The 55,647-nt window shown below is 70.0% G+C and carries 53 protein-coding genes, 1 tRNA gene and 2 rRNA genes (1 of these 56 only partly in view); 24 read left to right on the top strand and 32 right to left on the bottom strand.

Annotated features, from left to right (window positions below):
- Positions 1-189 carry the 3' portion of a DdfA family disk-determining factor gene (ddfA, locus tag ACMGFI_RS13550; RefSeq protein WP_436910299.1) on the top strand. The gene continues 117 nt to the left of window position 1, outside the view, so the window shows 189 of its 306 coding nt (coding positions 118-306); its start codon lies beyond the left edge, outside the window; it ends in the stop codon at positions 187-189.
- Here ddfA and malQ read toward each other — a convergent pair whose 3' ends face one another.
- Positions 190-1,680 (bottom strand): 4-alpha-glucanotransferase, encoded by a 1,491-nt coding sequence (gene malQ / locus ACMGFI_RS13545; protein ID WP_436910298.1) that lies wholly within the window; start codon positions 1,678-1,680, stop codon positions 190-192.
- Positions 1,681-1,869: 189 nt separating this feature from the next.
- On the opposite strand from malQ, the gene ACMGFI_RS13540 reads away from it, so the two are divergent.
- Together ACMGFI_RS13540 and ACMGFI_RS13535 are read left to right on the top strand one after the other, a co-directional pair.
- Positions 1,870-1,995, top strand: coding sequence for a hypothetical protein (locus tag ACMGFI_RS13540; RefSeq protein WP_436910297.1), 126 nt, complete (start codon positions 1,870-1,872; stop codon positions 1,993-1,995).
- Between the two features lie 90 nt (positions 1,996-2,085).
- On the top strand, positions 2,086-3,138 hold the full coding sequence (locus ACMGFI_RS13535) for a glycosyltransferase family 4 protein (RefSeq protein WP_436910296.1): 1,053 nt from the start codon (positions 2,086-2,088) through the stop codon (positions 3,136-3,138).
- Positions 3,139-3,169: 31 nt separating this feature from the next.
- Here the strand turns inward: ACMGFI_RS13535 and ACMGFI_RS13530 are convergent, their stop codons facing one another.
- A complete protein-coding gene (locus tag ACMGFI_RS13530; protein ID WP_436910295.1) occupies positions 3,170-3,508 on the bottom strand; it encodes a DUF7510 family protein in 339 nt (112 codons plus the stop codon).
- A gap of 585 nt (positions 3,509-4,093) precedes the next feature.
- Between ACMGFI_RS13530 and malA the strand changes: the two genes are divergently transcribed.
- The 3 genes from malA (at position 4,094) to ACMGFI_RS13515 (ending at position 11,154) form a co-directional block, all read left to right on the top strand.
- Positions 4,094-6,148: an alpha-amylase MalA gene (gene malA, locus ACMGFI_RS13525; protein ID WP_436910294.1), complete on the top strand. Its 2,055-nt coding sequence runs from the start codon at positions 4,094-4,096 to the stop codon at positions 6,146-6,148.
- A 100-nt stretch (positions 6,149-6,248) separates the two neighbouring features.
- Positions 6,249-10,781 (top strand): DUF7997 domain-containing protein, encoded by a 4,533-nt coding sequence (locus ACMGFI_RS13520; RefSeq protein WP_436910292.1) that lies wholly within the window; start codon positions 6,249-6,251, stop codon positions 10,779-10,781.
- Between the two features lie 64 nt (positions 10,782-10,845).
- The gene (locus ACMGFI_RS13515) at positions 10,846-11,154 is read left to right on the top strand and encodes a hypothetical protein (protein ID WP_436910291.1); all 309 of its coding nucleotides are present in this window, start codon (positions 10,846-10,848) and stop codon (positions 11,152-11,154) included.
- 49 nt (positions 11,155-11,203) lie between these two features.
- On the opposite strand, the gene ACMGFI_RS13510 is transcribed toward ACMGFI_RS13515, so the two are convergent.
- Both ACMGFI_RS13510 and ACMGFI_RS13505 read right to left on the bottom strand, forming a co-directional pair.
- Positions 11,204-11,998, bottom strand: a complete 795-nt coding sequence (locus tag ACMGFI_RS13510) for an ion transporter (RefSeq protein WP_436910917.1) — start codon at positions 11,996-11,998, stop codon at positions 11,204-11,206.
- 262 nt (positions 11,999-12,260) lie between these two features.
- Positions 12,261-12,455, bottom strand: a complete 195-nt coding sequence (locus tag ACMGFI_RS13505) for a cold-shock protein (RefSeq protein ID WP_006883975.1) — start codon at positions 12,453-12,455, stop codon at positions 12,261-12,263.
- A 264-nt stretch (positions 12,456-12,719) separates the two neighbouring features.
- On the opposite strand from ACMGFI_RS13505, the gene ACMGFI_RS13500 reads away from it, so the two are divergent.
- Positions 12,720-13,349 carry a methyltransferase domain-containing protein gene (locus ACMGFI_RS13500; RefSeq protein ID WP_436910289.1) on the top strand — a complete coding sequence of 210 codons (630 nt, stop codon included), beginning with the start codon at positions 12,720-12,722 and terminating at the stop codon, positions 13,347-13,349.
- A gap of 39 nt (positions 13,350-13,388) precedes the next feature.
- Here the strand turns inward: ACMGFI_RS13500 and ACMGFI_RS13495 are convergent, their stop codons facing one another.
- Together ACMGFI_RS13495 and ACMGFI_RS13490 are read right to left on the bottom strand one after the other, a co-directional pair.
- Positions 13,389-14,795 carry a dihydrolipoyl dehydrogenase family protein gene (locus ACMGFI_RS13495; protein WP_436910288.1) on the bottom strand — a complete coding sequence of 469 codons (1,407 nt, stop codon included), beginning with the start codon at positions 14,793-14,795 and terminating at the stop codon, positions 13,389-13,391.
- Between the two features lie 235 nt (positions 14,796-15,030).
- Positions 15,031-16,581, bottom strand: a complete 1,551-nt coding sequence (locus ACMGFI_RS13490) for a hypothetical protein (protein ID WP_436910287.1) — start codon at positions 16,579-16,581, stop codon at positions 15,031-15,033.
- Positions 16,582-17,373: 792 nt separating this feature from the next.
- Between ACMGFI_RS13490 and ACMGFI_RS13485 the strand changes: the two genes are divergently transcribed.
- The 3 genes from ACMGFI_RS13485 to ACMGFI_RS13475 all read left to right on the top strand — a co-directional run bounded on the left by ACMGFI_RS13485 (position 17,374) and on the right by ACMGFI_RS13475 (position 19,239).
- On the top strand, positions 17,374-17,658 hold the full coding sequence (locus tag ACMGFI_RS13485) for a hypothetical protein (RefSeq protein ID WP_436910286.1): 285 nt from the start codon (positions 17,374-17,376) through the stop codon (positions 17,656-17,658).
- Positions 17,659-17,870: 212 nt separating this feature from the next.
- On the top strand, positions 17,871-18,914 hold the full coding sequence (gene rtcA / locus ACMGFI_RS13480; protein WP_436910285.1) for an RNA 3'-terminal phosphate cyclase: 1,044 nt from the start codon (positions 17,871-17,873) through the stop codon (positions 18,912-18,914).
- Between the two features lie 175 nt (positions 18,915-19,089).
- Complete coding sequence (locus tag ACMGFI_RS13475) at positions 19,090-19,239, top strand: DUF7563 family protein (protein ID WP_006883967.1); 150 nt, start codon at positions 19,090-19,092, stop codon at positions 19,237-19,239.
- Positions 19,240-19,294: 55 nt separating this feature from the next.
- Here ACMGFI_RS13475 and ACMGFI_RS13470 read toward each other — a convergent pair whose 3' ends face one another.
- The 4 genes from ACMGFI_RS13470 to ACMGFI_RS13455 all read right to left on the bottom strand — a co-directional run bounded on the left by ACMGFI_RS13470 (position 19,295) and on the right by ACMGFI_RS13455 (position 23,898).
- On the bottom strand, positions 19,295-20,836 hold the full coding sequence (locus tag ACMGFI_RS13470) for a phosphoenolpyruvate carboxykinase (ATP) (protein WP_436910284.1): 1,542 nt from the start codon (positions 20,834-20,836) through the stop codon (positions 19,295-19,297).
- A 143-nt stretch (positions 20,837-20,979) separates the two neighbouring features.
- On the bottom strand, positions 20,980-22,032 hold the full coding sequence (locus ACMGFI_RS13465) for a deoxyhypusine synthase (RefSeq protein ID WP_436910282.1): 1,053 nt from the start codon (positions 22,030-22,032) through the stop codon (positions 20,980-20,982).
- A gap of 61 nt (positions 22,033-22,093) precedes the next feature.
- Positions 22,094-22,669 carry a SprT-like domain-containing protein gene (locus tag ACMGFI_RS13460; protein ID WP_436910281.1) on the bottom strand — a complete coding sequence of 192 codons (576 nt, stop codon included), beginning with the start codon at positions 22,667-22,669 and terminating at the stop codon, positions 22,094-22,096.
- Positions 22,670-22,710: 41 nt separating this feature from the next.
- Positions 22,711-23,898, bottom strand: a complete 1,188-nt coding sequence (locus ACMGFI_RS13455) for a redox-regulated ATPase YchF (RefSeq protein ID WP_436910280.1) — start codon at positions 23,896-23,898, stop codon at positions 22,711-22,713.
- Positions 23,899-24,101: 203 nt separating this feature from the next.
- Between ACMGFI_RS13455 and ACMGFI_RS13450 the strand changes: the two genes are divergently transcribed.
- From ACMGFI_RS13450 to ACMGFI_RS13440, 3 genes are all read left to right on the top strand, one after another.
- Entirely contained in the window at positions 24,102-24,764 is a 663-nt protein-coding gene (locus tag ACMGFI_RS13450) for a hypothetical protein (protein WP_436910279.1), read from the top strand.
- Positions 24,765-24,828: 64 nt separating this feature from the next.
- A complete protein-coding gene (locus ACMGFI_RS13445) occupies positions 24,829-25,152 on the top strand; it encodes a tRNA-binding protein (RefSeq protein WP_436910277.1) in 324 nt (107 codons plus the stop codon).
- Between the two features lie 41 nt (positions 25,153-25,193).
- Positions 25,194-27,560, top strand: coding sequence for a DUF7983 family protein (locus ACMGFI_RS13440; RefSeq protein WP_436910276.1), 2,367 nt, complete (start codon positions 25,194-25,196; stop codon positions 27,558-27,560).
- 24 nt (positions 27,561-27,584) lie between these two features.
- On the opposite strand, the gene ACMGFI_RS13435 is transcribed toward ACMGFI_RS13440, so the two are convergent.
- The 7 genes from ACMGFI_RS13435 to ACMGFI_RS13405 form a co-directional block, all read right to left on the bottom strand.
- Positions 27,585-28,352: a Nif3-like dinuclear metal center hexameric protein gene (locus tag ACMGFI_RS13435; RefSeq protein ID WP_436910275.1), complete on the bottom strand. Its 768-nt coding sequence runs from the start codon at positions 28,350-28,352 to the stop codon at positions 27,585-27,587.
- Between the two features lie 99 nt (positions 28,353-28,451).
- Positions 28,452-29,462, bottom strand: a complete 1,011-nt coding sequence (locus ACMGFI_RS13430) for a DUF8528 domain-containing protein (RefSeq protein ID WP_436910274.1) — start codon at positions 29,460-29,462, stop codon at positions 28,452-28,454.
- 54 nt (positions 29,463-29,516) lie between these two features.
- Entirely contained in the window at positions 29,517-30,323 is an 807-nt protein-coding gene (gene speB / locus ACMGFI_RS13425) for an agmatinase (protein WP_436910272.1), read from the bottom strand.
- Entirely contained in the window at positions 30,323-30,697 is a 375-nt protein-coding gene (locus tag ACMGFI_RS13420; protein ID WP_135362945.1) for a translation initiation factor IF-5A, read from the bottom strand. Before ACMGFI_RS13420 ends, speB begins: the two co-directional genes overlap by 1 nt.
- A gap of 92 nt (positions 30,698-30,789) precedes the next feature.
- On the bottom strand, positions 30,790-31,863 hold the full coding sequence (locus ACMGFI_RS13415; RefSeq protein WP_436910271.1) for an aminotransferase class I/II-fold pyridoxal phosphate-dependent enzyme: 1,074 nt from the start codon (positions 31,861-31,863) through the stop codon (positions 30,790-30,792).
- Between the two features lie 42 nt (positions 31,864-31,905).
- Complete coding sequence (locus tag ACMGFI_RS13410) at positions 31,906-33,570, bottom strand: ABC1 kinase family protein (protein ID WP_436910269.1); 1,665 nt, start codon at positions 33,568-33,570, stop codon at positions 31,906-31,908.
- Positions 33,571-33,577: 7 nt separating this feature from the next.
- Entirely contained in the window at positions 33,578-33,931 is a 354-nt protein-coding gene (locus ACMGFI_RS13405; RefSeq protein ID WP_436910267.1) for an Hsp20/alpha crystallin family protein, read from the bottom strand.
- Between the two features lie 107 nt (positions 33,932-34,038).
- Between ACMGFI_RS13405 and ACMGFI_RS13400 the strand changes: the two genes are divergently transcribed.
- Complete coding sequence (locus ACMGFI_RS13400; RefSeq protein ID WP_436910266.1) at positions 34,039-35,280, top strand: molybdopterin molybdotransferase MoeA; 1,242 nt, start codon at positions 34,039-34,041, stop codon at positions 35,278-35,280.
- Complete coding sequence (locus ACMGFI_RS13395) at positions 35,277-37,214, top strand: molybdopterin biosynthesis protein (protein ID WP_436910265.1); 1,938 nt, start codon at positions 35,277-35,279, stop codon at positions 37,212-37,214. The genes ACMGFI_RS13400 and ACMGFI_RS13395 overlap by 4 nt, the downstream gene beginning before the upstream one ends.
- Positions 37,215-37,694: 480 nt before the next feature.
- Here the strand turns inward: ACMGFI_RS13395 and ACMGFI_RS13390 are convergent, their stop codons facing one another.
- Entirely contained in the window at positions 37,695-38,327 is a 633-nt protein-coding gene (locus ACMGFI_RS13390) for an HAD family hydrolase (RefSeq protein ID WP_436910264.1), read from the bottom strand.
- Positions 38,328-38,457: 130 nt separating this feature from the next.
- Between ACMGFI_RS13390 and ACMGFI_RS13385 the strand changes: the two genes are divergently transcribed.
- Positions 38,458-39,144, top strand: a complete 687-nt coding sequence (locus ACMGFI_RS13385; RefSeq protein WP_436910263.1) for a YIP1 family protein — start codon at positions 38,458-38,460, stop codon at positions 39,142-39,144.
- Positions 39,145-39,204: 60 nt separating this feature from the next.
- Here ACMGFI_RS13385 and lwrS read toward each other — a convergent pair whose 3' ends face one another.
- The 6 genes from lwrS to ACMGFI_RS13355 form a co-directional block, all read right to left on the bottom strand.
- Entirely contained in the window at positions 39,205-39,615 is a 411-nt protein-coding gene (gene lwrS / locus ACMGFI_RS13380; protein ID WP_436910262.1) for an LWR-salt protein, read from the bottom strand.
- Between the two features lies 1 nt (position 39,616).
- The gene (locus ACMGFI_RS13375; protein WP_436910261.1) at positions 39,617-39,892 is read right to left on the bottom strand and encodes a 4a-hydroxytetrahydrobiopterin dehydratase; all 276 of its coding nucleotides are present in this window, start codon (positions 39,890-39,892) and stop codon (positions 39,617-39,619) included.
- 177 nt (positions 39,893-40,069) lie between these two features.
- Positions 40,070-41,386: a glutamyl-tRNA reductase gene (gene hemA / locus ACMGFI_RS13370; protein ID WP_436910260.1), complete on the bottom strand. Its 1,317-nt coding sequence runs from the start codon at positions 41,384-41,386 to the stop codon at positions 40,070-40,072.
- Positions 41,383-42,045: a precorrin-2 dehydrogenase/sirohydrochlorin ferrochelatase family protein gene (locus ACMGFI_RS13365; RefSeq protein WP_436910259.1), complete on the bottom strand. Its 663-nt coding sequence runs from the start codon at positions 42,043-42,045 to the stop codon at positions 41,383-41,385. The genes hemA and ACMGFI_RS13365 overlap by 4 nt, the downstream gene beginning before the upstream one ends.
- A 36-nt stretch (positions 42,046-42,081) precedes the next feature.
- Complete coding sequence (gene ahbB, locus ACMGFI_RS13360; protein ID WP_436910258.1) at positions 42,082-43,137, bottom strand: siroheme decarboxylase subunit beta; 1,056 nt, start codon at positions 43,135-43,137, stop codon at positions 42,082-42,084.
- An 85-nt stretch (positions 43,138-43,222) separates the two neighbouring features.
- A complete protein-coding gene (locus tag ACMGFI_RS13355; protein ID WP_436910257.1) occupies positions 43,223-43,762 on the bottom strand; it encodes a hypothetical protein in 540 nt (179 codons plus the stop codon).
- A 96-nt stretch (positions 43,763-43,858) separates the two neighbouring features.
- On the opposite strand from ACMGFI_RS13355, the gene ACMGFI_RS13350 reads away from it, so the two are divergent.
- On the top strand, positions 43,859-44,257 hold the full coding sequence (locus ACMGFI_RS13350) for a hypothetical protein (protein ID WP_436910255.1): 399 nt from the start codon (positions 43,859-43,861) through the stop codon (positions 44,255-44,257).
- Entirely contained in the window at positions 44,254-44,520 is a 267-nt protein-coding gene (locus ACMGFI_RS13345; protein WP_436910254.1) for a HalOD1 output domain-containing protein, read from the top strand. The genes ACMGFI_RS13350 and ACMGFI_RS13345 overlap by 4 nt, the downstream gene beginning before the upstream one ends.
- Before the next feature lie 45 nt (positions 44,521-44,565).
- Here the strand turns inward: ACMGFI_RS13345 and glyA are convergent, their stop codons facing one another.
- Entirely contained in the window at positions 44,566-45,840 is a 1,275-nt protein-coding gene (gene glyA / locus ACMGFI_RS13340; RefSeq protein WP_436910252.1) for a serine hydroxymethyltransferase, read from the bottom strand.
- Between the two features lie 223 nt (positions 45,841-46,063).
- On the opposite strand from glyA, the gene tbsP reads away from it, so the two are divergent.
- The 3 genes from tbsP to ACMGFI_RS13325 all read left to right on the top strand — a co-directional run bounded on the left by tbsP (position 46,064) and on the right by ACMGFI_RS13325 (position 49,124).
- The gene (gene tbsP / locus ACMGFI_RS13335; protein ID WP_436910251.1) at positions 46,064-46,879 is read left to right on the top strand and encodes a transcriptional regulator TbsP; all 816 of its coding nucleotides are present in this window, start codon (positions 46,064-46,066) and stop codon (positions 46,877-46,879) included.
- A 173-nt stretch (positions 46,880-47,052) separates the two neighbouring features.
- Positions 47,053-48,792, top strand: coding sequence for a YcaO-like family protein (locus tag ACMGFI_RS13330; protein ID WP_436910250.1), 1,740 nt, complete (start codon positions 47,053-47,055; stop codon positions 48,790-48,792).
- A gap of 176 nt (positions 48,793-48,968) precedes the next feature.
- On the top strand, positions 48,969-49,124 hold the full coding sequence (locus ACMGFI_RS13325) for a DUF7479 domain-containing protein (RefSeq protein WP_436910249.1): 156 nt from the start codon (positions 48,969-48,971) through the stop codon (positions 49,122-49,124).
- 68 nt (positions 49,125-49,192) lie between these two features.
- On the opposite strand, the gene ACMGFI_RS13320 is transcribed toward ACMGFI_RS13325, so the two are convergent.
- The 4 genes from ACMGFI_RS13320 to ACMGFI_RS13305 form a co-directional block, all read right to left on the bottom strand.
- The gene (locus ACMGFI_RS13320; RefSeq protein WP_436910248.1) at positions 49,193-50,326 is read right to left on the bottom strand and encodes a DUF63 family protein; all 1,134 of its coding nucleotides are present in this window, start codon (positions 50,324-50,326) and stop codon (positions 49,193-49,195) included.
- 116 nt (positions 50,327-50,442) lie between these two features.
- On the bottom strand, positions 50,443-51,273 hold the full coding sequence (locus ACMGFI_RS13315; RefSeq protein WP_436910247.1) for an inositol monophosphatase family protein: 831 nt from the start codon (positions 51,271-51,273) through the stop codon (positions 50,443-50,445).
- A 645-nt stretch (positions 51,274-51,918) separates the two neighbouring features.
- Positions 51,919-52,119, bottom strand: coding sequence for a hypothetical protein (locus tag ACMGFI_RS13310; protein ID WP_436910246.1), 201 nt, complete (start codon positions 52,117-52,119; stop codon positions 51,919-51,921).
- Positions 52,120-52,280: 161 nt separating this feature from the next.
- A tRNA-Leu gene (locus ACMGFI_RS13305) sits at positions 52,281-52,364 on the bottom strand.
- 217 nt (positions 52,365-52,581) lie between these two features.
- Here ACMGFI_RS13305 and ACMGFI_RS13300 point away from each other — a divergent pair.
- Both ACMGFI_RS13300 and ACMGFI_RS13295 read left to right on the top strand, forming a co-directional pair.
- Positions 52,582-53,673, top strand: a complete 1,092-nt coding sequence (locus tag ACMGFI_RS13300) for a S1C family serine protease (protein ID WP_436910245.1) — start codon at positions 52,582-52,584, stop codon at positions 53,671-53,673.
- A 64-nt stretch (positions 53,674-53,737) separates the two neighbouring features.
- Positions 53,738-54,061, top strand: coding sequence for a DUF7967 family protein (locus ACMGFI_RS13295; RefSeq protein ID WP_436910244.1), 324 nt, complete (start codon positions 53,738-53,740; stop codon positions 54,059-54,061).
- A 12-nt stretch (positions 54,062-54,073) separates the two neighbouring features.
- On the opposite strand, the gene ACMGFI_RS13290 is transcribed toward ACMGFI_RS13295, so the two are convergent.
- A complete protein-coding gene (locus ACMGFI_RS13290; protein WP_436910243.1) occupies positions 54,074-54,481 on the bottom strand; it encodes an acyl-CoA thioesterase in 408 nt (135 codons plus the stop codon).
- A gap of 124 nt (positions 54,482-54,605) precedes the next feature.
- On the opposite strand from ACMGFI_RS13290, the gene ACMGFI_RS13285 reads away from it, so the two are divergent.
- Positions 54,606-55,100 carry a DUF309 domain-containing protein gene (locus ACMGFI_RS13285; protein WP_436910242.1) on the top strand — a complete coding sequence of 165 codons (495 nt, stop codon included), beginning with the start codon at positions 54,606-54,608 and terminating at the stop codon, positions 55,098-55,100.
- Between the two features lie 169 nt (positions 55,101-55,269).
- On the opposite strand, the gene rrf is transcribed toward ACMGFI_RS13285, so the two are convergent.
- Positions 55,270-55,392: ribosomal RNA gene (gene rrf, locus ACMGFI_RS13280) — 5S ribosomal RNA — on the bottom strand.
- A gap of 139 nt (positions 55,393-55,531) precedes the next feature.
- Positions 55,532-55,647: ribosomal RNA gene (locus ACMGFI_RS13275) — 23S ribosomal RNA — on the bottom strand; the annotation flags it as partial.

Below are 55,647 nucleotides of genomic sequence, written 5' to 3'. Positions count from 1 at the left end.
AACGACCTGTTCGCCCCCGCCGCGGGCGAGGGGGTCCCGGCGACGGTCCGGTTCGAGTACTGCGGGTACGAGGTCACGGTCCGCGGTGTCGGCTCCGTGACCGCCGAGCCGATCGGCCGCCCGGCGACCGCGACGGGCACGGCCGCGCCGTCCGGCGTCGACGCGAGCGAGGAGTCACTCGCCGACTAGTTATCGCAGCGTCGCCGCGGTGATACCGGCGAGTTCGTCTGCCACGTCGGGGTCGAGCTGGTCGGCGGTGACCCGCCAGCGCCAGTTGCCCTCGGCGGTGCCGGGGACGTTGAACCGCGCCTCGCTGCCGAGTTCGAGCAGGTCGGGCACGGTCGTCAGCGCCAGCGCCGCGTCGGAGTCCCAGACGGCCTCGATGAGGTCCCAGGCGACCCGCTCGCCGTCGGTCGCCAGCGCGTAGTGGAGACAGTCCCGCTGCTCGGCGGACAGCGACTCGTACCAGCCGACCGCGGTGTCCGTGTCGTGGGTCGAGGTGTACCCGACGGACTGGCGGGGGTAGCTCTCCGGTTTGTACCGGTCGGTCTCGGCGCACCAGTCGGCGTAGTGGGGCACCCGCATCCCGGGGAACTCGAAGCGGTCCCGCAGGGCGACCATGCTCTCGTCGAGGAAGCCCAGGTCCTCGACGACGAACGGGAGCCCACCCAGGGCGTCGCGCATCGTCTCGAAGAAGTCCGCGCCGGGACCGGACTGCCACTCGCCGGCGGCGGGGTCGTCGGCGTCGGCGGGGATCGCCCAGTACTCGTCGAACGCCTTGAAGTGGTCGATGCGAGCGAGGTCGACCAGGTCGAGCAGCCGCGAGAGCCGCCGGCGCCACCACGCGTAGTCCGTCTCGCGCAGGCGGTCCCAGTCGTAGACCGGGTTGCCCCAGCGCTGGCCCTCGTCGCCGGGGTTCGGCGGGACGCCCGCGACGGCATTCGGGTCGCCGTCCTCGTCCAGCCGGAAGGTGTCCTGGTCGGCCCACACGTCCGCCGAGTCGAGCGCGACGTAGATGGGCAGGTCCCCGACGAGGTCGACGCCGCGGTCGGCCGCCGCCGCGCGCAACTCGCGCCACTGTTCGTCGAAGACCCACTGGACGAACGCGTGGTACTCGACGGCCTCGGCGTGGTTCTCCCGTGCCGCCGCCAGCGCGTCGGCGTCCCGACCGGCCAGGTCGGCGGGCCAGTCGGTCCACGCCGCGTCGCCGTGGGCGCCTTTCAGCGCCGCGTACAGCGCGTAGTCGTCGAGCCAGGCCGACTCGCGCTCGCGGAACGCCTCGAAGTCCGCCCGCCCCTCGTCGGCGGCCTCCGTCGCGAACGTCCCGTGGGCCCGTCGCAGTCGCTCGCGCTTGAACGGCGCGACCGCCTCGTAGTTCACGCTCCCGGGATCGGCGTCCATGGGGCCGTCGAGGTCGGACTCGTCGAGATAGCCCCGGTCGGCGAGGTCGGTCAGGTCGACCAGTAGCGGGTTGCCGGCGAACGCCGACGAGGAACCGTACGGCGAGTGGCCGTACGCCGCCGAAGTGGGTCCGACCGGGCAGAACTGCCACAGCGACTGGTCCGCCCGGTCGAGGAAGTCGAGGAACGCCCGCGCCCCGGAACCGAGGTCACCGATCCCGTGGGAACCCGGCAGGGAGGTGAGGTGCAGAAACACGCCGCTCCGGCGCTGCTGTTGCATGGCCCCGCCTTGACGCCCCGGGAGTTTCAAACGTCCGGGTGGGTGCGGGTCCGGTCGCTCGCCCGTCGGTCGATACGGAGACGTACATTCTCCTCCGTAGAGATCAGTATTAGGCCATTGAGGGAAACATTAATCCACAAATCCGTCTAGAAGTGAAAATTTATTTCCTTCCAGGCCATATCGGTGAACATGACTCGATACCCCCGTCGGGCGGGGAACGCGCGGTTGCACTGCGACGCCTGCGGCTCCCCGGTCGTCAAGCGAGCGGACAGCGGCTTCGTCTGCGTCGACTGCGGCGCCGCGCCCGCGGAGTGACCGCCGGCGCGGCCGGTCGATGTTCTCGCGGACGGTCAGTGCTGTCGCGGCCGAACGGGTAAAGTGGGGGTGACGCGAAGGGGCTGGCAGATGGTACCACGCGTTCTCATGCTCGGGTGGGGGTTCCCGCCGAACGTCAGCGGCGGGCTCGACACGGCGGTCGGCGAACTCGTCGACAGGTTCGACGCGCGCGGCGACGTCGAAGTCGACCTCGTCCTCCCGGCGGAGTACGCGCCCGAGGGACGGGAGAACATCCACGGCGTCCCGACCGGCGACGGCGACGTGAGCACGCGCATCAACCGCCTCGCCGGCGAGTTCGTCGACTACGCGGCCGACGCCGACATCGTCCACACCCACGACTGGTTCGGCTACGGCCCGGGCTCGCGCGCCCAGGCGACCCACGACGCCGAGTGGGTGACCACCTTCCACTCGCTGACGACCGACCGGAACCGCCAGCCGCCGGACCGCGAAGTCGAGACCGAACAGCGGATCGTCGACCGCGCGGACCACCTGATCGCCGTCAGCGACCTCGTCCGCCGCAACATCGCCCACGAGTACGGCGGCGACGCCCGCGTCGTCCACAACGGCTTCTCCTCGGTCGAGCCCACCGGCCGCGACCTGAAGGCGGAACTCGACATCGACGGCCCCATGCTCTTCTTCGTCGGCCGTCACACCCACCAGAAGGGCCTCTCCCATCTCGTCTACGCGCTCTCGAAGCTCCGCCGGCCAGACGCGCGACTCGTCCTCGGCGGCACGGGTCACCTCACCGACCAGCTGGAGGAGTTCGTCGATCTGCTCGGCATCGAGGACCAGGTGGAGTTCGTCGGCTACGTCCCCGAGTCGGAGCTGGGCGACTACTACGCCTCCGCGGATCTCTTCGTCTCGCCGTCGCTGGCCGAACCGTTCGGGATCACGATCGTCGAGGCGCTGTCGGTCGGCACGCGCGTCGTCGCCAGCGAGTCCGGCGCCGCGGAGGTCCTCCCCGACGACTGCGTCGTCGAGGTCGAACCCGACTCCGACTCCATCGCCGACGGCATCGACGAGGGCCTGGCGGCCGACACGCCGCTGGAGTACGAGGAACGCACCTGGGAGACGGTGGCCGACGAACACGTCGCCTTCTACGAGGAGATCCTGGCGGAGTAAGACCGTCGCGTCGGGCGGTACGGGTCGCGGCTCAGCGCAGTAGCCGCACGTCCGTCACCGGCTCGGGGTGGACGATGCGGAAGCCGTTCGCGGTCGGCGAGCGGCCGAGCGTCGCCGGCGTTCGGCGACTCGATCCATAGGGGCTGTCGTCGGCGATGCCCTCGTAGGGGCTGTCCCCGCCCGCCGGTCGGTAGGGGGTCGTTTCCTCCTCCTCCTCGTCGGTTCGCTCCGGCGGGAGGTAGATCCGCTCGCCCGACGCCGAGCGGACGACCGTCGCCACCCGGCGCTGGCCCGTCACCTCGATGGTCGTCCGCCCGTCCTCGATGTCCACGTCGACCGAGACCGGTCCCCCGGCGTTCGCCCCGCTCATGTCTCGACCGCCGGCCGAGAGCGACTTAACTGTTCGCGTCGCCCCGAAACTGGCGCTCGGGACGGGAGAGTGTAGTAGCGGTGCGGTCGGCGCGCGCTGTCGCGGCCTCCGTGCCGCGACGTAGCCGCGCGAGGGATGAGAGAGCGAGCGGAGCGAGTGAGCGAATCGGCTGGGGAGGTTCGTGGCCCGTTGCGGTACTGTGCGGGGCGGTGCTGTCCTGGCGGACTGAAAGGGCGAGGCGCGCTCGCGTTCAGTTCAGTCGTCTGAGCGGGCACTATCCGCGCGAGTGCTGTGCGGTGCGTTGTCCGAGCGCGGATATCCCGCTCAGCGACCGCGAGCGCGTCGAGGGCTTTCAGCGCTCACTGTCGAGCGTGGTCGCAGTCACTGCTAGCGAGCGCGTCGAGGGCTTTCAGCGCTCACTGTCGAGTGTGGTCGCAGTCACTGCTAGCGAGCGCGGCGAGGGCTTTCAGCGCTCGCTGTCGAGTGCGGCCGCCCCCTTTACCGTCGATCCGCGACAGACACGACATCGTCGACAGAATCGCGCACACCGCAAACCCGAAGGGAGAGACGCGCGCAGGTAGGCCCATGCACCACCCGGGACCGCCGCGGTTCGTGGCCGTCGGCGACGAGGTCGAACTCGCGCCGCGGGACCCCGACCCGGCGGCGACCTACGCCTGGACGGTCGCGGCCGCGCCCGCGGAGTCGACGGCCACGCTGGGCGACGACGCCGTCGAGTACTTCACCCCGGACGAGTCGGGCCGCTACGCCCTGGCGCTCGACGCGCCCGACGGCCGCCACGAACTGACCGTCCGGGCGTTCCCCGGCGGACTCGCATCCGCCTCCGAGTCGCCCGACTACGCCCGTTCCGGCGACACGGCGACGACCGACGACGACACGACCCCCGCGGCCGACGGCACCAGTGGCGACGGGGACGGCTCGGACCGAGTCGACGACGAAACCGACGCGCCAGCCGACCCCGACGGCGGCGGCCGACCGCGACTCACGCTCTCGGCGACCCTGACGGACGACGCCGTCGTCGTCGAGACCGACGCTCAACCGCACCCCGATGGGACGGAGACGGCCGCTGACCTCGACGTAACCGTCCTGCTGGACGACCGCGACGACGTGACGCGCGAGGACGTGCGGATCGCGGACGGGACGGTGACGGTCCCCCTCGACGCCCTCGCCGACCGCGCCAGGGTCCACGCCGTCGCCGTCGGCCGCCACGGCTACAGCGTCCCAGACGCGGTCGATATCCGCCGCGGCGAGGACGGCACGGTCGTGGTCCACCGCCCCTACGACCCGCCGGCGTGGGCCGAGGATTCGGTCATCTACGAGGTTTACGTGCGGACGTTCCCCGGGCAGGACAGCGGCGCGACAGGCGAGAGCGACGCCACTGGGACGGGCACGGTCTTCGACGCGATCCGCGAGCGGCTGGACTACATCGAGGGGCTGGGCGTCGACACGCTCTGGCTGACGCCCGTACTCGAGAACGACGACGCGCCCCACGGCTACAACGTCACGGACTTCTTCGCGCTCGCCGACGACCTCGGTACGCGCGAGGACTACGAGCGGCTGGTCGACGCGGCCCACGAGCGCGGTATGCGCGTCCTCTTCGACCTGGTCTGCAACCACTCCGCGCGAGCCCACCCGTACTTCCAGGCGGCCGTCTCCGACCCGTCGAGCGAGTACCGCGAGTGGTACGAGTGGCGCGGACCCGCCGAGCCCGAGACGTACTTCGACTGGGAGCTGATCGCCAACTTCGACTTCTCGCATCTGCCCGTCCGCCGACACCTGCTCGACGCGGTCGACGAGTGGGCGCCGCTGGTCGACGGCTTCCGCTGCGACATGGCGTGGGCGGTCCCCGACTCGTTCTGGCGGGAGGTCCACGACCGGCTGAAGGCCCGCGACGCCGACTTCCTCCTGCTCGACGAGACCATCCCGTACATCCCTGACTACCAGGCGGGGCTGTTCGACATGCACTTCGACTCGACGACCTACGCCGCGCTCCGGCGGGTGGGCAACGGCGAGCCGGCCGAGGCCGTCCTCGACGCCGTCGATGACCGCGCCCGCTCGGGCTTCCCCGACCACGCGGGGTTCATGCTCTACGCCGAGAACCACGACGAGACCCGCTACCTCGTCGAGTGCGGCCGCCCCGCGGCGGAGGCGGCGCTCGGGGCGCTCTTTACCCTCCCCGGGGCGCCGATGGTCTACGCCGGCCAGGAGTTCGGCCAGCGCGGCCGGCGCGACGACCTCGCCTGGGCCCACGCCGACGAGTCGCTGCGCGAGCACGTCCGCCGGCTGACCGCACTCCGGCGCGAACAGCCCGCGCTGTCGGCCGGCGCCGCGCTCGACCGGGTCGACTACGACGTCCGGGAGGGGTGGGACGACCGCGTGGTCGCGTTCCGCCGGGCGGTCGGGGCGTCGGCGGACGACCCCGATTCCGAAGGCGACGCCGTCGCGAGTGACGACACGGTGGTCGTCGTCCTGAACTTCGGTGCGGAGCCGGCGACGGTCGCCGTCGACGCCGCGACGGGGAAGACGGACCTGCTGACCGGGGAGCCACTCCACGGGTCGGCGAGCGACGGACTCCGCGTCGAGAGCGTCGCGGTCGTCGACGCACGGTCGGGTGGACGGTGACCCCCGCGACGCCCGATCGACTGGCCGGTGGCGCCGTCGCCGTCCGCTCGACCGCGGGACGTGAAGCGGGATTTATATGCGGAACGGGCGTGGTGACCGTATGCGGCTGACGACGGCGCTCGACGAGTACAAGCGGCGACGCGGCGAGCGCTTCCCGGAGGAGACGAGGACGGTCGACGGCGCCTTCTCGGGCCACGGCGACCGGCTGGTCCACGTGGACCCGAACGGGTCGCTGCGCGACTACTCCGCGCCGCTCTCGGGGTTGCACGGGATCGACCGCTCGAAGCTGGGGGTCCGGACCGACCGTGGCACTCGCTGGTTTGCCGACCTGGAGACGATCCGCCAGCACTACTACCGGGACACGCGCCTCGTCGAGACCGAGTACGACGCCGGCTCGTTCACGGTCCACCAGTACGACCTGACGCTCGGCCGGGCCCACGTCACCCACGTCGAACTCAGGGGCGCGGTCCCGCCCGAGGCCCGCCTCGTCGCCTTCCTCACGCTGGCGCCCGAGGGCGAGGAGGCCGGCGTCGGCGCCCTGGTCCACGACGAAGGCGGCCCCGCGGGCGCGGACGCCCTGGAGGTCTTCCACCGGACGGAACACGACTACCTGACCGCGTCGACCGGGCTCGACGGGATCCACGGCCAGCGGCCCGAGCGGTTCGCGGAGATCCTCGACGACGACCCGGTCGACTTCCCGCGCGGCGAGGGCGAGCGCGCCGCCGACCAGACGCGGATGACCGGCGATTTCGTGGTGACCGCGCCGCTCGAACGGGAGGGGCGGAGCAACCGGACGACGCTGGTCACCCAGCTGTCGGACCACCGCGAGATCGACAGAGGCGGGGCGCTGGCGGACCTGCGGGCCTGCGCGGCCGACCACGCGAGCGCCGACGAACTCCGCGCCGCGGCCCGCGAGCGGACGACCGTCGACGTGTCCGGGTCGACCCCCCGGTCGGACCTGGTGCGGGCCGACCTGCGGGTGGCGGACCTGCTCGAAGGGGCCGCCGGCGCGCGGGTCGCGGCCCCGGAGTTCGACCCGTTCCACGCCAACTCCGGCGGCTACGGCTACGTCTGGTTCCGCGACGACGCCGAACTCGCCCGCCACGTCCTCGCGGCGGGCGACCGCCTCGACCTGTCGGTCGGCGGCCTCGTCGACCGGGCGGCACGCTTCCACTGCGAGGCCCAGCTACCCGACGGGACCTGGCCCCACCGCGTGTGGGCGAGCGACGGCTCGCTCGCGCCCGGATGGGCCAACGCGACCGTCGAGCGCAGCGACGACGCCGTCGAGTACCAGGCCGACCAGACGGCCTCCGTGACGGCGTTCCTCGCGACGCTTTTGCGCGAGCGCCGCACCGACCTCGACGACGACCTGACCGTCTCCATCCGCGAGACGGTCGCCGAGGCGGTCGACGCGCTCGCCCGGACCGTCGGCGAGGACGGCCTGCCCGACCCCTGTCAGAACGTCTGGGAGGACGCCACCGGGCGGTTCACGCACACCGCGGCCACGTACGTCCAGGCGTTCGCGGCGGTCGCGCGGGCGCCCGTCGACCGCCAGCTGAGCGAGCGGGCGCTGGCGACCGCCGAGGCGGTGCTCGACGGCCTCGACGACGTGTACGACGCCGATCGGGGCGCCTACCCGATGCGGCTCGCCGGCGGCGAACCCGACCGCCGGCTCGACGCGGCGACGCTCGCGCTCGCCGAGGCGGTCGCCGCCTACGACGCCGTCCCCGAGGCGAACCTCGACGACGACCGCCTGGAGCGGGTGGCCGACCACGTGGCGACGACGCTGGACGGCCTCTTCCGCAACCCGCCCGAGAGCGAAGTCGCCGGGCTCGTCCGCTACGAGGGCGACGACTGGCGGACCGCCGGACAGGACCGCGAGAAGATCTGGTCCGCAACGACGGCGATGGGCGCCGTCGCCGCCGCCGAGGTGGGCGTCCTCCTCAACGAGCGCGGCCGGTCGGGCGACGCCTATCTCGACCGCGCCGCGGACCTGTACGAGCTGCTCGGCGCCGACGGCCCGCTGACGACCGACGCGGGGTATCTCGCCGAGCAGGCGTTCGACGACGGCGACCTCGACTGCGCGGCGCCGCTGGGCTGGTCGCACGCGCTCCGGCTGCGGGCGACCGCCGTCCTCGACGCCGAGGCGGCGCTGCCCGCCCGCACGTCGGACATCGAGGGGCCGACCGACCGGATGCGGTGGACGACCGGCGAGAAGTACGGCGTCGGCACCGCCGCCGACCACGACGCCGCCGACCCCTCGCGGGTCTGGTTCACGCTCACCGAGGGCGCGATGACGGAGGTGCGGTTCCCGCAGGTCGACCTGATGAACCTCCGCACGCTCGACTTCCTCGTCAGCGACCGCGACGACGACGAGTACACGATCCGGACGCACAACGAGTCCCGCGTCAGCGACGACACCGTCGAGCGACGGGTCGAACCGGTCGCCGACGACGCGCTCCTGTTTCGCCACGTCTTCACCGAGGCGGGCGACGGCCGCGGCCACGAGTGGGAGCTGACCGTCGAGTACGCGACCGACCCCGACCACGACGCGGTGCTGGCCGACGTGGAGTTCGCGGCCGCCGACGGCAGCGACTACGAGGTGTTCGCCGTCGCGGACACGGCGCTGGTCAACAGCGCGCGGGCCGACCGCGGCCTGCGGCTGGGCGAGCCCGGCGGCCACCACCTCGTCGCCCGCGACCCGACGGCCTACACCGGCGACACGGCCGACCCGCTGCTGGTCGACGAGGACGGCGAGGGCTACTCCGTCGCGATGGCGATGGCCGCCCGCGACCGCTTCGAGTGGGCGACCGTCGGCGCCGCCGGCAGCGAGCCGCTACGCGCGCTGTTCACCGACGGCGTCCTCCCGGAGCCTCGCGACGCCGTCGACAACCAGAGCGTCGTCCTCGTCGGCCGCCTCGGCACCGGCGACGCCGTCGACTCGGAGCTGGCGCTCGGGTTCGCCCGCGCCGCCGACACCGCCGCCGCGCTGGGCGAGGCCGACGGCGCCCTCGAACGGGGTTTCGAGACCGTCAGCGCCGAGTACGCCGACACCTGGGCCGACTTTCTCGGCGACCGCTCGCTGCCCGACGCGGTCGCCGGCGACCGCGACCTGGCAGCCCAGTACCGGACCGCGCTGATGACCCTCTACGCCGTCGAGGACAAGACTTACGCCGGCGCCTCCATCGCCTCCCCTTCGGTCCCGTGGGGCGAGGCAGTCTCCGCCGACGAGCCGAAGGGATACGGCTACAACTTCGTCTGGTCGCGGGACCTCTATCAGGTGTTCACCGTCTTCGAGGCGGTCGGCGAACTCGACGTGGCCGCCTCACAGCTGGCCTACATCTACGAGTACCAGCAGGACGGGGACGGGTTCATCCCGCAGAACACCTACGTCAACGGCATCACCCGCTGGGGCGGCGAGCAGATGGACAACATCTCCTTCCCGGCGGTGATGGCCTACCACCTCGCCGAGCGCGGGCTCGAGTTCGCCGACGTGGACTACGACTACGAGCACGTCCGACGGTCGGCCGACTACGTTGCCCGCAACGGCCCCGAGACCGCCCAGGAGCGCTGGGAGGAGGAGTCCGGTTACTCTCCCTCCTCGATCGCCGCCGAGATCGCCGGGCTGGCCTGCGCGGGCAAGCTCGCGGTCGAGGCCGGCCACGAGGCCGACGCGCTCGTCTGGACGGCGCTGGCCGACCAGTGGGTCAACAACGTCGAGGAGTGGACGGCCACCGAGACGGGGACCGAGCGCCACGACGAGACGCCCTACTACGTCCGCGTGACCCGCGACGGCGACCCCGAGGCCGGCCACCTGCGGACGCTGGCCAACGCCGGCCCGACCCTGGACGAGCGCGACATCATCGACGCCGGCTTCCTCGACCTCGTGCGGCTCGGCATCAAACCGGCCGACGACGAGGTGATCCGTAACTCGGTTGCCGAGGTCGACGACACCATCCGGGTCGACGCCGGCTCCGCGGCCGGCTTCTACCGCTACAACGGGGACGGCTACGGCGAGCGCGAGCGCGGCGACGTGGGCGGTCCGTGGTCGGTCGAACACAAGGGCAAGGGCCGGCTGTGGCCCCTCCTGACCGGCGAGCGCGGCGAGTACGAACTGCGGCTGGGCGACCCCGACCTCCCGCCGGAGGACTGCCTGCGGGCGATGCAGGAGTTCGCCAACTCCGGGCGGATGATCGCCGAGCAGGTGTGGGACCGCGAGCACGCCACCGACTACGACTGGACGTTCGGCGAGGGGACCGGCTCGGCGACGCCGCTGGCGTGGTCGATGGCCCAGTACGTCCGGCTCGCCCACGGGATCAGCGCCGGCGAACCCGTCGAGACGCCCGCATTCGTCCGCGAGCGCTACCGCGAGGAGCAGTTACAGGAGCCCGACCGCAGCCCCGCGCTCCGGGTGGACACCGAGTTCCGCGGGGACCAACTGGTCGTCTCCGGCGAGACGACCGGCGAGCGCGTCGCCGTCAAGACGCCCGTCGACAGCGCCCTCGTCGAACCCGACGGCACCGAGTTCGAGACGACCGTCGGCATCGAGCGCGGTCAGAACCAGGTGATCGTCGCCGCCGGCGCCGCCGACGTGGAGGCTTCGGGCACGACCGTCCGGCGGCTACAGCTGTAGCGGCCTCCGTTCCGAGGCGGCCCGGCCCGTCGGACTTTTCCCCGGGCCGGGACACTTCCCGGCCATGACCGACGAGCGCGACCCGGAGGCGACCCTCGACGAGTGGAAGGAGGCGATGCGGGCCGAACACGCCGAGGCCATCGCGAACCCGAACCCCGACGAGGACCACCGCATCGAGGGCGTCACCCAGGTCGCCCACCGGGTCACCTTCGAATACGATCCCGAGGCGGACAGTCTGGAGCGTGACGCGGTCGAACAGGTGGACGAACTGACCGACCCCGAACTGCGTTCGTGCTCGTGCGGCGTCCGCGGGATGACGCCCGAGGAGGCCCGCGAGCATGTGCGGGCGGCCCATGAGGCCGGCGGAGCGTGAACCGACGATGACGGCCGCTCCGTTCGATCGGCGCCGGTTCCGGCCGGGCTCAGTCCGGGGAGTCGTACTCCTGGTAGATGACGTGGCCGCAGGCCTTGCAGTGGGAGGCGTCGGGGTCGTGGCCGGTGAGCCCGCAGTTCGGGCAGGTGACCGGCACCTCGTCGTCGCTGGTCCAGGCGCGGACGATCTTGCTCGCCTGCCAGGGAATGAGGATGATCGCTGCGAGGATGCTGGCGACGGTCACCCACCGTCCCGCCCGCGTCACGGGAACGATGTCCCCGAACCCCGTCGTCGACAGGGTGATCACCACGTAGTAGAACGCGTCGCCGAAGTGCCGGACGTCGGGGTTCGCGCGGACCTCGGCGGTGTAGAACAGGCCCGCCGAGAGGAAGAGGACGACCAGCACCGTCAGCAGGAGTTTCGTGGCCCGGAGCGCGCCGCCGGAGACAGTGCCGAAAAAGAACTCCTCGTCGCGGGTGAACCGGTAGAACCGCAGGACGCGGACGACCCGGAGCACCCGCAGGAACCCGGCGTTCAGCGCGACGGTCGAGACGGGATAGAACACCACCAGGACGGTCGGGAGCACCGACAGCAGGTCGACGACCGTGTAGGGGTCGGTCGCCTCCGACAGCCGGTCGCGGGCGCCGTAGAGCCGCAGGACGTACTCCGCCGCGAAGACCGCGGCGATGGCGACCTCAAGGTCCCAGAGGCGGGCCCGTCGCGCCGGGTCCAGCGGGTAAGTCTGGGCGACGAACACGGCGACGAACACCAGGTTCAGGGCCAACAGCCCGATATCGATGGCCTTCCCGAGCGGCGTCCGGTGGTCGAGCAGGTAGAAGCGGATCCGCTCGCGGGCGTCGTCCGGCGGGCTGGAGTCCGTCGGTGGATCGGAGTCCGTCGGTGGATCGGAGTCCGCCGGTGGTCCCGGGTCCTCCGCTGGGCCGGCGCCGACGCTGCTCATACCCCTTCGAGCGGCCGACCGGTAAAGAAACACGTCACTCGGACCGGCCGGTCGGCCAACCGCGACGGGCGCCGCCGCTCGACGGGTGGTCGTCCGTAGAAACAAGGTGCGTTCGGTCGCCGTCAGGCGACGGTGCGAACCTCAGTTACGCGCGGACGACGTTCGTCGCGCGCGGGCCCTTGGGGGCGTCTTCGATCTCGAAGTCTATCTCGGTTCCTTCCGTCAGATCCTCGCCGCCAACGTCCTCCATGTGGAAGAATACGTCGTCGTCAGAGTCCTCGGTGTCGATGAAACCGTAACCGCCAGTGTCGTTGAAGAAGTCGACCTTACCGTTTGCCATTGCGAATAGACGGACGCCCGACCTACGGATAAGTATTCCGCATTTGTACGGATAAATTCCAAATTAGAAAACGAACGTATTCTATATCCGGTTTCAGGACCCGAATGTACAGAACGCGTGCTTTCCCCCGGATCGGTGACCGATCCGGCGGTTCGCGGGCGGTGTTCGACGGGATCCGTATTTCTCGCCGTCGCGAGCGGCGGGCGGCCGCAGTCGCGCGGCTCGGCCCGACGGGACTATACGTCCGGCGCCCGGCGTGTCCGTGTGGATTCTCACGACGTTCGGCGCCAGTGGGCCGACCGCACCGGCGAGTACTCGCCGGCGTACTACGCCCACTACGGCCCCGACGAGACGAGCGAGTCGGTCCGCGAGATCCTTCGCGACCGCGTCGGCCGCGACGCGGCCGTGCTGGAGCTGGGCTGTAGCTCCGGGCGTCACCTCTCGCACCTGTTCGACGACGGCTTCTCGGACCTCTCGGGGGTCGAACTCAACGCCAAGGCCTTCGACGTGATGGCCGACCACTACCCCGACCTCTGGGAGACCGGCACCTTCCACGCCGACCCCATCGAGGACGTGGTCGGCGACTTCGACGACGACGCCTTCGACGCCGTCTACTCCGTCGAGACGCTCCAGCACGTCCACCCCGACGCCGAGTGGGTGTTCGCGGAGATCGCCAGGGTCACCGGCGACGTGCTCGTCACCGCCGAAATCGAGGACGACGCCGCCGACGCCGAACGGGTTGAGCGCGACGAGGATCCCGACGTGAACTTCGTCCGCGACGAGTTCCCCCTGTACTACCGCGACTGGGGGGAAGTGTTCGGCAGTCTCGGCTTCGAGCAGATCGAACGCCGGGACGTGAACCGGGACACCGTTCGGGCGTTCCGCGCCCGGTGAACGGCCGGCGGGGCGGTCCGTCCGAGCGCCGGCGCGCCCTCAGAGGCCCGAGAGCCCGACGCCGCAGGCGTCGCGGAACGCGCCCCGGACGACCTCCGACAGCGCCGGGTGGACGTGGATCGCCTCCGCGATCGTCTCGGCGTCCGCGCCGGCGGCGACCGCCGTGCTCACCTCGTGGATCAGCGTCGACGCCTCGGGTCCGACCACGTGACAGCCCAGCACCTCGCCGTCGGCGCCCACGATGGCTTTGACGAACCCGCCCTCCGCTTGCAGCACCGCTCCGAGAACGGTGTCGTCGTACGCGCAGGTCCCGACCTCGTACTCCTCCACACCGGTCGCGTCGTCCACCTGGTCCTCGGTCTTCCCGAGGCTCGCGACCTGCGGCGACCCGAAGACGGCGTGGGCCATCCCAGGGTACTCGACCGCCCGCTCGTCCCCGCGAACCGCGTTCGCGACGACGTACTCGGCCTCCTTGTCGCCGGAGTGTTTGAACGGATAGTTGCCCGCGATGTCGCCCATCGCGTAGACGCCGTCGACCGACGTTCGGAGGTACTCGTCGGTCTCGACGAACCCCTTCTCGTCCGTCTCGATCCCCGCGGCCGAGACGTTCCAGGTGTCGCTGTTGGGGCGCCGACCGGTCGCGAGGAGGAGGCGGTCGGCGCGGACCTCGATCTCGTCGCCGTCCTCCGACTCCGCGGTGACGACGCGCTCGCCGTCGTCGCCGGCAATCTCCGCGGCTCGATAGCCCAGATGCAGGTCGTGTTTCTCGCGGTAGGCCTCCGTGAGTCGTTCGGCCACGTCCCGATCCTCGCGGTCGAGGAGCACGTCGCCGCTGCCGACGACGGCCACCTCGCTCCCCATCTGACCGAAGAAGTGGCTCAACTCGACGGCGATGTAGCCGCCGCCGACGACCACGAGACGGTCCGGAAGCGAATCGAGCCGGAGCGCCTCGTCGCTCGTGAGGAACGGCGTCTCGTCGGTCCCGTCGATGGAGTCGGGGACTGTCGGGCGCGATCCCCCGGCGAGGACGACCGTCTCGGCGGCGACCCTGTCGGTGCCGTCACCGTCCGGACGTTCGACTTCGACGGTGCGTTCGTCCACGAAGCGGCCCTCGGCGTGGTAGAAGGTGAGGCCGTCGCGCTCGCGCGCCGCCGCGGCCATCGCCTCGGCTTTCGCGGCGACCGTCTCGGAGACGCTGTCGACGATATCCGAGAAGGCGATGTCGTCGACGGACGCGTCGATCCCGAGTTCGTCTGCCGCGCGGATCGACTCGACCACGTCCGCGCGGCGGATCAGCTTCTTCGATGGGTTGCAGCCGCGGTTCAGGCAGGTGCCGCCGAGGCGGCCCCGTTCGACGAGTCCGGTGTCAAGTCCCGCGTCGGCGGCCGCCGCGGCGACGGCGTTGCCGGTCCCGCCGCCGAGGACGAGGAAGTCGTGGTCGGGCATCTCGCCCGATCGTTGGGGTCTTCGACGGGTGGGGCTTTCGCCGGGGTCGCGCGGGCGTCCACGCCGGCCGGATCCCCTTACGTCTGCGGTTGCTCGTCCATCCGCTCGAAAAGCACGTGAACGGTGAAAGGTGGGTCGGCCTCGGTACTCATGGTTTCCTACTGATGTACTGCTAGAACCACGTTTCTTTACAATATCTGAAACTCCTAGAAACTATCGATTCGATCGAGTTTGTCTAGTTGAGTTTCTCTCTGACTGTCCCCGCGATTCCTGTTTCTGCGTCCATTACTCCGTCTGTGAAGCCCTCTTCACCATACCGTTCTCTTAGTATGGCTCCGATTCCGGCTCCGGCGAGTGCTGTGCTAGCGAGACCTGTGTAGCCGCTGGTGTCTGTGCCGGCTTCTTCTTCATTCCGGGGTACCACACCGGTCTTCTGGTATGTTTCTGCGAGTTCTCTAAGGTCGGTGTTTCGGTCGGCTTCGAGGTCGTGTACTGCGTCGAAGAATTCTGCTGCTTCGTGGTCGACCTCAATAAGCGTAGGATCTTCTAGTTCTCCGCCGACGAGTATTCCGTATGTATCTCCGTGATCTCCATTCAGTACGTAGTCTGTTAGGGTGTCTGAGAGATCCATACGGTACTTTTTATCGTCATCATTTCCGTCTACAATCGATTGTCTGTAGTCCTCAGCGAACGGCTCGTGAGCAGCTATCTGGAGAGGTGTTTCGCCCGGCGCTGGTGTAGATGTTTCTTCAGCAGGAGTAGACGTTGGCGTAGGCCGAGAAGTTATTTCCTCTGCCTCTTCACGACCTTCGAACTCTAATTCTTCATGAACACTGTTCCAGTTCGTGAAACCGACCATCTGGTCTCTAAACATTCCTTGAAGCTTATCCGGACTAATACTGTCTAACGCTTTATTCCAAGGCAGGTTAATCTCATGTCTCATGACTTCAAACTCAGACGCTCCAAAGTACATATCTGCTTGTCCATCAACGATTCCAATACTGCCTGGGTTCTTGAATTGGTAACTGTTATTCTCGAGGAAGAAGGTCTTGTGCCGATCATTGTCTCTGTCAATAACTTCTGCGCCGACTCTATTGGTTTCCTCACTTGTTCTTTTTACGAAGGGAATCAATCCCACTCTCATATCATCAATTTCCTCATCGTGTAGATCATTAGTTATATTTCTGAGAAAGAGAGAGTAGAACTGACCTCTTTCCGTATGAGAAAGAGTTGAGTCATCGAAACCTGATCCGGACACTGATGCTACGGATAAGGTTATATAGTGTTCAAATTTTTCTGGATTCAAATCTTTCATCTGTTCTTTAGCATTTTCATATTCTTCTTCATACATGAACTGGTGTAGGTCTTCTCTGTATAGTTCTTCTCTTTCGTCTCCGGTCATCTGGATTGTATGTGCTGTTTCTCTGGGTTCTAGGCTCTCTACTGTAAGTTCTTCTTCACCGTATTTTTGTAAAAGATCTTCTTCATCTTCGATCCGCAGGTACTCAAGCCCTCTTGTTGGTACTGCTGTTGCGGTAGGCGTGGGAGAGGGAGTTGATGTCTGCGTGGGCGTAGATGTCGGTGTGGGCGACGAACTCTGTGTTGAAGTAGCCGTAGCTCCGGGTGTATCTGCAGAAGTAGCTGTCCGAGTTGATGTGCTACGATCCGTATCCGATTCTGTTGAGGTGTTCTCTTCCCCACTATTCAGTGCAGAACAGCCCGTGATCAGTCCAGTTGTTCCCGCTCCAAGGAGTCGAAGAATCTGACGCCGTGACCGTTCATCCATACCCGATAATGACCTCTTGGTACCAAGTTAGTGGCAACGCTCTAAAACGTATTCCTTGATTCTCAAGTCATGGTTAGTCCTGTAGGATTCCCGTCATCACGTCCTCTGTGAGTCCGGATCTGTCTGTTCTATCGGCTTTCCTTCCCGCTCGTAGCAGAAGATTCAGTGCTTGTCGACGGTCTGTACTCTATATCCAGTCAATTTCCGAAATTGGCGTACTCCGAACTCTTCGTGTGGATTCCTGTACAGAAGTTCCAGAATGTCGTCCGTCGCCTGGTTCCGAAGCGGCCTCTCTTCACCCAGCGGGATGGGTACCAGAACGCCGGTCGCGTTTCGGTCAACTTCGCTGTCCACGGTCAATATTACTGACCAGAATACAGATACATTATCCTGAATCGACCCGTCACCTCCGGTTCCCGACTCTGCGCCGGGATCCCGGTCCGGATAGCCCTCTTCGGCAATGCATGGGTCTGACGCTCCGGATGTAGACGCTTGATCGACAACGCCTGTGTCTCTGGTTCGAAAAGCGTGGCCTCGGCACTCATAGGGGTCGTCACCGCCGGGTCGTCAGGCCGGCTCGGAACCGGGGGTCGTCATCGGCCGGGCGGACGTAGGGGGTCGTCCGGCAAGTCGGTTTCCACCGCGGGCCGCCGGGTCGTCGCCCGACCGTCCGCGAGTAACGCCGCGTTTCCGGGCGTAACTTCGGGTTGTCACGCCGTCGAACGCGATAACCTCCGGTTGCGCCGGCTACCCGGTGGCTAACTAAGCCCGTACCGGCGCAAGGGTGCGTGCATGGAATCCCAAGGCCAACACCAGGAAGCGATGCGAGCGGCGGAAGACACGGGGACAGACCCGGCAGTGCTCCTCGCGGCGGGATCGGTTGCGCTGTCGTGGTTCTTCTTCTACGCGAAGGGGGACAAGGAACAGGGCCTGTTCGTCGGGCTCTGGGCGCCGACCATCCTCGCGTTCGCCAGCTACTTCGAGCAGACGAAGATGAGCGACATGGTCGAGCGCGCGACCGGCCGTGACACCCTCGTCGGCCGCGTCGAGCGCATGGTCCAGAGCCGCACGGAGTAAGACCCCAGAGCGTCGACGCCGTATCGACACCCGCACCGGCCCCGCGGTACTGTCAGGCTTCCGAGGGTCGGTGGCTTTTCGCGGTTCATCACCGCCGAGCGGCGCGACTCCACGGAGCGGCGGGACACCGGCCGACGCCGCCGTCGCCGCGGTCCGTGAGACCGTACCAACCAACCGGGAGAGCTAAACCGGGGACGGAGCTACCCCTGCGTATGCTGGAGGTCGACGGGAGCGACGGCGGCGGCCAGTTGCTCCGGAGCGCGCTGACGCTGTCGATGCTCGACGGCGAACCCGTCGAGATCGACGACGTGCGCGGCGACCGCCCGGAGCCCGGATTGAAGCCCCAGCACCTCGCCGCGGTCGAGACGGCCGCGGCGGTCGCCGACGCCGAGGTCGAGGGCGCCGAACTGGGCTCGGAGACGGTCACCTTCGAGCCCGGCGGGGTCGCAGGCGGCCGCTACGAGGCAGACATCGGGACCGCCGGGAGCGTGACGTTGCTGTTCGACGCGCTGTTACCGCTGGCGACCGCGATCGACGAGCCGCTGTCGGTCACGGCGACCGGCGGGACCGACGTGACGTGGTCGCCGCCGGTGGCCTACTACCGCGCCGTCAAGCTCCCGCTCCTCCGTCAGTTCGGGCTCGCGGCCGCGGTCGAACTCGACCGGACGGGCTTCTACCCGGCCGGCGGCGGCCGCGCGACGCTGCATCTGTGGCCCTCGGAACTGTCGCCGCTGGACCTCGACACGCCGCTGGAGCCGACGAGCGCTCGCGTCTACTCGAAGGCGGCGACGGACCTGGCCGACGCCGAGGTGGCCGACCGCCAGGCCGACGCCGCGACGGACGCGCTCGCAGACCTCGGGATCGACCCCGTCGAGCACCGGACGAGCTACGTCGCCAGCGACAGCCCCGGCTCGGTCGTGGTCGTCCGGCTGGACGGCGCCCCCGTCGAGGACGGGACCGACGAGAACCGACGGCCGCTGGCCGGGTTCGACGCCTACGGCGCGCCGGACAAGCGGTCCGAGGCGGTCGCCGCCGAAGCGACCGACCAGGTCCGCCGGTTCCGCGGGAGCGGTGCCGCCGTCGACCCGCACATGGCCGACCAGTTGCTGGTCTTCCTCGCACTCGCGGGCGGCCGCGTCGCGGTCCCGGGGATCTCCGACCACGTCGCCACGAGTCGCGAACTGCTGGCGACCTTCGGCCGTCCGGTCGCCGTCGACCGGTCCGGACCGACGCCCGTCCTCGTCGCTGATCGGTAACTGACAGCCACCTCTCGCGGGAGCCGTCGGCACCCCTCGCGGTTGCGAACGGTTCCGACAGACCGTTCGAACGACGTTCACAGGAGTTCGGGGGAATTTGGGTCCCAGGTCGGAAAACCGTCTTGTACGGATCGCGACCTGTCTCCGCGTGGACGCCAGTCCGGAATCTCGACCGATGCCAGCCTGCGCACACTGCGGTACGCACGTCTCGGAACAGTTCGCACGCGTCTTCGCCGACGAGGGCGGCGAGGTCCACGCCTGTCCCACCTGCTCGGCCAACAGCGGGATCGCGGAAGTCTCCAGGGAACGGGCGGGGGAAGCCTGATCCCCGCCGACGCTCGGCCGTCACCGACGACCGACCGCTCTCCGGCGCCGACCCGTCAGTAGACCGCCGCGCGGATCTCCTCGTCGAGGTCGTCGAACTCGGCGAGGTAGTCGCGGCGCTCCGCGCGGAGGTCGGCGATCTGCTCGTCGGCGTCGTCGAGCGCGTCGCCTACGTCGAATCGGCTCGCGTCGATCCCCGGGACGGCGTCGGGGACGGTCAACCCCGTCGTCGGGTCGTCGGTCCACTCGATGCGGCCGCGGCTGACCTCCCGGAGGAGCGTCACCGTGTCGTCGACGCCGATGTCGCGGTCGCCGACGGTTCCCGTGTTGAGCAGGTACGCGTCGACGTCGAGGTCCGCGACGAGGTCGCGGAAGCGGTTGCCTTCCTCGCCCTCGGAGCCGACGATGAAGGGGTTGGTGCCGACGACGCGGATGGCCTCGCCGGCGCTGTCGGGGTCGCCCGCGCTGGTCTGGACGGACTCGCCGAGCATGAACGCCGCGGCGGCTTCCTCCGGCGAGAGCTTCGCCAGCGGCGGCATCGCGGGGTTGCGCGTGATGAAGAACACCTGGTCGACCGACGGGAGGTCGATCTCCTCGTCGGCCGAGGGGAGGTGCTCGCGCTCGACGACGGCGCGGGCGTTGGCGGTGTGGGCGTCGCTGTCGAAGTCGACCGTCCCGTCCGCCGCCACGTCGACGTTCTCCAGGACCGCCGACTCGTGGGTCGCGGCCTCGTAGAGGGCCGGCTGTTCATCGGGGTCGAGGCCGATGGTCTTGATGAACAGGCCCTCGCCCTCGCTGCCGGCGACGGTGCCGTCCGGGCGGAGCGCGCACACGTCGTCTTGGAGCATCGTCGCGTCCTCGGGCTCGTCCAGGCCGAGGCCGTGGGCGGTCAGCGTGGACTTGCCGGTGCCCGAGAGGCCGAGGAAGACCTGTCCGACCGTCACCAGGTCCGAGTCGTCGTCGGTCCCGGCGTCTCCGGCCTCGCCGTCTTCGGTTTCGAGGCGGACGCGCTTGGTGCCGGCGTGGAGGCCGAGCCCGCCCTGGCGCTTGGCGTCGAACATAAAGAGTCGCAGGAACGACTTCTTGGCCTCGCCGGTGTAGTCGGTCCCGAGGACGGCGGTGAACCCCTCGTCGGGGAGCACGCGGATGGCCACCTCGTCGGCGTCCGGAACCTGGACGGTCGTGAAGTCCGGGTCGGCGCCGTCGGGCGCGGGTTCGAACAGGTTGGCCCACGCCAGCGCGATGCGGCTGTACTCCTTCGGAACGTAGTACCGACAGACGTAGGTGCTGTCGGGGTGGCGACCCAGCTTGCGGTCCAGACAGACCATCTCGCGGTCCCCGGCAGCCTCGACCGCCCGCTCGACGTGCTCGTAGTCGACGGGACCGAACTCGTGGTCGACCGCGTTCTTCGTCCGCTCGGCGTTGCGCGACCGGTGCTCGCTGGTGTACGACGGCGAGCCGTACTCCGTCGTCGTCTCCTCGTCGCGCGCGTACTCGCGCAACGTCGCCAGCGAGGGGTCGTAGGTGACGTTGTCGGCTGTCGCGGGGTCCGCGAGCGCCGCGGTCGGGGACTCCATCGCCGTCCCGTGTTGTGACATCGTACCCGATCGATCACATCCGTCCGTTATAAAGGTGTCATTTGCACCATTCGTTTGCTAATCCACGGCATAGAATAAATTATTAAATACCGAGTAAATCGTTCGAGGCGGGCGGCAGGCATCCCGGTCGAGGCCGCCGGCGGTCAGCGGTCGGTGTCGTCCGACTCGACGCGCTCGCGGGCGGCGGCGACGACCAGCGGGAGAGTGATCGTCGCGTCGGCGTAGACGGAGGCGTTGCGGGCCGCCTTCTCCAGTTTCCCCCACGAGCGCGCCTCGTCGAGTGTCGCGCCGGACAGTCCCCCGGTCTCGGGGGTGTCCATCGTCAGCTGGACGGCGTAGTCGTAGGCGTCGGGCGCGACCAGCATCGTCTGGAGCGTGTAGTTCTTCGGGACGCCGCCGCCGACGACCATCGCGCCGGCCCTCTCGGCGTCGAACGCCTGGTCGGTGATGGTCGTCATGTCGGCCAGGGCGTCCAGCGTGAACGCGCTCGTCTGGGAGTACATCCAGGCCTGCAGGCCCAGCACGGAGTCCTGCACGGCGGGGCAGTAGATGGGTACGTCGTTCTCGTAGGCCGCCGCCGCGACGCCCGCGCCCTCCTCGACGCCCTTCGACTCGTTCACCTCGGCGTTCGCACGCCCGAGTTCCTCCGTGAACCGCTGGATGCTGACGGCGCCCGTCCCGCCGTCCTCGGCGCGCTCCTCGCACTCGGCTTCGAGCGTGGGGAACACCTCGTCGCGGAGGTGGCCTTCGAACAGCGCGAAGTGCTCCTGGGGGAGGTAGACGTTGTAGATGCGGTCGATGCCCTCGTCGCGCAGGCGCTCGTCGTGCTCGCGCTCGGTCTTGCCCTCGGCGTGGACCTGTCCGTGGTGGTGTTTGCCGCCGATGGCCTCGATGGCGTCGTGGGTGAGGTTCGCGCCCGTCGTGACGAGCGCGTCGATGTGGCCGTCCCGAATCAGGTCAGCGACGATACGGCGCATCCCGGTCGGGACCATCGCGCCGGCCAGGCCGAAGAAGTTGGTCACCTCGTCGTCACCGAGCATCTCCGCGTACACGTCGACGGCCTCGTGGAGCGCGCTCGCGCCGATGCCGGCGTCGCCGTACTCGTCGGCGAGCTCGCCGACGGTCATGCCCGCCCGCGCCTCCGCGTGGCCGATCGGGTCGTGCTCGAACGTCTCTCGGGGCGTCTCGTCGGTCATCGCTCGCCCCTCGGCCGCCCGCGCGCTTCAAGCCCGCGATCCGCCGTCGGGACTCGCCCCGCTACTCGACCGTCAGCATCGCGTCGCAACAGGACGAGCGATACTCCTCGGCCCGGCGGACGAGTTTGCACTCGCGGTAGCGGTGAGCGACGACCCCATCGCACGCCTCGCAGCGGAGGACGTACTTCGGGTCGGAGAACGCCTCGCAGTGGACCTCTGTGTCCAGCTCCTCGGCACGTGCCTTGAATTCCGACCCGTGGTCGGTGGTCCCGCAGCGCTGGTACTGTTCGAGGTGGACGAGTTCGTGCCGCAGGGTCGACTCCCACGCCGCGCGGTCGAACGTCTCGAAGGCGTCCCACGTCAGCGACAGCGTCGCCGGGAAGGGGCGTCCGTCCGCGATCCGACCGTTCGCGGCCTCCGCCGTGTCCCAGTCGATGGGCGTCCCGACCGCCGCTGCGGGGATCTTCGGGCGCTTGAGCGCGGCGGCGCGCCGCTTCGCCCGGGTCGACACCTCCCACTCGACGAGGTCGAAGCGCACGTCGACGACCCACTCGCGGCGGACCTCCTTGCAGTAGGCCCGCGACCACGCGAGGAGGTCCTCGTGGGCCGCGATGTCGTCGTACGACGGCGTCGTCACGTTGTCTCCGGTGAGGGCGCGCGGTCTCTTGAATCGGTCGCTCAGTTCGTCGTCGTGATCTCGACCACGTCGCGGTGGTCGAGTTCGGTGTCGGCGCCGACCTGCCGGCCGGAGCGCACGTCCGTCGCGTGGAGGAACCCCTCGCCGATGTCGGTGTGCAGGAAGTACGCGAACTCCTCGGCGGTCGAGCCGTCCGGGAGGACGAAACAGTCCTGGAGGAAGGTGCCGTCGTCCTGCGGTTTCTCCGCACCGGGGAAGACGGCGATGGCGTCGAGCACGTCGAACAGCGCGGTCTCCAGCGCCCGCTGGACGCCGGTCCCCTCGTACTCGGTCACGAACCCGCGGATCCGTTCGAGGCCGGCCGCCTGCTCGTCGCTCGGATCGCCGACGATATCGAAGTTCGAGTCGCCCGGGCGGTAGTCGACGACCCCCTGCTCGTCGGCCGACTTGAGCGCCTTCTCGGCGTGGGCGGAGACCGGGACGAACGTCAGGTGGTCGTAGTCGGGGTCGCTCGTGATCGCCTCGTAGTTGGCCTGCGCCGCGGGCTTGTCCATCTTGTTCGCGGCGACGACCATCGGCTTCGTCCGCAGGCGGATCTCCCGGGCGAGTTCCTCGCGGTCAGATTCCGTCCACTCGTCGGGGTCGAGCGCCAGCCCCTGCGAGAGGATGACCTGCTTCATCGCGTCCTCGCCGATGCCGAACGCGCTCATCTGCTCGGCCAGGTCGACCTCGATGTCCCGATCCTCGCCCTGGTAGCCCGAGCGGTAGCGCTCGATCCCCTTTTCCAGGATGTCGAGGTACCACATATCCAGCTCCGCTTCGAGGAAGTCGATGTCCTCGCGGGGGTCGTGGTCCTCGGTCGCCTCGCCCTCGATGTCGGTCTCGCCGGAGAAGTCGACGACGTGGACCAGCACGTCCGTCTCGTTGAGGTCCGAGAGGAACTGGTTGCCCAGCCCGCGACCCTCGTGGGCCCCGGGGACCAGGCCGGCCACGTCGACCAGCTTGGTCGGGACGAACCGCTTGCCCGCCTCGCAGTAGCCGGTGTTAGGGGTGCAGGAGTGGTCGAACTCCGGGGCAGCGCAGTCGACGCGGACGTACGCCTCGCCCACGCTCGGGTCGATGGTGGTGAACGGATACGCGCCCTCCGGCACGTCGTTCATCGTCGCGGCGTTGAACAGCGTCGACTTGCCCACCGATGGCTTGCCGACGAGTCCGATGCGGTAACTCATTGGCATCTGTATCCGAGCGTCCGGCTAAAACGTTTCCAATCGGATACGTCGAATCGTGCGTTCCCGTCCGTCTCGGTGGCTGTGGGCACGATTCACAATGTACACATCGAGTGAGAGACAGTGACACGACCGGCGGTGAAGGGAGGCGACTCGCCCCGTCGAGTCACCGGGATCCCTTTCCCGGTGGCGGCGAAACGAGGGGTATGCGCCGCAGAGCGGTCCTCGCCTCGCTGGGTGCCTGCGCGACGCTCGCCGGCTGTCGGGGGCTCGGTTCGCCCGACCGGACGGCCGCCGAGACGGCGACGCCGCCGGCGTGTGCGGGTCCCGGACCCCGCCGCGTCGAACTCGGAGAAATCGGGACACTTCCCGACGAGAGCGAGGTCTCCGCGGCGGTCTCCGCGGAACGCACCCGCTCGACGGCCGACGCGCCGGCGCGGTTCTCGGTCGGACTGCGCAACGACGGTCGGGACCGCGAGATCGACGTGACCGACGACACCCAGTGTCACCTCCTGAACCGCGGCAAGGGCCGGAGCGACCCGAACGGGCTCCGGCTGTACCGTGCGGGGGACGCGCCGGCCGACCGCGCGGGCGACTGCTGGACGCGCGACCGCTCGCCGCGGGACAGCGTCGGCTTCGACGGCTACGGCTGCGGGAGACACGCCTTCGAGTCCGGTTCGGCGACGGCGACCACCTACGAGGTCTGGGACGACTACACCGTCGACGGTTACCTGCGACCGGGGACCTATCGGTTCGACGTGTCCGTCGCGCTGTGGACCGAAACCGCCGGACGTGAGGGCGAGACGAACTCGGAGCCGGAGGCCGTCGACTGGTGGTTCGAACTGTCGGTCTCGGCCGGCGGTGAATGAGGCCGTCACGGAGCGGCGGACGAGTGGAGTAACCCTTACCTCTCCGACGGGCGACGGCGGATTCATGACCGAGAGTCCATTCGACGTGACGATCCGGGTGGCGGAGGTCGAGCGCGCCGAACCGTTCCCCGAGGCGAACAAGCCCGAGATGGTGAAACTCCGGCTGGGCTTCGGGGACGAGACGCGCCAGTCGGCGGCCCAGCTGGGCTACCACCACGACGCCGCGGACCTGGAGGGTCGACAGGTGCTGGCGGCGACGAACCTCGGGAGCGTCCGCATCGCGGGGTTCAAATCGGAGGCGCTGACCGTCGGCGTCCCCGGCGACGACAGCAACCCCGTGCTGGTCACGCCCGAGGAGTCGGTGCCGCCCGGCGGCGAACTGTACTGAGGATCAACTTTTTGTACCGGTCCGGCGGTATCCGAGCACACATGGCGAAGCAACCGGAGTTGCGCCGGGCCGCCGACGGGGACCTCCGGGTGGAGGCGTCGTTCCCGAGCGGGCGGTACGCGTTCTCGCTCCGCCCGGAGGCCGGGGACCTGCTGACGGGACTCGGGTACGGTCCCGGCGACGCCGTCCCCTGGTTCCTGTTCAAGGCGCTCGCGGTCGTCGGCGACGTGTGGCTGCCGAACACGGCCGACGACATCGCCGACGACCTCGCCGCCCCGGACTCGATCACCAGGATGGACGACGCGGAGGCCGCGGCCGCCGCCGACCACCTCCGGGACTGCCGGGTCGGGTCCGGGAGCCGCGAGCGGCTGGCGGACGTGGTCGCGTCGTCGGCCCTGCGCGACCACCTCTCGGTCGACGAACTCGGCTCGACCGGGGAGTTCGTCGCCGAAACTGCCACTCTGGTCTCCGAAGCCGACGGACACGACGCAGAGCGAGTCGAAGACGTGGACCCCGACGACGTGGCCCACGAGGGTGGGAAGCCCGAGGATGCGGAGCGCGAAAGAACGGAACCCGTGCCGACTGATACCGAAACGGTGCGGTCCGCAGCCGTCGACCCGGCCTCGGACGCCTCGCTGTTGCACGTCGGGAAGGCGACGCTCGGCCGGGAGAACATGGGCCGGACGGTCCGGAAGGCCGACTATCTCGACGCGTTCGAGCAGGCGATAGACATCGCGATCGAGCGCGATGTCGACGCCGTCGTCCAGACGGGGCGGCTGTTCCAGAGCGGTTCGCCCGACCGCGAGACGGTCTCGGACCTGCAGACCGAGCTCGCGCGACTCAGCGAGGCAGGGATCCCCTTCTACCTCGTCCCCGGCCCGAAGGAACTCGAAGTCCGATCCACAGTGATACGGAGCCTGGCGACCGGCGGCCTGCTCACGCCGGTCGGCGGCGAGGCGGTCGCGGTCGGCGACGGCGTCACGCTGGTCGGCGTCGACGCGGATTCGGAACCGGCCGAGGTCCTGTCGGCGGTCGACGAACCCGCCGACCAGGGGACGCTACTGGTCGCCTGTGGCGACCTCGATGTCGCCAGCGTCCGGGAGGACGCCGTCGAGGAACTCCTCGACGCCCTCCCGCGGCGACCGGCGGCGGTCCTCGCCGGCAAGCGGACCGACCCGGCCCGGGCGGAGCGAGCGGGCGTTCGGCTCTCCGACCCGGGGAGCACCGAGCACGTCCTCTCGAAGTCGACGGTCGGCGAGGAGCCGCCCGCCCGCGGGGTCGACGAGTACGCGATAACGGACGGAGCCCTGTCGGTGACGCGCCACGAACTGGACGCCCGACCGTTCAGCACCTTCGCGTTCGAGGTCACCGGGTCGACGACGCTGGACTCGATCGAGGAGCGGATCGCGGGGCGCGACCTGGAAGACCGGGCCGTGCTGGCGGTGCTGGAGGGGTCCGGGCCCGGTGCCGACCGGCCGTCCAGGGAGGCCGTCCAGTCGCTGCTCGCGGACCGCGCGTTCTGCGCGCGCGTCTACGACGAGCGGTCTGTCGACGAAGACCGCGGCGACGAGGGCCCCGACCAGCCCGACGGGGCCGAAGAACTCGACGCCGACGGGGCCGAACGGCTCCTCCGGGACCTCGCGGACACCGTCGCGGAGCTGGAGGCGATGGAGTCCGCGGACGTTTCGGGGCTGGAGACGGCGGCGCTGGCGGACAGTTACGCCGTCCTCTCGAAGGCGAAGTCGGAGATCGAGGAGCTGCGGACCGCAGTCCGGGACGAGTTGACCTCCCGCGTCGAACCCGACGAGACGGTCGCGGGTTCGGTCGGGTCGGTCACCGGGGCGAAGCGCCGGCGCCGGTCGCTGCGGGACGACGAGACCGTCGCGGCGGCGCTCCGGGAACACGGCGTCCCGGTCGAGCGCGTCACGACCGAGACCGTCGATGAGGAGAAGGTGGAGGCGGTGCTCGACGAGCGGGCAACCGTCGCCGAGGACGAACTCTTCGAGGTCACCGAGAGCGAGTACGTCCGCCGGCGGGACCTGGACCTGGAGGGCGGCGTCGAACTCGGATCGACGGACGAGCTCGGATCGGCGGGGTCGGACGAGGGTTCGGAGAGCGACGAGGGGGGAGACGGGCGAGCGCCGTCGGAGAGCCGACCCGGTCGGGAGTCGCACAAGGTGTATCTGGGCGACGGAGCGCCGCTCGACGGCTGGACGCCGGTCGAGCGCTCCGTGGTCGAGGCGGAGATCGTCCCGCTCGTGCGGGCACACGGCGACGCGGGCGACGGGGAGGCGATCGCCGTCAACTTCGGTAGCGGCGTCTCGGTCAGCGGCTGGAACCAGGTCGACGCCGAGGTCGTGAGAGAGCGGATCGCCCCGCTGGTAGCGGAACATCGCGTCCCCGAGTAGGACGCCTGGGAGGCCGAACAGCCTCTAGAGGCCGGTCGGGTGGTCGACGTAGGTCGTCTCCAGGCCCCAGTCGTCGGCCAGGTCCCGTAACCGCTGGACGCCGAACGTCTCCGTGGCGTAGTGACCGCCGAGGAAGACGTTCACGCCGGCGTCGCGGGCCTGGTGGTACACCTTCTGTTTGCCTTCGCCGGTGACGAACGCGTCGACGCCGGCGTCGATGGCCTCCTCTAGCCAGTCGGCGCCGCCGCCCGTGATGACGGCGACGTCCTCGATCTCCGCCGGGCCGAAATCGAAGTACTGGACGCCCTCGCCGCCCGTGTCCAGTTCAGATTCCAGCCGGCCGGCCAGTTCGGCGGGCGAGAACGAGTCGGCGGCCCGGCCGCGCTGGCCGATGGTGACGGGGCCGACCTCGCCGAACGGCTCGCGGGCTTCGAGGCCGAGCAGGTCCGCGACGCCGGCCGCGTTGCCGAGTTCGTCGTGGCCGTCGAGCGGGAGGTGCATCGCGTACAGCGCCAGGTCGCCCTCGATCAGCGGGGCGATCCGGTCGTAGTCGAGGCCGGTGACGCGGTCGATGCCGCCCCAGGAGAGCCCGTGGTGGACGACCAGGAGGTCCGCGCCGCGGTCGACCGCCGCGTCGATGGTCGCGCCCGCCGCGTCGACGGCGAAGGCGACCGTCCCCACGTCGGCCTCGTCGGGGCCGACCTGGAGGCCGTTGGCGCTGGCGTCCACGTCGGCGTACCCGCCGGGCGAGAGCCGCTCGTCGTAGCGCTCGCAGACTGTCGAGAGGTCCATGCCCGCCCGTTCGACCGAGGTGTCCCTATTCGTTGCGGCTTCCGATCAGACCGACGACCGGGTATGAGAGGTGGAACGGCCCGCGGAGGAGGGGGTCGGTCAGGCGTCGCCGCCGTAGAGCTGGCCGTTCTCCTCGCGCAGGAGGCCGTGTTCGACCGCGAGGTCGATCACCTTCTCGCAGTCGCTCTTCGAGACCTGGTAGGCGTTGGCCGCGACGGTGACGAACTCCGCCTTGTCGACCGGGAACTCCCGGTTCTCCAGCAGCCGCATCACCTTCGTGTTCTCCAGCCGGCTCATCGAGACGCGGTGGTCGCCGCCGTCGCCGTCCGAGTCCGACGTGTCGCCGCTCGACTGGCCACCGCTCGACCGCCCGCCGGATCCGCTCCCGGAACTGGATGCGCCCGCCTCGTTCTCGGGGCTGGCCTCGTCGGTCCCACCTTCGGCGGACCCGTCGGTCGATCCGCCGGCCAGCGGGTCGCTCGACTCGTCGCCCGAGGCAGTCGAACCGCCGGTGCCGGCGCCGTCGTCGGAGAACGCGTCGCCCGTCAGCGACCCCGACTCGCCCTCGTCCTCGTCGTCATCGTCGAACGCGCCGCCGGTGAGCGAGCCCGACTCGACCGTGTCGTCGTCCTCCTTGCGGAATCCCGCGCCGCGCGACCGGGTGTACTTGCGGGCCTTCGACGGGCCGTCGTCGCCGTCGTCCGAGCCCGCGTCGTCCGCCTCGTCGTCGGCCGCGCGGTCGTCGCCGAACTCCATCTCCGAGGCCTCGGCGGCATCCTCCGCTGTCGACTCGTCGTCGCCCAGCGGCGTCAGGATCTCCTCGTCGTCGCCGAGCGTCGACTCGAGGCCGTCCTCCGCGTCGCCCTCCGGCGCGGGGTCCGCGCTCGCGCCGTCGCCGCCGGACCCGCTCTCGGCGGTCGCGTCGCCGTTCTCGACCGCGCCGACGACGGCGTCGAGCACGGCGTCGAGTTTCCGCTCGCAGGTGCGACAGAGGACGACAGTCGTCCGCGTCTCGGCGGCGGGGTCGAGCGATTCGGGGACCACCGGATGCTCTTCGAGCGTGGCGTCGGGGGCGGCGCCACAGAAGTAACAGGACGAGAGTCGGTCCATGCCACCACCCTGTATCTCGGCCGACGTAAAACAGTCGGTGCGACCACCCGCGACCTATCGGTCGGCGGCGTGACTGTGGACGAACGCCCGCAGGAGCTTCGCCGCCAGCACCGCAGCCTGGCCGTCGTCGCGGTCGTTGACCTCGACCACGTCGAACCCCTCCGCGAGCGGCGCGACCTCGCGGACGACTCGCCGCCCCTCCCGGGGTTCGATGCCGAACGGCTCCTTCGTCCCCGTCCCGGGGGCGTAGGCGGGGTCGAAGGCGTCGACATCGACGCTGAGGTACACCGAGTCGTCGGGGTCGAAGTCGGGTTCCCAGTCGGACACGTCCGCGGGCGCGACGGCGCGCACGTCCCCCTCGCTCGCCCGGTCCCACTCGGCTTCGCTGCCGGTGCGGGCGCCGAGGACCACGGCGCGGTCGGCCACGTCGAGGGCGTGGCGGGTCACCGTCGCGTGGCTGAGCGGGTCGCCCGCGTACGACTCCCGGAGGTCGAGATGGGCGTCGAGACAGACGAACACGTCGGGTTCGACCGCCCGGACGCCGGCGACGGTCACGGTGTGCTCGCCGCCGACGAGCAGCGGGACCGCCCCCGCCTCGCGGAAGTCCCCGCAGGTCCCCCGGAGGAAGGTGAGATACTCTTCGGTGTCGGCGGTGGGGCCCACGTCGCCGTGGTCGTGGACGGCCAGCTCGGAGAAGTGCCGGTCGGTGTGGCGGTCGTAGTCGTCGAAGGCTTCGGCGTAGCGGCGGACGCGGTCGGGGCCAAAGCGGGCGCCGGGCTCGAAGGAAGTGGAGGCGTCGAGCGGCGCGCCCACGAGGGCGTAGTCGGCCTCGGCCCGGGGGGCGTCCGCGCCGGGGAACATCAGACGATCTTGCGCTGCTCTTCCATCTCGAGGTACTCGATGTCGTCGTCGGGCGACAGGTCGACGCCGTCGGGGAGCGCGATGGTGAACGTGTCGTAGGTCTCGAGATCCATGACCTGCGCCTCGTCGCCGGAGGTCGAGACGACCTGGCCCTGCTTGCGGTTGATGATCGGGACGCGGATCTTCGCGTCGACCGGCTGGGAGAGGTTTCGCTTCTTGCCGTCGAAGACGCCCTCGGCCTCGACGCGGGCCTTCGCGCTGCCGTGTTTGCCGGGTTTCGCAGTACTGTAGGAGTTGATCTTGCAGGCCACGTCGTCGATCATGACGTAGCTGCCCTCGTCCAGATCGCGGACCTCAACCTGCTTCGTTGCCATACCGCGGCGTAAACGAGCGACCGGTATAAACGGTTTGGAACGCCTCCGGCCCGGAATCGCGGCCGTTCGACGCCGCCGTTCCGAGGACCACTCTAGCGCTCCCCGCGTCCGATCACCGTCGCCATCCGGTCGAGCCCCTCCCGGAGCGTCGCCCGCTCGGCGCCGAACCCGACGCGGACGTATCCCGGCCGGTCGAACGTCTCGCCGGGGACGACCACCACGCCCTCGTCGACGAGCGCCCGGCAGAACGCCTCGCCCGAGTCGAACCCGTCAGGGACGGTCAAAAAGCCCGTCGCACCCGCGGGGAGGTGCCAGTCGAGGCCGTGCTCGGTCGCGAACTCGTCGAGCAGGTCGCGGTTCCGGCAGACGTGCTCGCGGTTCTCCGCCAGGAGGTCGCCCTCCCGGTCGAGCGCTTGCCGGGCGACGTGCTGGCCGAACGCCGACGGCGAGATGGTGGTGTAGTCCTTCCACTGCCAGGCGTCGGAGACGACCTCCTCGGGGCCGGCCAGCCAGCCGAACCGCAGGCCCGGCAGGCCCCACCCCTTCGATAGCCCGCAGGTGCTGATCCCGTGCGGTCCCATGCTCGCGACCGGTTCGACCCGTTCGTCGGGCGCCGCGAGCGGCCGGTACACCTCGTCGGAGAGGAGGTACGCGTCGGCGGCGGCCGCCAGGTCGTAGAGCGCCTCGACGGTCCCCTGCGGGTGAATCCTACCAGTGGGGTTGTTCGGGTTGTTGAGCACGATCAGCTCGGTGTCCGGTCGGACCGCGTCGGCGACCGCATCGGGGTCGAGCCGCCAGTCCGGGGCGTCGAGTTCCACCCGCGTCACGTCGGCAACCGCTACGGGCAGCGAGTACAGCGACTGGTAGGTCGGCGTCACGCAGACGGCGTGGCTCTCGCGGTCCAGCGTCGCCAGGACGGCCAGCAGGTTCGCCTCCTGGGTGCCGCAGGTGAACAGCAGTTCGTCGGCCCCGCGGTCGTAGCGGTCGGCGACCCGCTCGCGCAGGTCCGGGTCGCCGTTCGTCGGGACGACGTACCCCAGGGTCCCGGGATCGGTGTCGAACCGATCCGCTTCGAGCGGTCGGACCCCGCTGTCGCCGAGGTTGACCGCCGCGCCGTGCTCGTGGTCGGCCAGCCAGCGTTCGAGCGCGAACGGCTCGATGTCCATGTCGATCCCGCGGTCGCTCGGCAGTTAAGCGGCGGGAAACACTCACCGCCGTTCGCGGTCGCGCTCGCGCATGCTCTGTCGGGTGAACTGCGGCTGGGCGCGGATCCCCGTGCGGTCGCGGAAGGAGAGATACAGGAGCAGGCCCACGAGGGCCGTGAACCCGACAGAGACGGCGGCGGCGGCGAACTGCTCGAAGGCGACGAGGACGGCCGACGAGAAGACGGCGCTGGCCAGCACCATCCCGTAGATGAGTCGCTTCGCGACCCGGTCGAGGAGGCTCTGTGAGTCGCGGAGGTCGACCTCGACCTGCAGGTCCTCGTTGATGGCCTGGTCGAGCGCCTCCTCCAGTTTCGGCGGCGTGCGGACGGCGGACTTTGTGGCCTCCTGGACCTCGTCGACGCGGTCCTCGACGTACTCGCGGGCGGTGTCGGCGAGGAAACCCTGCTCGCGGAGGTAGCCCGTCGCCACGTCGATGAAGTCGAAATCGGGGTCCAGCGTGACACAGACCCCTTCGACGACGGTCGCCACGCGGAGCACGAGCGCGAGGTTGGCGGGCAGGCGGAAGGGGAAGTCGTAGATGGTGTCCTCGACCTGCTGGACGATCTGCTGGACGCGGTACTGCTCGATGTCCTCGCCGCGGGCGTCGGCGATGGCGAGTTCGAGCACGTCGGCCATCACCTTGCGGTCGGCCTCCGGGCTCAGGGTCCCCATCTCGACGAGCGTGTCGAGGATGGCCTGGATGTCCTGGTCGGCGACGGCGACGTAGAAGTCGACGATCTTGTCCTGGATGAACGGGTCGACGTAGCCGCTCATCCCGAAGTCGTAGAAGACCAGCGTCCCGTCGTCCTGCACCGCCAGGTTGCCGGGATGGGGATCGGCGTGGAAGACGCCGTCCTCGATGATCATCTGGAGGTACGCCTCCTGGAGCGTCTCGGCCAGCTTCGTCCGGTCGAGCCGGCGGTCGTCCAGTTCGTCGATGTCGGTGATCTTCGTCCCGGGGACGTACTCCATGGTGAGCACCCGCTCTGTCGAGCGGGCCTCGTCGACCGCCGGGATGCGGATCCGCGGGTCGTCTGCGAAGTTGCCCTTGATCTCGGTCAGCATCTCCGCCTCCCGTTTGTAGTCCATCTCCTCGCGGATCGTCTTGTCGAACTCGTCGGCGAGCGTCTGCAGGGAGAACGACCGGGACTCGTCGACGAAGTACATCAGGATCGGTAGCGACCAGCGGATCACGCGCAGGTCGGACTCGACGAGGTCCTCGACGCCCGGCCGGCGCACCTTCACCGCCACCTCGCCGTTCTCCGTGGTCGCGTAGTACACCTGGCCGAGGCTGGCCCCGCTGATGGCCTCGGTGTCGAACTCCTCGAACGTCTGGTCGACGGGGCCGACTTCGTCCTCCAGCACCTCGCGGGCGCGCTCCCAGTCGGCGGGCGGGACCCGGTCCTGCAGCTCCTCCAGTTCCTCGATGTACTCCGGCGGGAGGATGTCGGGTCGGGTCGAGAGCAGCTGGCCGAGCTTGATGAACGTCGGCCCGAGCGTCAGCAGCGTGTCGAGCAGCACCCGCGCCCGCTCGCGCTGGGTCTCCGGCGAGACCGACCGGCTCCGGCCGAAGAACAGGAACCGGTTGCGGTCCCGCGTGTAGGCGACCAAAAGCGGCAGGAACTGCCACGTGACGACGACGAACCGCCAGTAGGCGCGTGGGTTCACGTGAGAGTCAGCCGTCGATCGGGATCTGCGTCTCCGGCGCGGCCTCCGCTTTCGGCAGTTCGAGTTCGAGGACGCCCCGGTCGACGGTGCCCGAGGCGCCGGCGCCGGTCACGCCCGGCGGGAGCGGCAGTTCCACGTCGAGGAACAGCGAGCGCTCCTCCTCGACGTAGTCGAAGTCGGCGGGCACGTCCTTCTCGCGGCGCGCCTCGATGCGCAGGCGACTGCCCTCGACCGCGGCGTCGACCGTCGCCTCGGTCGCGCCCGGCAGGTCGATCACCAGCAGGTACGCGTCGTCGCTCTCCAGCACGTCCGCGAACACCGCGTCGGGCAGGTCCCGGAGCGCATCACGCAACGTTGACATGAGCGGGGCTTAGGATGCGACGGCGTTAAACCCCGCGGTCGCACCCGTCCGAGGCAGCCGAACGGTGACGCCCGACCCCTTATTGGCCGGGCGCCGAAACCCCGGGTATGGACGAACGACGCCGGTCGACGGCGGAGGGGGTCGGGCTCGCGGCGGCGCGCGAGCGGTTGGCCGACCACCTCGCCCCGGTCGACCGGACCGAGACGCTGCCGGTCAGCACCGCCGTCGGTCGCACGCTCGCCGGGCCCGTGGCCGCCCGCCGCCCGGTCCCGGGCTTCGACCAGGTCGCCCGCGACGGGTTCGCCGTCCGGGCGGCCGACACCGAGGACGCGACCGAGCGCGACCCCGCCGCGATCGCCGTGGGGAGCGAACTGGACGCGAACACGGCCGTCCGCGTCGACGCCGGGCGGCCGCTCCCGGAGGGCGCCGACGCCGTCGTCGGACACGAGGCGGTTCCCACTGCGGGGAGGGGAGCGGATCTGGAGACGGTCGAGGGCTCCGAACTGTCGGTCGCGGACCCCGTCGAACCCGGGGAGGGCGTCCGCCTGACCGGCGCCGACGTGGCGGTCGACGAGGTTGTCCTGGCCGCGGGCGACCGGATCGGCCCCTCCGACCCCGGACTCTGTACCGCGGTCGGGCGGACCCGCGTCGAGGTCCGCCAGCGCCCGACGGTCGGGATCGTCCCGGTCGGCGGCGGCCTGGTCGGCGGCGATCCGGGCGAGGGCGAGGTCGTCGAGACCGACGGGACGACCGTCGCGGAGTTCGTCGAGGCGGCAGGCGGGAAGGTCGTGCTCCGCGATCCGGTCGAACCGGACCCCCACGCGCTCCGGCCGGCCGTCGAGCGCGACCTGACGAAGGACCTGCTCGTGACCGTCGGCGGGACCGGAAGCGGGGAGTCCGACCGGATCGTCGACGCCATCGCCGACCTGGGCGACGTACTGGCAGACGGCGTCGCGCTCGATCCGGCGGGGACGACCGCGCTGAGCGTCGTCCGCGAGCGCCCGGTCGTGTCGATCCCCGGCGATCCCGTCGCCGCGTTCGTCGCGACGACGCGAATCGTCGTCCCCGCAGTGGCGCGGCTGGCCGACCGCGAACCGCCCGAGCCGCGGACCGTCGGGGCCGAACTTGCCGATTCGATCGAGAGCGGCGAGGGTGTCGAGTCGGTCGTCCCGGTCGAACTCGATCGAGGGGAGAACGGGGAAGGCGAGCCTCCGACCGCCTCGCCGGTGGCGGACGAACCGCTGTCGACGCTCGCCCGGGCGGACGGGTGGGTCGCCGTCGGCGCCGACCGCGAGCGCGCGGCCGCGGGCGAAACGGTTTCCGTCGACCGCTGGGAGGCGGCCGTATGAGCGACCGCAAGGAGTTCCGCGACCTCGCGGACCCGGAGCGAGCCCGCGAGGTCGTCGCCTCGCTGGACCTGTCGGCGGGGACCGAGCGTGTGCCCCTCGAAGACGCCCGCGGGCGGGTCCTCGCCGAGCGGGTCGACGCCGGGCTGGACGTGCCGGGGTTCGACCGCGCCGCGATGGACGGCTACGCCGTGCGGGCGTCCGATACGTACGGCGCCGACTCGGACCCGGAAGTCCTCCCGGTCGTCGGCAGCGTCCACGCCGGCGAGTCCCCCGACGTGACGCTCGACGGGGGCGAAGCCGCCGAGATATCGACGGGCGCCGTCATGCCCGAGGGCGCCGACGCCGTCGTGATCGTCGAGCGGACCGAGGAAGTCGAGGTGGGCGAAACGGACGGCGACCACCGGGACCGCGAGATGGACCGCCGGGTCCGTATCGAGACGGCCGTCACACCGGGCGAGAACGTCATGCTCGCCGGCGCGGACATCGCCGCCGGCGAACGGGCGCTCGGTCCCGGGACGGAGCTGACCCCCCGCGAGGTCGGCCTGCTGTCGGCGCTGGGCGTCGACGAGGTGCCGGTGCGGGCGAAACCGCGGGTCGCCATCGTCTCGACCGGCGACGAGCTCGTCCGGCCGGGCGGCGACCTGGACCACCGCGCCGGCCAGATCTACGACGTGAACAGCTACGCCGTGGCGACCGCCGTCGAGGAGGCCGGCGGCGACCCCGTGGTCTACCCCCACGTCGGCGACGACATGGCCGCGATGGAGGAGACGCTCGTCGAGGCGGCCGCCGACTGCGACCTCGTGCTGACCTCGGGGTCGACCAGCGCCAGCGCCGTCGACGTGGTCTACCGCGTCATCGAGGACCGCGGCGAACTCCTGTTGCACGGCGTCGCGATCAAGCCCGGCAAGCCGATGCTCGTCGGCGAGTTCGAAAACGCTGCCTACGTCGGCCTGCCGGGCTACCCCGTGTCGGCGCTGACCATCTTCCGGACGTTCGTGGCGCCGGTGATCCGGTCGTCGGCGGGACTGCCGGAGCCCCGGACGGCCACGGTCGACGGCGAGATGGCCGTCGGCGAGCGTACCGAGGAGGGGCGACGCCGGCTACTGGCCGTGGGGCTGGTCGAGAACGCCGGCGGGCGGCGGCTCGTCTACCCGGTCGACAAGGGCAGCGGCGCGACGACGACGCTCACCGCGGCCGACGGCGTGGTCGACGTGCCCGCCGACACGAACGCGCTTTCGGCCGGCGACGCGGTGACCGTCGACCTGTTCTCGCCGGACGTGCGCCCGCCGACCCTGCTGGGTGTGGGCGAGGACGACCCCGCGCTCTCGCGGCTGCTCGACCGCCTCGACCGGCCGCGCTACCTCGCCCGCGGCTCCCGCGGCGGGCTGCGGGAGCTGCGGGAGGGGCTGGCCGACGTGGCCGTCGTCGCCGGCCCGTTCGACGCCGACGAGGAGGGCGTCGCGGACGCGGCGGAACTCGGCGGCTGGTCCCGCGAGTGGGGCCTAGTGGTTCCGGCGGGGAACCCTGAGGGAGTGTCGGGACTCGCGGACCTGGTGGACCGCGACCTGTCGTTCGTGAACCGGGGGCCGGAGTCGGGACTGCGCACGAGTCTCTCGAACGCGCTCGCGGAGCTGGCCGCCGGGCGCGGCGTCGACCGGCGGGAAGCGATCGAGGCTATCTCGGGGTTCGACCTCGCCGCGCGGGCCTTCGAGAGCCCCGCCCGGTCGGTCGCCGCCGGGGACGCCGGCGCGGGACTCGGACTGCGCGCGACCGCGGCGAAGCTGGGTCTCGGGTTCGTGCCCGTGGGATCGCAGTCCGTTCGGGTACTGGCGAACCCCGAGCGGGTGGAGAAAGCGAGCGTGCGGGAGTTAGACGAGCTGTTGGGCGACGTTGGTACGGTACTGGACGGCCTCGACGGCTTCGAGCGCAAGTGAGGGCCCGTCCCGGGATCCGGTTCCGTCGATTGGAACGTAGTCGGTGACAGACGGTGAGAGTCTCGGACGCGCTCGCTGGCAGTAACCGCAACCGCACTCAACGGCAAGTCGTGAAAGCCCTCGGCGCGCTCGCTAGCAATAAATTCGACCGCCGGGAAACAACAGGCGATGAAAGCCCTCGACGCGCTCGCGGTCGCTGAGCGACATATCCGCGCTCTCGGCACCGCCCGCGCGGATAGGGGTCGCTCAGGCGACTACAGTGGACGCGAGCCCGTCTCGCCCTTTCAGTCCGCCAGGGGAAATCTCGTCGCGGTCGTCTCAAACGGCGGTTGACCGGGCAGGTGTGAGCCTCACACCTCCCCAGCCTCTTGCGCTCCTCGCAGGCTGCGGTGCTCATCCCTCGCGCGGTTCCGTCGCGCGCATGAAAGCGCGCTCCAGCGCGCGCCAGGGTGGCTGTTCTGGCTGTGGAGAAGCGACCGTTCAGAGTTCGTCGAGGCCGTCGATCCGGCGGTCGCCGAGGACGCACTGGCCGCGGTCGATAGGGTCGACGCGATCGACGTGGACGGCGTCGAGGCCTGCGTTCCAGGCCGCGCCGGTGTCGTCGGGGTCGTCGCCGACGAGGGCGCCCTCGTGACCGTTGTACCCGACGCCGAGGCGGTTCATCGCGAGTTCGACCGGCGTCGGGTCGGGCTTCCAGCCGACCTCGTCGTCGCAGCAGACGACGGTGTCGAACCAGTCGGCGATGTCGTGGTACTCCAGAAGCGGCTCGGTGAGGTACGACTGGCAGTGAGTGACGATCCCGGTCGGGCGGTCGAGACCGGCGACGAACTCGGCGGCGTCGTCGTAGACGAACGACGCCTCGGCGCGGGCGCGAGGGTCCTCGACCTCGTGGAAGGTCTCCCAGAACTGGTCGGGCGAGAGGCCGCTGCGGGCGAACACCTCCTCGCGGGCGCCGCCGACGCCGTACCACAGCAGTTCCGCCTCGCGGTCGGTGAAGGTGTGGCCCAGCCGGTCCCCGACCTCGGAGACTACCTTCCGGGGGTAGTCCGGGTCGACGTCGACGACCGTGCCGTCGAGGTCGAACAGCCAGAAGTCGTAGGCGTCGCGGGCCATCGGGATCCCTTCTGTAGGGCGCTGGCGCCTAAGTACCTTCTGACGGACGATCGGCGCCGGGCATCGGTCGCCGGTCCGCGCCGCTGCGGACCGGGCGGATTTAAGCCCCGGACGGTCGAGACACGGGACGATGAGCCTGCGGACGCTGGTGACCGATCCGGGCGCCTTCTTCGCGGCGCGACGGGACGACTACTCGCTCGCCGGGCCGGCCGCGGTGGTCGTCGCCCACGCGCTCCTGGCGCTGGCGGGGACGGTCGTCGTCCTGCAGGCGGTCGGCGACGTGGTGACCGCCGCGGACGCGGCGCGGATCGTCTACGCGGCGGGCAGCCAGCGCGTCTCGGCGCCGCGGGATATCGTCCTCGCGCTCTGGGCCACGGGCGGGCTCTACTTCGCCCTGTGGCTCGCCGTCGCCGCCGTCGCCTACCTCGTCTCGCTGTACTTCGACGGCGAGGGCTCGTTCCGCCGCCTGCTCGCGTTCGTCGGGTGGACGCTCGTCCCGACGCTCGTCCCGACTGCGCTGCGAGCCGTCGTGATGGCCGCCGTCTTCCTCGGCGCCCCCGAGTTCGCCACCGAGGCCGCGCTTCAGGAGTGGGCCCGCACCGAAGTCGTGGACCGGCCGGCCTACGTGGCCGCCAGCGCTGTCAGACCCGTCTTCACCCTCTGGATGGTGTCCCTCTGGGTGCTCGCCGCCCAGTACGGCCGCGAACTCTCCCGCCGGGAGGCGATCGTGGCCGTCGCGCTCCCCGGCGTCCTCGCGTCGATCAACGCCGTCGGGACGCTGGCGGTGCTCGCCGGGCGCGCGCTCGGACTCCTGTAAGCGCCGGATCAGTGACCGGGCGGGTGAATCCGTCTGCGAGCGCGAGGGCGATCCCGCCCCTCAGACCTCGTCGGTGACGTGGATCGAACTCCCGAGGTACTGTTTCAGCGCCTCGTCGACGGTGTCGGCGTTGAACGTCTCCAGGTCGTCGGCGACCGCCGCCCGCAGGTCGTCCAGGTACGCCCGGGTCGTCCGCAACTCCCGGAAGTCGATACTGTCGACCGACATACCGAGCGCGTCCTCGGCGACCTCGCGCATGTGCGCCGCGTCGCCGCACTCCCCGCGCCAGAGGTTGTCCCGGAAGTACAGCCACCCCGGCTCCCCCGGCGGGTCGGCCGCCCTGAACACCGTCGTCTCGAAGGTGTCCGGTTCGGTCCAGACCCCCTCGACATCGGGGTCGAGCCGCACGGTCACCCGGAAGACGTAGGCCGCGGCCGGCCCGTCTCCCTCCCCCTGGTCCCCACGACTCATCTCAGCGCAGGTCGTCGAACCGCTCGGCGAGTTCGACGTCCTTGTCGGTGATCCCGCCCTCCTCGTGGCTCGTCAGTCGGACCTCGACCTCGCGCCAACTGATGGTGATCTCCGGGTGGTGGAAGGCGTCCTGGGCGACGCCGCCCGCGCCCGCGGCGAAGCCGACGCCGTCGAGGTAGGCGTCGAACTCGTAGGTCCGGACGATCTCGTCGCCGTCGCGCTCCCACTCCTCCGGTAGTCGCTCCTCGATCTCCTCGTCGGATAGCAGGTCTGCCATGTTCGAGCCGTGGAGCGGTACCCGCATGAAAGTTCGGCCGAGGTGTTCCTGCAGGTGCGTCGTTCAACCGAGTTGGCGTGCCGACCGCTACTCGAACGGAAACCGCGGTCACGACAGCAGTTGCTCGAAGTCCGGACGGTCCGATGCTGACGAGAGAGAACCCGAAAGAAACGCCCGCTAGTCGTCGCTCAGCTGGTCGAAGACGGCGTCGGGCATCTGGTCGCGGAGGTGTTCGGGGATCTCCTCTCCGCCCTCGCCGTCCTCGCCGAACTCGGGGTCGAACAGCTGGAGGGCGGTGTTGATGGTCGACCAGTCGTCCTCCTCGGCGGCGTCGCGGAGGCTCTTGGTCGGCGCGGCGAGCAGTTGGTTGACGACGGCGTCGGCCATCGCCTCGACGACCTCGCGCTGGTCGGCGTCGAAGTCGGCCTCGTCGAGGGCCCGCTCGACCTCCTGGGCCTTGACGCGCTCGGCGCTCTCGTACATCGCCGAGATGACCCGGTCGGCCCGCTTGCGCTTGTACTGGGCGAGCAGGTGGTCGAACTCCACGTCGATCATCTCTTCGACGACGGTGGCCGCCTCCGCGCGCTGGGCGCGGTTCTCGTCGGTGACCGTCTGCAGGGCGTCCAGGTCGCGGACGGTCACGCCGGGCAGTTCCGTGACGGTCGGCTCCACGTCGCGGGGCTGGGCGATGTCGACGACGAACGTCTCGCCCGCGCCCGCGACGGTCGACTTCTCGAAGACGTGGTCGGCGGCGCCGGTCGCGGTGACGACCACCTCCGCGCGCTCGACGGCCTCGTCGAGGTCCGCCAGGTCGACGACGGTCGCGTCGGCATCGACGGTCTCGGCGAGGTGTTCGGCCCGCTCGGCGGTGCGGTTGGCGACGTGGAGGCGGTCGACCCGCGGCGCGAGCGACTGGGCGGCGAGCCGCCCCATCTCGCCCGCGCCGACGACTAGCGCCGCCGTCCCGTCGAGGCCGACCTCCTCGTCGGCCAGCGAGACCGCAGCGCTGGCCAGCGAGACCGACCCCTCGTTGATGGCCGTCTCGGTGCGGGCGCGCTCGCCGACGTGGATCGCCTTGGTGACGCCCTCCTCCAGCAGGCGGCCGACGCCGCCGGCCGCGCGGGCGTCCTCGTAGGCGTCGCCGACCTGCCCGAGGATCTGGTCCTCACCGACGACGAGCGATTCGAGCCCGGCCGCCACGCGCATGAGGTGGCGCAGGCTCTCCTCGTGGCCGAGTTCGACCAGCACGTCCGACGGTACGTCCTCGAAGAAGGCGGTCAGCGCCGCGCGGCCGTCGGGGCCGTCGCCGGTGACGACGTAGGCCTCGACGCGGTTGCACGTCTGGAGGACGTACGCCTCCTCGACGGCGGGGACCGACAGCAGGCGCTCGACGCCCGCGCGCTGGCTCTCGACGGTCGCCGCTTCGAGCTCGTCGACCGTCGCGCGGTCGATGTCGACGCTCGCGCCCGAGATGACGCCCGTGCCGACCGTCACGCTGTCTCACCTGTCACGTCCGAGATCACGTCCGCTACCACTTGCCGAGCTTTCGTCTTCCCGGTATCTAAAGCCTTCCAAACCGCGTCCGACCTGACAACCGCCCGCACGGCCGCCCGGCGCTCCTCCGGCGGGACGCCCTCCGCCTGCAACTCCGCCCGGACCTCACCGGTCAACTCGGCCATCGCCCCCGCGTCGGCGATCTCCGTCTCGATCCGCTGGCGCAGCAGCCGGCTCAGCGCCGGGCTCGCGCCGCCGGTCGCCACCGCCGCGACGACCGGGTCGTCCCTGACGGTCGCCGGCACGACCACGCTACCGGGGTCGCGCCCGCCGTGCTGGTCCGTCCGGTTGACGAGCACGCCACGGTCGCGGGCGACCGCCTCGATCCGCTCGTTGAGCCCTCCGTCGTCGGTCGCCGCGACGACGAGCGCGGGGTCGGCGCGGTCGAACCAGCCATCGACCTCGTCCGGGTCGGGCGCGGCGCGGACCAGCTCGGCGCCGCCGAACGGCGAGCCGTCGCCGTCAACGTCGACGAACTCGGGACTGACGACGACCACGCGCGCCTCGCGGGCGAACCGCCGGGCCTTGCGCGCGCCGACGCGCCCGCCGCCGAACACCAGTACCGTCTCGCCGTCGAAGTCGTGGAGCAGTGGAATCACGGTTGGATCTCGGTGTGTCGTCTCCGTCGACGGCGCTCAGGCGGTGTTGGCGTCCGCGCGCTCCTCGATGCGGATGCCCGTCTTCTTGAGTATCTCCGTCGAGAACAGGGTGTCCCAGTCCTCGTCGGACACGTCCCAGTGGTCGGCCATTGCCTCGCGGACCTGCTCGACGCGTGCCTCGCTCTCTTCCTCGCTGCGGCCGTGAGTCATCGCGAAGAAGTTGTACGGCCAGACGCCCTCGTGGCGGGGCCGCCGGTAGCAGTGGGTCACGAAGTCGAACGCGGCGATCTCCTGTCCGACTTCCTCGACCACGTCGTCGGGCACGTCCCAGACGGTCATCCCGTTCTCGGAGTAGCCCAGCGAGTAGTGGTTCGGGATGACGCCCACGCGGCGGACCTTCCCCTCGGCGTCGAATCGCTTGATCGTCGCCAGCACCCAGTCGAGGTCCTCGCCGAGCGCGTCGGCCACGTCCTCGTAGGGGGTCCGCGTCGTCGGCAGGCCGCCCTGGATCTCGACGACGAGGTCGCGCTCGCGCGAGGTCAGGCTGTCCCGTTCGGTCGGTTCGACCTCCGGGCCGAGATCGGAGAGGTCGATCCCGTCGGCGAGGTCTTCCAGCGGCCCCTCGACGGGGAACTTCGCGCCGACGTGGAACTCCCGCTGTTTGGGGAGGTTGTACGTCTCCTGGCCGGTCTCGGCCTCGATCTCCGCGAGCACCTCGTCGACGCGGTCCTCGTCTGCGACGCTGACGACGAACCACATGTTCAGGTGGGGGTGCTCGCGCTCGTAGTTGTGCGCCACCTCTGCGTGGGCGTTGACCTGCTCGGCCACCTCGTCGAAGCGCTCCTCGGGGGCGTGCATCGCGACGAGCGTCGCCGTGCCGCCGATGGCTTCGGCGTTGATCAGTGCGCCGAAACGGGTGAGAACACCCTCCTCGTCCATCGCCGCAAGGCGCTCGTGTAGCTCGTCGGCGGTCACGTCGACGCCGTGCTCCCGGAGGGCCTCGGCCGCCGGCTCGTAGGGGTCCGCGACGACCGGGAACCCGCCCTGGTAGGCGTTGAGGATCGCCCGGTCGACGTCGTCGAGGTCGGTCATACCCGGAACTCGGGAACCGAACGGCATAAACCGCCCGTCTGCGGCAGGCGACTGCAAGCCCCTCCCCGTATGTCCCCTCTACCCGTCAGGGACACTCCTGCTCGGCGAGCGACGACTTCTCGGAGCCCTGGTCCACCGCGCGGGTCGCACCGCCGTCGACGGTCACCAGCATCGCCCGTCCGCCGTAGCCGTGCGTCTGGTCGTGACCGCGGACGACGACACAGGGAGCCTCCGCCGGGACCTCGACGGTCTCGGAGCGCGTGAACGGCGCGGTGGAGTGGGCGTGCAGGAGTTCCCGGCGGCCAAGTCGCTCGCCGTCGAGCGTCTCGACCTGCCACCAGTCGGCGTAGCCGTCTTCGCCGTCGTCGTCGTGATACAGCGTCACCGAGAACCGATACGCGCCGTCGCCCGCCGGCTCGACCGCGACGGCGGTGACGTTGGCCTCCCGGAGGTCGAGTTCCGGCGTTCCGGTCGGGCCGGTCGAGTCGGTGGCCGCCCCGGTGGCGGGCCCGGGTGTCTCGGTCTCGCTCCCGGACTCGAAGGTCGCACAGCCCGCCACTCCGGTGGCCGCCAGCGCGCCGACTCGGATGACCGTCCGCCGGGTTCGAGGGGGACCGTCGGTCATGCGGACGATTTCGCCCGGACCGGCCAAAAGCGTGTCTCGCGAGCGTGCCGGACGACCTGCCAAAGTTGTATGTTGTGTGGTAGCAAACGTACAGGCATGGCCGCCGACCGAAACGACGGCGCCGCGGAGATGATCGAGCGGTGGAACAGGGTGTTCGGGTCGCTCACGGCCGAACCCCGCAGGCAGATGGTGGTCGCGCTGATGGAGGCCCCGCCCGACCGGGAGCTGTCGCTCCCCGAGGCGGCGAACCCGCCGTATCTGCTCCGGGACCCCGAGGAGCTGTACACCGACCTGGTCCACTCGCACCTGCCAGCGCTGGCAGAGGACGGTTTCGTCGAGTGGGAGCGAGAGCCGCTGCGGGTGCGCCGGGGTCCGGCCTTCGAGGAGGTCGCCGCCGTCTTCGAGGCGCTGCACGCTCACGCCGACGAGATCCCGTCGCAGCTCACCGAGTCGTGCCAGCGGCTGGAGGAGCGCAAACGGGGGTGCGAAACGTGACTCCGACCGACGACATCGCCCTGAACATCGTCCGGGCGATCGCCGCCGTCGAGGGCGTCGAACCGCACGAACTCGGCTTCTCGCTGCACGAGCACGTCTCGACCGACGCGGTGCGGTCGCTGGCGGCGATGGACAGCGACGACTGGGAACTGTCCTTCGAGGTGCCCGACCACACCGTGACCGTCGACGGGCGCGGCGCGATCAGCGTCGACGGCGACCTGGTGGGCCGGAGCGAGGCGCTCCGCTCGGACGAACCGCGGTAGGCAACGGGCGGCCCCGAACCGAAAACAGTCGCGAGAACGGGTCGGCTACTCGAAGACGAGGCCTTCGCTGTCCTCGCCGTAGAGGGGGTACTCCTCGCAGAGGCCCTGGACGATCTCGGCGACCTCGGCCTTCACGTCCTCGTCGTCGGGGTTGTCGATGACCTCGGCGATGCAGTGGCCGACCGTCTCCGTCGCCTCCTCGTCGAAACCGCGGGTCGTCAGCGCGGGCGTGCCCGCGCGGATGCCCGAGGCGACGAACGGCGAGCGCGTCTCGCCGGGCACCGTGTTGGCGTTGAGGACGATCCCCACGTCCTCCAGCGCCTCCTCGGCCTGCTTGCCCGTCACGTCCGGGTGCGAGTCCCGGAGGTCCACGAGGACGAGGTGGTTGTCGGTGCCGCCCGAGACCAGCGAGAAGCCGTGCTCCCGCAGGTGGTCGGCCAGCGCCTCCGCGTTCCTGACGGTCTGCTCGGCGTACTCCTCGAAGTGCGGTTGCAGCGCCTCCTTGAAGCCGACGGCCTTGCCGGCGATGTTGTGCATCAGCGGACCGCCCTGCGTCCCGGGGATGATGGCCGAGTCGACGGCGTCGCCGTACTCCTCGTCGGCCATGACGATGCCGCCGCGGCCGGCGCGGATGGTCTTGTGCGTCGAACCCGTCACGAAGTCCGCGACCCCGACCGGCGAGTCGTGGACGCCGGCGGCGACCAGCCCGGTGATGTGGGCGATGTCGGCCAGGTGGTAGGCGCCCACGTCGTCGGCGATGGCCTGGAACTCGTCCCACTGCACCTCGCGGGGGTACGCGGAGAAGCCCGAGACGATCATGTCCGGCTCGAACGCCTCGGCGTGGGCCCGGACCTCGTCGAAGTCGAGGCGGCCCGTCTCCTCGTCGACCTCGTAGTTCTCGACCTCGTAGACCTGGCCGGCGAAGTTCTTCGGGTGGCCGTGGCTGAGGTGGCCGCCGTGGGTCAGGTCGAGCGAGAGGATTTTGTCACCCGGTTCCAGCATGGCGGTGTAGACGGCCATGTTGGCCTGCGAGCCCGAGTGGGGCTGGACGTTGACGTACTCGGCGCCCCACAACTCCTTCGCGCGGTCGATGGCGAGCTGTTCGACGGTGTCGGCGTGCTCGCAGCCACCGTAGTACCGGGAACCGGGGTATCCCTCGGCGTACTTGTTCGTCAGCACCGAGCTCTGGGCCTCCAGCACCGCCTCGCTGACGTGGTTCTCGCTGGCGATCATCGCGAGCGTGTCCCCCTGACGCTCGACCTCCGCCTCGAGCGCGTCGGCGACATCCGGGTCGACCGACCGGACCGTGTCGTAGTTCATGGTACCCGTATCTCGGCGACGCCCCGTCAATAATCTACCTTTTCGCGGAGCCGGGCGACCGCGCCGCGGCGGCGGGCGCCGAGGGCCGCAGGACTGCCGGGCGGCGGTCCGACCCCATCCGGCGGCCCTGCGGCGGATCCGCGGTCCGGGAGCCGGTCGGGTCAATTCAACGAACCCTGGCGGTAAAATTAAGTGTAATAATGCGAAATACCATAGCTATCAGATGAGTTCGAACTTTCTCGAATCGGACGTGGGTGCGGTTCTGACTGGCGTCTTTCGGGACAGTAGCGGCGTCGTCTACGCGGTCAACCCGACACGCGAGACTGTCTCCGAGCTGATATTCGGGCTGCACGACGTGGAGACGCCGCCGACCGTCCGGCTGCTCGCGCCGGGCGACCCGATCAAGGACGTGCTCGCGGACTTCGTCGTCGCGGGGCGGGCCGCGGACCTGATCGACGCCGGGACGCTGGCGTTGCGGGTGCTGGAGGACGCGCCGGAGGCGTCGCTGCTGGTGACGGAGTCGGCGGTCGTCTCGCTGGTGGCAGGCGACGACCGCGTCGGGGGGCTCTCGGCCGGCGACGGGGCGTTCGTCGGGGACGTGCGGGGCCGCTACGAGCGCGAGTGGGCCGACGCCGAGCCGTACTCGCTGCGCACGCCGCCGCTGTCGGCTGTCCGCGAGACGCTGGCGGCCGACATCGGCGTCGACACCGCCGAGGACTTCGACGCCCTGCTCGACTCTCTGGAGGTCGCGAAGGGCGAAGGGGAGGGCCTCGACGAGGTCGCGATCGCCCTGCTGGTCGCCGCGCGCAACGGCCAACTGCTCTACGACATGAGCAAGTGGGGCGAGGACGTGGGCCTGGCGAGCAAGGCCACCTTCTCGCGGATGAAGACGCGACTGGAGGACAGCGACCTCGTCACGACCGAGAAGGTACCCATCGACGTGGGCCGCCCGCGCCTGCGGCTCCGGCTCGCCGAGGACCTGCGGGAGGTGGACCTGCCGGAACTCGGACAGGTCGCACAGGAGCGGCTCTACGACTGATACGGATTATTGCAAGCGTTTACCGGGTCGACCGCACGACTGCGTGCGGTCGATCCCGGAATGACTTGCAATAATCCGTATAAGCCGCTCGGGTGGCGACCACCGTCGAGGCCTGCCGGAGTGCCGCGAGCGAGTCCCCGGGCTTTTCTACCCGTCGCCCCCTCCGGGCTGGCATGACAGTCGAACTCGTCGGAACCGGCCCCGCCGCCGACGCGGTCGCGGCGGCGCTGGGCGACGTGGACGAACCCGTCGAGCGGCGCGAGCGGGCGGCGCTCGAACCCGGGACGCGGCTCGGCGTCGTCGTCGACCGGGCCGGCGCAGCGACGTTCGAGCGCGCGAACGATCGCGCGCGCGAAGGGGGCGTCCCCTGGGTCGCGGTCGAACTCGGCGGGGTCGGCGGCGTCCCGGTCGTCGACGCCTCCGTCGCCGCCTTCGACCCGGAGGGCGCCTGTTATCGGTGTCTCGCCGCGCGCGTCGAGTCGAACGTCGACGCCGACGCCGAGCCGACCGCCGCGCCCGCCGACGCGACCGCCCGGTTCGCCGGCGCCGTCGCCGGCCGGCGCGCCGCTCAACTGCTCGACCCCGCCGAGGCCGACCCGCTCGGAACGGTCGTCGAACTCCCCCACACCGAGCGGGCGTTTCTGCCGGTCCCGGGCTGTGACTGCGGCGACGGACGCGATCGCGTCCTCGACCGGGGACACCTCGACCGCGACGTGGAGCGGTCGCTCTCGCGTGCGGAGCGGGGCCTCGACGACCGGGTGGGCGTCGTCGCGCAGGTCGGCGAGGCCGAGTCGTACCCGGCGCCGTACTACCTCGCGCAGGTCTGCGACACGGGCGCGTTCGCGGACGCGACCGCCTCCCGGCAGGCAGCCGGGGTCGACCCCGGCTGGGACGCCGCGTTCATGAAGGCGCTCGGCGAGGCCTACGAGCGCTACTGCGCCGGGGTCTATCACGCCCGGGAGTTCAAGACCGCCGCGGCGACAGACCTCGCCGACGCCGTGGCGCCCTCCGAGTTCGTCCGCCCCGAGAGCTGGGTCGGGAGCGGCGAGAGCGGCGCCGACGCCGGCGGCGACAGCGCCGAGCGCCCGTGGGTCCGCGGGACGGATCTGGTGACCGAACAGCCCGTCTCCCTGCCCGCGGAAGTCGTCCACTACCCGCCGCCCGAGCGGACGATCCGGCCGGCGGTCACCACCGGGCTCGGCCTCGGCAACTCGTCGGTCGAGGCGCTACTGTCGGGCCTGTACGAGGTCGTCGAGCGCGACGCGACGACGATCGCCTGGTACTCCACCTACGACCCGCTGGGCCTGGACGTGTCGGATCCGGGTTACGAGCGGCTGGCCGCCCGCGCCGGCGCCGAGGGACTGGACGCGACCGCGCTCCTGCTCACGCAGGACGTCGACGTGCCGGTGGTGGCCGTCGCCGTCACCCGCGACGAGTGGCCGGAACTCGCGCTCGGGACGGCCGCCCACCTCGACGCCGGCCGCGCCGCCCGCAACGCGCTCGCCGAGGCCGTCCAGAACTGGGTGGAACTCGACGGGATGGGCCGCGAGGGCGCCGCCGAGACCGACGGCGCCATCGGCCGCTACGCCGAGCGCCCGCCGCTGGTCGAGGAGTTCGTCAGCCCGGAGACGACTGTCGACGCCGCCTCCGTCGGTCCCGAGACCGTCCCGGAGGGGGGCGCCCACCTCGACGCCGTCCTCGACCGGGTCGTCGAGGCCGGCCCCTCGGTCTACGCCGCCCGGACGACGACGCGGGACGTGCAACGGCTCGGGTTCGAGGCCGTCCGCGTCGTGGTCCCGAGCGCCCAGCCGCTCTTCTTCGGTGACGCCTACTTCGGCGAGCGCGCCCGCTCGGTCCCCGCCGAGATGGGCTTCGAGCCCGCCCTCGACCGCGACCACCACCCCTACCCCTGACTGGTCGCGCCCGTTTCGGGCTCCGACACCCGCCTCGATTATTGTAACCCGCCGACGGCGCGGAATATGGCACGAACCCGACTAATGCGAGAATTTATGCCGTCGGGTGCACACCGTTCACACGGCACCTGGCGTCGCTTCTGCAGGCCCGAAGCGGACCGTCAGAGGAGCGTATCATGGTATCCGAGTTCGACCTCCCGTGTACAGACTGCGACCAGAAGCTAGTGCGGACCGAAGTGGCGTCGCCCGCGACGGGCGGCGAGGTGACCGTCGCCGAGTGCCCGACCTGCGGCAGCCGGTACTACCCCGAGTCGGCGCTCGAGACGGTCTGAGCGGTCGGGATTCTCCGTCGTTTTCGAGCCTCCCGATAGCGACGGGAGCGGCACACGTGGTCGCCGCCTCAGATCGCGAAGGTAACCCGGAGAATGTCCCGGGTCCCCGGGCCGAGCCCGACGGCCGCGGCCGCGACGAGCAACAGGACCGCGTAGCGCGGGCTCTCCTCGAAGATCCGCTCGTCGAACAGCCACACGATACCCAGCGCGACGCCGAGTTTCACGAACAGGAACGGCCACGACGTGCCGATGGCCGCCGACACGGAGGCCGGCTGGATCGCCTGGGTCACGTCGATGATCGCCCGGTTGGCGACGTGTTTCGCGCCGTAGGCCTCGATGGGGTGGCCCAGCTCCGGCAGCCAGTCGGCCGCGACGACGTTCGCCACGCCGTCGATGGCGTGGGCCCACAGGATCCCCAGTCCGACCACGCCCGTGCCCGCGTTGATCTCCGGTTCGAAGCGGTCGGCCGCCCGGTAGATCCCGTAGGCCAGCACGGACGCCAGCCCCACGTCGACGACCAGGATCTGCGGGTAAAAGGAGACGTACTCGCGGGTGAAGGCGACGAAGAAGAGATAGGCGAGCGTGATCGCGAGGATCCCGAGTCCGAAGCCGGCCAGCGCCCGGTAGCGGTTCCGGACCATCTCCTGCGATTCCAGCCACATACTCGCCAGCAGGGCCGCCAGCGTGACCAGGAACACCGTCACGTAGATGATCGGGCTGATGAACAGCACGTTCAGCGGGTAGCTGATGACGGGTTCGACGCCCGCGGCGACCGCGGCGTCGGTCGCGTCCTCGACGACCCGGACCGCGCCGCCGAACAGCATGAACGGGACCAGCGAGAGGAAGAGTCGTCGGTCGCCGCCCACCTCCAGCCGGTCGAGCAGGAGGTAGACCCCGCCGAGCATGAACACCAACACGATCATGTAGCCGATCGTCGAGACGGTCGTGTAGCCGGTCTCCGCGACGACGCCGGTCGCCGCCCGGCAGGCCGCGCCGGTCGCGTGCAGGTCGATCCCGTCGCCCGTCAGGACCGCACAGCGGGCGTTGTTGGCGTCGGAGTAGACCGGCCCCCAGAAGTACTTCCAGATGAACTGGTCGTAGACGCGCTCGGTGGCGACGACGGACCCGACGACGAGCGCCGCCACCGCCGCGGCGAACGCCCCCAGCCAGGTCCGCTCCGTCAGGACCCGCTCGTTTTCCATGGCCGGTACCCCGCGCGTCTCGCTGTTTAGCCTTCCGGTCGTGGGCGCACCGTCGACACGACCGCTCGCCGCCCTCGGCGGGTGTGCCCCCGCGACCGCTCGCGTCCCTGCCCCCGTCAGGCCGAGTCGGCCGCCCGCGCGACCTCGCGGACCGCCTCGTGAGCCTGCCCGTTGCTCGCCACGATACCCTCGCTGTCGGGCGTCCACGGCTCGCCCGCGAGGTCGGTGACCGTCCCGCCGGCCCGCCGGACGAGATGGATCCCCGCCAGCGAGTCCCACGGGTCGGGCATGTACGTCGCGAAGGCCGCGTCGAGTTCGCCGCTCGCCACGAACGACAGCGTCGCCTGCATGCTCCCGAACCGCCGGAAATCCCCCAGCTCATCGATCACCGCCTCGGCGATGGCACCCAGTTCGTCGCCGGTCCCGCGCTCGAACCGCCCGACCGGCGCGACCGCGAACGTCTCCGGGTCCGAGCGGTCGCTGACCGACAGCGCCGACCCGTCCCGGGTCCCCGTCTCCGCACCCGCGGCGTACATGTCCTCGGTCACCGGCAGGTAGACCGCCGCCGCGACCGGCTCGCCGTCGGCCGCCGCGGCGACCGCTGTCGCCCACGTCCGGTGGCCGCGCGCGAAGTTCGCCGTCCCGTCGATCGGGTCGACGACCCACGTGTCCCCCGTCTCCGGGACCTCCGACAGGATCTCCGTCTCCTCGCCGGCCGGCCCCACCGGCACGGCGTCCTCCTCCCCCACGACCGCGTCGTTCGGGAACTCCGCGCGCAGCGTCGAGACGACCTGCCGCTGGGCGTCCCGGTCGGACTCGGTCACCAGGTCGTTCTTGTCCGCCTTCGTCTCGACGGCGAGGTCGCCGCGGAAGGCCTGCCGGGCGACCGCACCGCCCGCCCGCGCCGCCCGCTCGGCCACCGCCACTCGCCTGTGTGCGTCCGTCACGATCAGGGCGTCGGCCGCCCGCCCAATAAGCGAGGCGAAACCGGCGGCCCCCGACGGCGTGAGCGGACAGTCGCAACTACCTCGCCGCGCTCGGCGGACCGTCCACCCGGACGACCACCGAACAGCCGCCGCGGCGCGCGCTGGAGCGCGCTTTCATGCGCGCGACCGTAGCCGCGCGAGGTCTTCGCGAACCAGTGAGCGAAGGCTTGTCAGAGCTTGCTCTGACAGTGGATGAGCATCGCAGGCCGGAGGCCGAGAAGCGCAATCGGCTGGGGAGGTTCGTGGCCGTCTGCGGTGCTGTGCGGTCTTGCTGTTCCTGGCGGACTGAAAGGGCGAGGCGCGTTCGCGTACAGTTTAGTCGTCTGAGCGACCCCTATCCGAAGCGGCCCTTGGGCCGCGAGGATATGTCGCTCAGCGACCGCGAACGCGCCGAGGGCTTTCACCGCTCACCGCCGAGTGCAGTCGAGTCGACTCAGAGTGTGTGGCCCGAGGGCTTTCAGTGCTCACCGTCGAGTGCGCTCGAAGTGACTGTTAGCGAGTGTACCGAAGACTTGCAACACTCACCGTCGGGTGCGGTCGCTGTCCCTCTCGGTTCTCCAGCAACCCCGGCGACAGAAATATAGCCTCCGGCCCCTGGAAAGCCAGCTACTCCGAGCCCTGGGCCTCGTCGGCCATCTCGATGATCGACTCGGCGATGTCGCGGGCCTCCTCCGGCGTGTACAGCGTCTGGTCGCCCCACGACTGGTCGATGCGGACGTAGCCGTCCCTGGTGTCGATATCGAAGAAGGCGGTGTGTTCCAGCGGTGGCACGTCCAGCGGGTTGGTAGCCGTGTCGTCAGTTGCCATACCACATTCTCCGGACTGGATTCCCATAAACCTGCCCCCGACGGGCGAATTTCTGGACGGAGCTTTCGCTCGGGCGGCGATTCCGTGAGAAGTTTGCGAGGGAAGACGCCCCCGAGAGGGACGATCTTCCGCACTGGCGAGGGACCGCGTGGGTCCGGCAGTGCGAGGGAGGGGATTTGAACCCCTGGACCCCTACGGGAGCGGATCTTGAGTCCGCCGCCGTTTCCTGGCTTGGCTACCCTCGCACGCACGCGGAGATTCGGTTGACCCGCATGAATAGGCTACGGTCTCGCCGTCGGGTGGACGACCGGCACGACCCCGACAGTATCGACCGCTTATCGAGTTCCGAATACCGACCCAGGGAGTAACCGGAGCCAATTCCGGACCCCGGCGGAATTTGACCGCGCCAACGCGACGAAACGATTCGGGGTGACTTCCGCGGGGCGGGGCAACGCAGAGACGATGCAACGGACAACCACAGCGGTGCTCGTGACGGTCCTGCTCGTGGCGGGAAGCGTCGGCGGCGTGCTGGCGCTGGCGCCGGGAGCGGCCCCCGTCGCGGACCGACAGGAACAGACAACCTGCGACTACCAGTCGCTGTTCGATGAGACCATCGACTCGGTCGTCTCCGTCCGGACGGGCTCCGGGATGGGCTCCGGGTTCGTCTACGACGTGGAGAACGCGACCGGCGCGAACGCGACCGCCGACGCGTACGTCGTGACCAACGCCCACGTCGTCGACGGCGCGACGGCGGTCGAGATCGAGTTCGACGACGGCGAGTTCCGGTCGGGGACGGTCGTCGGCCGCAGTCCCTACGCCGACCTGGCGGTCGTGAACGTCTCCGACGCGCCCGCGGGGACGAGCGCGCTCTCGCTCGCGGACACCCCCGAACGCGGCGAGCGCGTCGCGGCGCTGGGCAACCCGCTCGGGCTCGAGGAGACCATCACCCACGGGATCGTCAGCGGCGTGAACCGGACGCTCCCGACCGACCTCGGGTTCGAGATCCCCAACGTCGTCCAGACGGACGCGCCGATCAGTCCCGGCAACTCCGGCGGCCCGCTGGTGAACTGCGAGGGTGAAGTCGTCGGCGTCAACACCGCCGGGATCGCCCGGCAGGGCGCCGAGAACATCGGATTCGCCGTCTCCCCGTCGGTCGTCGACCGGGTCGTCCCCGAACTCGTCGCCGACGGCGAGTTCGACTACCCGTTCCTCGGCGTCCGGACGACGCCCGTCACGCCCGCGGTCGCCGACGCCAACGACCTCAACCGCACCGACGGCCTCGCGGTCGTCGCCGTCCTGGAGGACGGCCCCTCTGCCGACGCGCTGCAGGGCGCGACCGAGGTCGAGACCGTCGGCGACCGTCCCGTCCCCGTCGGCGGCGACGTGATCCTCGCCATCGACGGCCGGCAGCTCGGGAGCGGCGAAGCGCTCGGCACGTACCTCCTCACGGAGACCGAACCCGGCGACACCGTCGACCTGACCGTCCTCCGCGACGGCGAAGTCCGCCAGGTCCAGGTCACCGTCGGCGAGCGACCGGACCCGATGGGAACCTGAACCGGGCTCCCGCGCCGTCGGAATCCGGCGAACGCCTATCCCCGTCGGACGCCTACTCGTCGGTATGACCGACGACTCGGTGTCCCCGACAGCCGGAACGACCTCGGCGGCGGACGAGGAGACCGTCCGCGTCTGGCTGGTCGAGCGCACCTACTCCGACGACGAGCAGAACATCATCATCCTCGTCTACGCCACGCCGGACGGCCGACGGTACTTCCGCAAGGAGCGCGCGCTGACGAGTTTCACGGGCGACGTGCGCGAGACGACCGCCGCGGTCGACGTGTCGCCGAACAACCTCGGGACCGTTACCGACCCCGAGGAGCGCGAGCGCTACGCCGACGAAGCCGCGCGGATGGCCGACGCCTACGATCCCGACGACACCATCTGAGCCGCGTCCCGTTCAGTCGTCCAGCCCTTCGAACTCGCGCACCCGCTCGCGCCACTCCTCGGGGATCGGCCGCGACTCCCGCGTCTCGGGGTCGACGAACACCTGCGTCGTCTCCGCCTCCGCCACCACCTCGTCGGCCTGGCGAAGTTCGTAGGCCATCGTGAAACTCGACTCGCCCAACCGGACGACCGAGACGCCCACGTCGACCGTCGTCAACTCCGTCACCGACGCCCGGAAGTCGACATCCAGCGACACAACTACGGCGGTGAACTCGTCGATGTCGTCGAGACCGAGCACCTCCTCGACGTAGGCGACCCGCGCCTCCTCGCAGTAGGTGCCGTAGACGACGTTGTTGACGTGGCCGTACGTGTCGAGGTCGCGATAGCGGACCGGGACTTCGTGCTCGAACGCGGCGTCCATGGCTTCCCGCTCGGACGGTAGCCGGTTAACACTCTCGGGTGCGGCCCACCACGTCGACGGCCCCACCCCGCGAGCGTCGCCCGGACCGACGGGATTACACCGCGGGAACCCGGAGTGATCGGTGATGGACGAGCACACCCGGGACTACGGCGTCGGGCCGCCAACGTCCGGCGATCCCACCGGGTGGCGGGCCGACCGCGGCGCGTCCAACGGGTGGGAACACGGTACGCTCCGGCGGGCCGTCGTCCACGGCGTCGCGCTGTTCAACGCCGGCGAGTACCACGAATCGCACGACTGCTTCGAGGACGAGTGGTACAATTACGGCCGCGGCACCGTCGAGAGCAAGTTCCTCCACGGGATGGTCCAGGTCGCCGCGGGCGCGTACAAGCACTTCGACTTCGAGAACGACGACGGCATGCGCTCGCTGTTCCGGACCGCCCTGCAGTATCTGGAGGGCGTCCCCGACGACTTCTACGGTGTCGACGTGGCCGACGTGCGCGCGACGCTCTCGGCCGCCCTGTCCGACTCCACCGCGATCCACGGCTGGCGGATCGAGCTCGACGGCGGCTACCCCGAAGCGACCGAACTCGACTTCGAGTACGCCGACGGACTGGAGTAGGGCCGACCCCGATGCCGACGTGACACCGCCGCGATAGCTGTCGCTCTGCGTATAAAATACGGAAACCCCCGACCAGCGGTGGCTCTGCGTATAAAATACGGAAACCCCCGACCAGCGGTGGCTGGTCGAGGGTGATGAAATGGCCCGACGGAACGTGTCGGGCGATGAGTGGAGGCGGCGAACCGGGTTTCCCAGAGACTCTCGTACTCCAGTACTCGCCGGAACGCAGGCGGGCTTAACTTCCGTGTTCGGGATGGGTACGGGTGTAAACCCCGCCGCTATGGCCGCCCTAACGCCGATCCGCGGAATCGAACCGCGTCCGGACTGCGTCCGGATGCCAGTATCGGTGATTCGATGGCGACGACCGTAATGTACGTGCAATCCAGGTTCCGCCTGGACCCGTATCACGGGCCCGTGTATCCAATGCGGTATGATTGGTGGCTTCGGTCGGTTAGTGCTCGCGGGCTGAACATCTCGTTGCCTCGATGCGTACACCCCGAGTCTATCGAACTCGTCTTCTACGAGTGACCTCGGCGGTATCTCTTTT

Source organism: Halosimplex marinum (assembly GCF_051414075.1).
In the GTDB taxonomy this organism is placed as follows: Archaea; Halobacteriota; Halobacteria; order Halobacteriales; family Haloarculaceae; genus Halosimplex; species Halosimplex marinum.
The sequence above is the reverse complement of the archived record's forward strand: the minus strand, read 5'-3'. Positions and strand labels throughout refer to the sequence as shown.

Coding starts and splice junctions, on each gene's coding strand:
- malQ (WP_436910298.1), bottom strand. CDS start 1,680: ATGCAACAGCAGCGCCGGAGCGGCGTGTTTCTGCACCTCACCTCCCTG.
- ACMGFI_RS13540 (WP_436910297.1), top strand. CDS start 1,870: ATGACTCGATACCCCCGTCGGGCGGGGAACGCGCGGTTGCACTGCGAC.
- ACMGFI_RS13535 (WP_436910296.1), top strand. CDS start 2,086: ATGGTACCACGCGTTCTCATGCTCGGGTGGGGGTTCCCGCCGAACGTC.
- ACMGFI_RS13530 (WP_436910295.1), bottom strand. CDS start 3,508: ATGAGCGGGGCGAACGCCGGGGGACCGGTCTCGGTCGACGTGGACATC.
- malA (WP_436910294.1), top strand. CDS start 4,094: ATGCACCACCCGGGACCGCCGCGGTTCGTGGCCGTCGGCGACGAGGTC.
- ACMGFI_RS13520 (WP_436910292.1), top strand. CDS start 6,249: ATGCGGCTGACGACGGCGCTCGACGAGTACAAGCGGCGACGCGGCGAG.
- ACMGFI_RS13515 (WP_436910291.1), top strand. CDS start 10,846: ATGACCGACGAGCGCGACCCGGAGGCGACCCTCGACGAGTGGAAGGAG.
- ACMGFI_RS13505 (WP_006883975.1), bottom strand. CDS start 12,455: ATGGCAAACGGTAAGGTCGACTTCTTCAACGACACTGGCGGTTACGGT.
- ACMGFI_RS13495 (WP_436910288.1), bottom strand. CDS start 14,795: ATGCCCGACCACGACTTCCTCGTCCTCGGCGGCGGGACCGGCAACGCC.
- ACMGFI_RS13490 (WP_436910287.1), bottom strand. CDS start 16,581: ATGGATGAACGGTCACGGCGTCAGATTCTTCGACTCCTTGGAGCGGGA.
- ACMGFI_RS13485 (WP_436910286.1), top strand. CDS start 17,374: ATGGAATCCCAAGGCCAACACCAGGAAGCGATGCGAGCGGCGGAAGAC.
- rtcA (WP_436910285.1), top strand. CDS start 17,871: ATGCTGGAGGTCGACGGGAGCGACGGCGGCGGCCAGTTGCTCCGGAGC.
- ACMGFI_RS13475 (WP_006883967.1), top strand. CDS start 19,090: ATGCCAGCCTGCGCACACTGCGGTACGCACGTCTCGGAACAGTTCGCA.
- ACMGFI_RS13470 (WP_436910284.1), bottom strand. CDS start 20,836: ATGTCACAACACGGGACGGCGATGGAGTCCCCGACCGCGGCGCTCGCG.
- ACMGFI_RS13465 (WP_436910282.1), bottom strand. CDS start 22,032: ATGACCGACGAGACGCCCCGAGAGACGTTCGAGCACGACCCGATCGGC.
- ACMGFI_RS13455 (WP_436910280.1), bottom strand. CDS start 23,898: ATGAGTTACCGCATCGGACTCGTCGGCAAGCCATCGGTGGGCAAGTCG.
- ACMGFI_RS13450 (WP_436910279.1), top strand. CDS start 24,102: ATGCGCCGCAGAGCGGTCCTCGCCTCGCTGGGTGCCTGCGCGACGCTC.
- ACMGFI_RS13445 (WP_436910277.1), top strand. CDS start 24,829: ATGACCGAGAGTCCATTCGACGTGACGATCCGGGTGGCGGAGGTCGAG.
- ACMGFI_RS13440 (WP_436910276.1), top strand. CDS start 25,194: ATGGCGAAGCAACCGGAGTTGCGCCGGGCCGCCGACGGGGACCTCCGG.
- ACMGFI_RS13435 (WP_436910275.1), bottom strand. CDS start 28,352: ATGGACCTCTCGACAGTCTGCGAGCGCTACGACGAGCGGCTCTCGCCC.
- ACMGFI_RS13430 (WP_436910274.1), bottom strand. CDS start 29,462: ATGGACCGACTCTCGTCCTGTTACTTCTGTGGCGCCGCCCCCGACGCC.
- speB (WP_436910272.1), bottom strand. CDS start 30,323: ATGTTCCCCGGCGCGGACGCCCCCCGGGCCGAGGCCGACTACGCCCTC.
- ACMGFI_RS13420 (WP_135362945.1), bottom strand. CDS start 30,697: ATGGCAACGAAGCAGGTTGAGGTCCGCGATCTGGACGAGGGCAGCTAC.
- ACMGFI_RS13415 (WP_436910271.1), bottom strand. CDS start 31,863: ATGGACATCGAGCCGTTCGCGCTCGAACGCTGGCTGGCCGACCACGAG.
- ACMGFI_RS13405 (WP_436910267.1), bottom strand. CDS start 33,931: ATGTCAACGTTGCGTGATGCGCTCCGGGACCTGCCCGACGCGGTGTTC.
- ACMGFI_RS13400 (WP_436910266.1), top strand. CDS start 34,039: ATGGACGAACGACGCCGGTCGACGGCGGAGGGGGTCGGGCTCGCGGCG.
- ACMGFI_RS13395 (WP_436910265.1), top strand. CDS start 35,277: ATGAGCGACCGCAAGGAGTTCCGCGACCTCGCGGACCCGGAGCGAGCC.
- ACMGFI_RS13390 (WP_436910264.1), bottom strand. CDS start 38,327: ATGGCCCGCGACGCCTACGACTTCTGGCTGTTCGACCTCGACGGCACG.
- ACMGFI_RS13385 (WP_436910263.1), top strand. CDS start 38,458: ATGAGCCTGCGGACGCTGGTGACCGATCCGGGCGCCTTCTTCGCGGCG.
- lwrS (WP_436910262.1), bottom strand. CDS start 39,615: ATGAGTCGTGGGGACCAGGGGGAGGGAGACGGGCCGGCCGCGGCCTAC.
- ACMGFI_RS13375 (WP_436910261.1), bottom strand. CDS start 39,892: ATGGCAGACCTGCTATCCGACGAGGAGATCGAGGAGCGACTACCGGAG.
- ahbB (WP_436910258.1), bottom strand. CDS start 43,137: ATGACCGACCTCGACGACGTCGACCGGGCGATCCTCAACGCCTACCAG.
- ACMGFI_RS13355 (WP_436910257.1), bottom strand. CDS start 43,762: ATGACCGACGGTCCCCCTCGAACCCGGCGGACGGTCATCCGAGTCGGC.
- ACMGFI_RS13350 (WP_436910255.1), top strand. CDS start 43,859: ATGGCCGCCGACCGAAACGACGGCGCCGCGGAGATGATCGAGCGGTGG.
- glyA (WP_436910252.1), bottom strand. CDS start 45,840: ATGAACTACGACACGGTCCGGTCGGTCGACCCGGATGTCGCCGACGCG.
- tbsP (WP_436910251.1), top strand. CDS start 46,064: ATGAGTTCGAACTTTCTCGAATCGGACGTGGGTGCGGTTCTGACTGGC.
- ACMGFI_RS13330 (WP_436910250.1), top strand. CDS start 47,053: ATGACAGTCGAACTCGTCGGAACCGGCCCCGCCGCCGACGCGGTCGCG.
- ACMGFI_RS13325 (WP_436910249.1), top strand. CDS start 48,969: ATGGTATCCGAGTTCGACCTCCCGTGTACAGACTGCGACCAGAAGCTA.
- ACMGFI_RS13320 (WP_436910248.1), bottom strand. CDS start 50,326: ATGGAAAACGAGCGGGTCCTGACGGAGCGGACCTGGCTGGGGGCGTTC.
- ACMGFI_RS13310 (WP_436910246.1), bottom strand. CDS start 52,119: ATGGCAACTGACGACACGGCTACCAACCCGCTGGACGTGCCACCGCTG.
- ACMGFI_RS13300 (WP_436910245.1), top strand. CDS start 52,582: ATGCAACGGACAACCACAGCGGTGCTCGTGACGGTCCTGCTCGTGGCG.
- ACMGFI_RS13295 (WP_436910244.1), top strand. CDS start 53,738: ATGACCGACGACTCGGTGTCCCCGACAGCCGGAACGACCTCGGCGGCG.
- ACMGFI_RS13290 (WP_436910243.1), bottom strand. CDS start 54,481: ATGGACGCCGCGTTCGAGCACGAAGTCCCGGTCCGCTATCGCGACCTC.
- ACMGFI_RS13285 (WP_436910242.1), top strand. CDS start 54,606: ATGGACGAGCACACCCGGGACTACGGCGTCGGGCCGCCAACGTCCGGC.